Raw genomic sequence first — 57447 nt, forward strand, 5'->3', positions numbered from 1 at the left:
CTGCCATGAGTATATCGCGTTCATGTTTTTTGACCGAACACCACGGAAAATTTGCCATGTCCCATGGATAATCAATAAGGTCCCAGCTTAACTCTTCATCCCCATCATCTATCCAATTGCCAATAAGCCTGCCTTCTTCTTTTGTGAGGGTATGATTGATTTCTGTTGTGCGTCCAAAGGAAAACAAAGTGTCCCCAGCTGTTAAGCGAACACCGCTTTCATACTCCAACATGCTATCATCAAGGCGTGACATATTGCCTTCCATGGCTTGCACATTATAACCATAGGTCCCACGGCGAAAATCAGAGCGCAAACTTTTGGAAAGGTCGGTAATCGCTTCAATGGCTTCAAGGCTTTTGCGTTCAGGCAACTGATCAAAATCAAGTTGAAAGGAATTCCACCATGCTCGCCCCGTCCAGGCGGGTTGAAAGCGTGCCGAAATCCCTAGCCATTCAAGCCCCATCTCTATTGCCGCAAGGGAGCCGCGAATATTTTGCCATGCAAGACCCTGATCAATTAAATCATAAAGGTTAGAGAAATAAGGGTTTAATTCTTGTAAGCCATATTCGTCTATTAAAAAGGGCAACCAAGAAGGCGGACGCGTGATAAATTTCGCGCGAGGTATTTCTTCGAGTGCAGTTTTAACGTGAGGATCAACAGCCATTGCGTCAGCAAGACAACGTTCAAACAAGCTCGAATTCGGGGGCAAAAGTGAGGAAAGCATCAATAAGCACGCCCCCGTTCAAACAAAACAATATCCCCTAGTGCGACTGCTTCATCAGGTGCGACCAAAATATCCTCAAAAGGTTGCGTTATGTTCACATGGTGAACGCCCTCAACCATCAAGCGGCTTAGTATCCAACTTAAAGACAAATCACGCCCAAGCCTTTGCGCACGCGCCCATTCTGCTCTTAATTTCTGCTCCGCTCTTTCCAAAACAAAGGAGCCTTCATCCGGTAACAACCAAAAATCAGCAGAAACATTGATCATCCGCTGTACCGCGCTTTTCACAAGGATGTGGTCATTGGTCATTTTAACATGGGGGGCATCAAGGGCTGCTTGCACCTTTGCAATTAAAGCCTCATCAGCCACCCCTGAAGGAGCGTCACTAAAAAGCGCAACATGAATAAGCGGACTTTTACCCTCACGATAAACAAAAGCATCTTTGACATGGATATCGCTTGAGAGGGCAAAATATTGGTAACGTGGCGCTGTGCCACCTGTGGAATGTCCTTGTCTATTCAAACGAATGCGGCGGCGCAAACGCTCATCATCTTCATCCAAAAGGCGCGTGACCCCATGAAAATCCCCCAAATGATCTAAACTTGTTCCATGGGCAAATGTGAGTAAATTATCCCGCGCTACTTCATTAATTCGCTGGCGCAATAGCAACTCTTCATAAGCCGCCGCTTGCAATTGAATGACAACCGGATCATAAGCCGTCTTTTCCACATTATAAGGAATATGATGCGCTGCAAAAAGCTCAGTCAAACGCGTGATCTTTTGCTCTAAAATTGCTTCAACAGAAAGCTCTTCAATAATTTGTGGCAGAGGGAGTTGTGGAGGGGGAATCTGTGAAAAGGATAAAGGTTCAAACTCAGTCATCACCAACCTCTAAATTGATGCTCATTGGCTCTTGGTGTGACCAATCCCCCAAATGCCCATTGGGATAAAAAACACCCGTTAAAACAAAATGGAACGTGCCTTCACGCGTTGCTTTTGTCAGATCAATCCTCTGCAACGAGAACCCAGGCTCTCCACACTCTGGATCATCGAGTGCTTCAACAATTGCTTGATAAAGCTGCATCATCGTCGCAGGATCAGCATTGGCATCTTGGAATGCTCCAACATCACATCCATAATGACGACGCAAAACCCGTGTCCCAATTCTTGTCGTCAGACATTTACGAAGTGACTGTTGACAATGCGCAAAGCCATATAAAAGAGAGCCATCCTTTTCGCTCATCCCGCACCGCATGCTTTAAGCTCCTTTACTTGTCTTTGTGGTAGAAACAGTTGGGGCCGCCGCAACAACAGGGGCTGGTTTTTCAGCGATCTGACCAAGCAGCAACGGATATTTAGCCTCTTCCTCACTTAAACAAATTTCTTCACCTTTGCCCAGTGAACGCTTGCCTGCAACAAAATCGGCATTGGTTAAAATAACATAAATGTTCTCACGCATGATAAAACTCCTTTAAAGAGGGGAAGAGGTTGTGGAGGGACCCATTTTGACCCCACCGTGTTTGTGGCTTGCGCCAACAGATTTTTGATTATGCTGCAAATCTTCTGCTTGAATCCGCACACTACCCGTTAATTCAACACGGGTTGCTTGATGAGAAAGCACCAAACCTTTTTCACTCAAATGGATTTGGTTTTCCCCATGGGAGAGAATAAGTTCATCTTTTGTCATTCGCAAAGCGCCACCGGCATAACAGAGCGCCAACTCTTGGAAAGAGCGTGCGGGATTAGGTGCATCCTCACTATAACTATCGCGCACCACCAGAGAGGCAGAACCAATTTCGCCATGGGGATTTAATAACCGCACCGGATCACCAACATGGAGGGGCATATTGCTTGAGAGAGCGCCAGAAGCTTCTTGCGCTTGTAGCCAAGGCGATAAAACTGCTTGTCCATTAGAACCCTGTTCGGAAAGTTTCACCCGCACCCTATGGCCATCAACTTGCACAACCCGCCCAATCATGTGCTGGTTGGCAAGACAGCGTTCAAGCGCATCAAGACGCTTCATTATTTGTCGCAAGGTGTCACTCAACAAATGCGCATCATTCATGGCAACACCTCATCATCACATGAAATCAAACCACTTTTGAGTTGTCCTTCATCACAAAAAATATCCTGTCCCAACTGATGCAAATCTTGGTGCCATTCCACCACGCTTATCGATACACCACGCTGCTTAATCGCCGCGGAAATAATCGGTTCAATCTGGACATCACGCGGGGCACTCAAATGCGTTAGCCCCCACAATTGCCCGCTATGGCATAAAACCGCAATGGCTTCTGCTAAAAGCCAACTGGAAACATCACGCTCTTTACCAGTGGTAATAATAAAAGCCCCTAAATGAAGATCAGCACTCATCTGTCCACTTGCTACAGGATTCAAACGGCTTTCTAACACCGCAACCCGTATTGCTGGAGCCACCAGCATCTGTGTTTCAAGTTCTTCTAAATTAAAACGTCCAAATTGACAGCCGCAATCACGCACATCCGGCAAAGCGCCTTTAAGGCTCCTTATCACCGCTTCACGAAACTGATTAATGCGCCCTGCTTGTGTGATCGTTTGGTTCATGAAAAGACCCTTTCCAGCCAGTCTTCTGTCGCTTTGACAATTTCCACTTTATTGTGCTCTGAAAGCCCCAAATAAGGGCGTGCCGGCATAGTCACTTGATGCACACAAACAAAGCGGTGTGCATTACCGCTTTTAAGAAAAAAGCGCAGTGTCTTGCCATTTTTCGGGCGAATAACCCCACCCAATTGATGAATCCGCGCATAAACCAACCCAGAGCCCACAATCACCTGTTCTGGTGAAGCTTTCATATCAATGGAGCGTGAAAGCGCCCCACTGGCATAAAGAATGGAGGTGCGGGCATAATTGTTTTTCCACTTCTCTCCTTGGGCAGAATTTTTTTCGCTTTGAATCCGCCGCCTTGTGCTTTCTTGGATGAGACGCCCAACCCCTTGTGCCAAAGTCCCCATCGAGCTATCAGCGCCCTTTTGCAAAAAGGATAAAGCCGCTTCAAGCCCTGTCTCTTTAATCTCAATATGGGTTGCAACAGACATGTTACCTTCCCATCAAACGCGGCTTGGCATGAAAAAAAGCCCCATCACGAACCGGTCCATCTTCGCTCATAATTTTAGGTTCATCTATGCCTAAACCCGCTTTGCCTTCGGCAATACGTTTCAGCAAATCAACCGCCTGTTTGTAACGATCTTCAATGGTCGTGGTCAGCGCCGTATGGCGTATGGCTAAATTATAAACAGCAATATTGACACAGATCATACCCAGAGCCGCCGGCTGTCCAGCAATGGGGACGCAGTAGCGATGAGACAAATGCACATCAATCTCACCACTTGCCTGTTCGAGCGCGCGGGCAATGGCTTGCTCTGAAAAAACTGGATCAGAGTTCTCATCCATCCCACACAAATCATCCAAGAAGTCATCACCCCAGAGCTCTTCAATCAATGTTTTGCTTGCATAAGCCATGTTTAAAAGTTTCCCTTAGACAACTTCTTGCAACAAAACACCGGCATCTTTTGCGGCAACCAATTCACACACACGTTCCCCCACACGCACCCGTTTACCACCCGACAAGCCGATATCTGGATCTTGGATCACTCCAGACAAACGCTCGCCCAACTGGGCGCTAAAGCCCCAACTGATCACCGAACCATCTGCCTGTTGTTTGGTAGGGTCAATATAAAGCAGTGCAATCTTATTGCCCCACACGCGTGCCAATTGTGCCGAACGCCCTTTACGTGCCAAATTCACTTGCGATTCACCAATGAGTAAACGATCGGGGTGTATTTCCATCAGATCAGCAAATTGCGCCTTGGTGACAAAACCATCAGCAGTGCCACCCCCTTTAACGGCTTTAATGATTTTGGGATGACGTTTGAGTTTTGACCAAACAACTTTGCCCATCACAATGGTGTTGGGCGTATAGACGAGACTTTTATCCATCGCCTCATCTAAAGTGGCATAAGGGTCAGATTTCTCATAATCGCTAAATTTATTTTCACCCTTAAGCGTAATCACCCGCTCTGGTGCGTAATTTTCACTTCTTTGCACAAGAGCTGCCACACGCACTTCACGCCCCAATTCTAGCAAATTGGCAAGTCCCTCTACAGCTGTCTTTTCGGGGTTATAACGAGAGCGCTTTTCTGCCCGTGCCCGTGCCGCTGCTTCAATATCTGAATTGGGGATGAGATCATCAAGTCCGTAATCTTTGACACTGGCTTCCCGTTCAAAGGCAGAAAATTCCACCACATTCGGGCGCCCTTTTCGCCCAACCTCAAGTTCAGGCACGGTAAAATTTTCTGCTAAAGGAAATTCACTATATTTAAACACCTCACTTAAAACACAAACGCGTGGCAAAACTCTATCGCCAATAAGAGAACCTGCTGGATTGCGATAACCAATAGCAATAGCGGTGAGTGTTGGATCAATGGGAAAAGGTCTGTTCATTTTATGCCTCGATTAATTAATTTTAAAAGAAATAACATCACCAGCAGAACCATCACTCATGGCAATACCAATGGTGCGATCTGCGGCTTCCGCTTTAATGGCGTGTCCTTTGGGGTCAGAGGTCAAAAAATCACCAAAGGAAACATTGCCTCCACAAACCACTTCGCCCCAACCACATTGGCCAACATCAATCATCTCACCAGCCTTTGCACTCAATGACCCAGCAGTCCCTAATAATTTATCACCCTTACCAGAAGCCGTTGCCACCATTCCGTCACCGCGCGCTGCAACAATGCAATAAGGTGAAATCACATCTCCAGCGCGAAAAGATTTAATCAAAATCATCGTACTCATAATGGGCGCTCCTTTTGCTCGCTAATATACTCAACCGCTTGGCTAATGGTGATGTCGAAGCCTTTTTGCTTCTGCTCTTCCTGATAATGGCGTGCCGCAAGGGCAACCTCTTCTGGAGCAAGCTTTGGTTCTTGCGCTAAGGCACACACTTCTAAAGGGCTTGTTGAGGCAAGCGCCGGCAACTTCTCGACCAAACTTTTAAAATGCTCCATCCCCCCTTCAAGGCTACAGAGCGCACGATATTCCTCGCGAGCAGCCGGCAAAATCTTGCCCTCTTCAATGGTCTTATCTAAAAGACTCTCAATGGCACTGTTTTTTTGCTCTTCTTGCAAAAGCGCTAAATCTTCTCGCGCTTTTGTTAATTGGGCATTTAATTCCACGCGTTCCTTTTCGCGCGCTTTAAGCGTTGCTAAAACCTCATCCGCTTTAGCATCTTCTGCCAGCGATAGTGCACTGGCAATGGCTGTCAAATCCATCATTTTCTCCGTCAAAGTTATAGGGGAAGGCTGTTCACGGCTTAAAGCCGTCATGACAAGGGCTGGACGGTTCACCAAACCAGCACCTGCTAAATTCAAAATTTCACCTTTCTTGGAATGGCGAAACTCAGGCGAAAGATAGCGATATTCTCGGGCAACAATCTTTTTGGTAGCCATATCGGTCCATTTAACACGCCCCCAAATCGCACCATCCCGCTCTGCTAATTCTTCAATCCAGCCACTGGCAGGTGCTTCTAAACCATTTCTCGCACGGTGATGTTGCCCATGCTCATAATCAATCACAAGCGGTCCTTTATTGGCTGCAAAGGCTTTTAAAATAGTTTGCGGGTTATAATGCCATTGTCGTCCATCACGTGCCTTCACATGGGGCGCTTTGGGCAAAAGCTCTACCCATTCAGGCGCTTGGCTAACGGTGGCGTCTTCACATGAAATGTCTTGGCATAAAACGTCTGGACAGAGATCTATTAACGCAGCATGAAATGTTTCTGCATCCCCATCTTTTTGATCTTCGTGAAATTCCTGTTCCATACATTGCCTATTGCTTTACAATTGTCATTGGCAATACAATGCATGAAACTTACTCCCACCATAAGTCTGACACTGTCAGTCAAAAGAGCATTTCTCAAAAAAGCACTCTTTTCCCTATTCTTCTCCTTGTGAGAGAAACCCCCGTGCCAAACCATCCCATAAAATCGTTTTCAAAGGCACTTCAAAGACGATAGAGCGCCGTTGTGAAGTGAGAGGTACAATTTATCGCCTTATACAAAAAAAGCCTCTCTCAAGCCGTTTTTTTTAAAAATTGCTTTTTGGCTTAAAAACATTATATCATTGGAGGTAAGGCGTGAGCCAGTTTTGCCAGGACGGTTTTACCGGATCTGCGAGGAGTTGACCGCCCTCCACGCCTTCTCATTTTCTCACGCATCGACTCTCTTCACAAAAGCCAACATGGTTTTTCTCAAGTCGTTTTTTTTAAGATTGCTTTTAAACTTTTAAACTGTTACTTCTATCCACGAGGCGTGAGCCAGTTATACCAGGACGGTTTTACCGGATCTGCGAGGAGTTGACCGCCCTCCACGCCTTCTCTTTTTCCTCGCCTCTTTTCCGTTAAGAACACAAGACTTTCTTCCTGTTGTTCTCTTTACAACAACCTCTCGCCCTTTTTTTCAGCCGCATCCAATAAGCGTCCAATTTCTCTAGAGCTTTTTTTATGCATGGAGGTCAACCACCATTCTTGTTTGCTTGCCACAAATTTAACCGCTAAGCGCCACCATACCCCATCATTTTCACCCAAAAACACAACGCTCGGTACACCTTTTCGCCTGATAATTCCATGGGGGCGAATGAGTGTTTGAATGGCGCCTCGAAAATCATCCAAGCGAAGATCACGCGCTTGATGCTCTAACAAAATATGTTTCACACTGTCTGCGGATAAGCGAATAAGAGAATTTTCCGCTGCAAAAACATCACCCACCTTTTGTGGTATCGGTGCAATGGGTATAAACCCGCGAGGCATCCGTCCTTCAAACATGGCTTCCAAAAGTGGTGAACCCACAATATCTTCAATGGCAATGCGTTTGTCATTGTCCCCCATCACAGAGACTTTATCACTCAAAAAACGGCTTAAATTTTGCGCCCGATGTTTCCCAGGATTAGAATGCCAACCAGGATCAATCCCCTTTGGTATCTTCTCAACTTTCCCCGTTCGCTTATTGTGCCAAACCTGCTTTTCAACATGAAGTGGCTCTGCCCCCTCTTCATAGCCTAAATCTTCTGCTTCATAACGGCTTACCTGTCGCACACTGCATTTACACCGCCAACCATTGGGCGGATAAAGCCAATCCCAAACCGGATCATCAACAGGTGCTGTAAACCCCACCCAACTTTCATGTTCTAAACGCTTATGTTCTGAACTTGACAAAGCATAGGTGAGATAGGGCAAAAATTCTTTATTATTTTGTGTGCGCTCCCACTCACCTGCCGCATGCGCACTCATGGTATTGGCCCAATAGACCGTTTCTAAACGCCGTGGGCTGCCCAATTGTACCACGCTATTTTCACCAGTTTTGGGGTCAATGGCAGTCTTTTTACCCCACCAACCCTTTTCCTGTAAAATCGGCATCAAATTTTTTTGAAAATCTTGAAAAGGAACTTGATGCTTTATGGCTTCTCCAACCGCTCGCTTAAAATCCTCCAAAATATCATAGCCTAGCGATTTTGCCACCGTAAAGGAAAAGGCATGTTCTTCTGGTGCTATATCACGCCAATCAAAGCTTGGAACAAGTGCCTTGGCTTCAAAATAACGGGTGACCTCTTTAGGGGCGGTTTTAAAAAGTTCCTCATCCATGATACCCAAGCCCACGTGCAATCATTTGTACTTTTGCCAAGCGCGCTGCTAATGCGTGATGATCCATCTCACCCAATAATTCATCTAAGCCTTTTAGGATATCCTCATAACTTGTTGCTTCTCTCACAAGCTTTTTAAAAGGCTCTAAAAGGGGTTCTAAGTCCTCTTCCCAGTCGCTTAAAGCTTCTTGTGAAAGCCGGTCCAATTCGTCGTGATGTTTCCCACCCTTCTCTTTTGCACCCTTGCTCTCTCTTGTCACAGAAACATCAAAAACACCTCCACAATCAGCACAAACATGAGCCTTTTCTCCCCTCTCATCATCAAGCGCATTATCAGGAGCCTTTAAAACATCCTCTTCCTTTTTTGGTTGCGAAAAACCAATCTTATTGCGCACTTCTTGCGCCCCAACACGCAAACCTAAAGGCACAAGTTTTTCCAGCGCATCACTAATCGCTTTAATGTCTTCATTTTCCGAAATCGGCCAATAGACAAGGGGAGCGCGCTCTTGGCGCCCAAAATTAATCTCAACAAAGGGCACAATTAAATCACGATTAGCCGTTAAAGCTAATTGGCGTGCATCAGCTCTGGCAATATCATGGCGCACATTTTCATGAATGCGCGCTTGCGAAAAAGACGCACCATCATCCGTCGTCATGGTTTGCCCCAACACACCTTTAGAAATTTGTCGATCTAAATATTCCGCCTTAGAAGCAAACACCGCATTGCCACTGCCCCCTGCCGCTTCAATAAATTCAATCTCCATTTCTTTGGGAATAATCGCTGCCGCATCACTGGATAAATCACGCACCGCTTGAATGAGAACCCGCCGTTCCTCATGAGAAGAGCTTGCCCCATATTTACCCACACGCAAAGGCATGCCATAAACTTCTAAAAATGCCATCCAATCTTTTAAGGTATAAGATTTAAACAAAAAAGCCCAAGCTGCAAGCCGCGCAAGCCCAGAACGAATAGGCAAACCGCTTTTCAACTTGGGTCTGTGAATAGAAAATTTATAAGCAGGCAATTCACTTCCATTAAAAGACCCCTCTTCTTTTAAACGCAAATGAAAACCATCCCGTCGATCCAATTGAAAAAACCGCTGGTCACGCCATTTCCAAGCAACCGGCCACCATTCCTTGGCACTCTTGTCCCACAAAGTTTCAACAACCGCATAGCCTTTTCCCAAAGCATCTAACAAATCCGTGACATAATCATCAACAAAGGTAGGCGCACTAATCACTTCCCGCACCGCATCTGCTATCTTTTTGTCCTGTGCACTGTTGCTTGCGGCAATCACTCCAGGCTCCACCCCTGTAAGGGCATTTTTACGCATGCCAAGCACAGCACGATAATGCAAATCACGCTCTTCCATATCATCGGCAAGTTGAAAAAACTGCTCTGGATGCCCCTGTGCTGCCTGTTGCAAAATATCAGCAAGTTGCGCAGGGGTCAGACCACTGACAATGGTTTGTGACCATACATCACGAACACCGCCAACGGTAGGGCTTGCAACTTCTCGCTCCAACCCTTTGATATTAAGCGCCCTGCCCCACTGATCTAAAAGTTTTACCATCTCATCATCCCATCAATAAATCTTTGATCGCATTGTTGAAAAAAAAGGCGTTGAAAAGAGCGAGCTTTCATCAAAACGATAAGCCTCTCTCACAGGTGTATAATCATAAATTTCAGGAGTTTGGCGGCTGGCAAAATAAGCCAAAGCGCAAGCAATCGCGCTATCACCATGGCGCATAAAACCATCACTGCCTTTAAAACGATGATTGTCTGGAATTTTCACAATGCCATTGACATAAGCAAGCGCTTGATGATCGGCAACAATGTCACTATCGCGCGGCAAAACAATCGTCCCATCCCCAAAAGCTTCTAAATAAGCCGGCATTTCCTTGCCATACCAACTTTGTGACAAGGGCACTTCCTTCACAAGAGCTCCATAACGCTGCGCCGCTTTTTCGGCTAAATAAGCCCCATTGCCCCGCGCATCTAACGCGCCGCCCATCAAACGCGGCAAACCATTCACCCCATAAAATAAAATCTCTCTTTGTTGATCAAACGGCGTATTGCGCAATTCCACCATAAACCGGACACGGCGCACCAAATCTTGTCCCACCTCCATCACCACAATCGATGTCGCATCGCCCGATCTGGCAAAATCAACACCAAAAACATGTTGGCGCCGCCGGTCAAGCCCAATATGAAGAGGTTTTATATGTTTCTCACACCAAGCAAAAGCAGCAACACTTCGTTGATGTTCCGATTGATTTTTAAAATCATCCACACAAGCAAAACGCAACACCGCAATACCTGGTGCGCAACAATTTTCAATCTGTAAGCGTGTTAAAGCAGCCCCTTCTTGATCAGCTGGTATGGCATCTAATTCTTGCCGCATCGCACTCAAACGTATCCCATAAGACGCGCGAATTTGATCTTCCCATTGTTGCTCAGAAATTCGACTCCACACCTCCCCCTTCATGGCACAAACACGTTTAAACAAGCCATTTTTAACAGCAACACCAAAGGGGTAACAATGCACCGAAAAAGGAACCTTACCTGCTCGCGCCTCACGGATCAGTTCATTGAAAGGATTGAGCACACCATTATGGGTGGAGATCACACGGATTTTTCCTCCCCAAATGAGCAAAGCATTGACAGCATCCAAAACAGAGCGCACATCTTGATGAAACGCCGCCTCGTCAATCACCACAATGCCCTGTAGTCCGCGAATATTTTCAGGGCGGCTAGAAAGCGCCTCAACCCGAAACCCCGAAGCAAAACGCACCCGATAAGCAGAGATATATTTCGTTGAACCATCCGCCCTTTGATCAGAGAATAAAAATTCCTCAACATCCCCACTATGGCTCGTAATTGCCGAAGCAAAATTGCTCACATAGCCAATAAATTCCCGCCCCTTGTCTTTGGTGTCACCAATATAAAAAACATTATCGCCCCTCGCTTCACGTGCCGCCGCTGCAATCAGTGTATCATCCAAAGCTTCTGCAAAAGTAATGCCGGTCCGCCGCCCCTTTTCCACCAGTTTTAATGGGGACTTATCTTCAATCCATGCCCGTTGATGCGCCATCAAAACGCCTTCCGCTAAGGGATCACTCTCTTTGGGAAAAGTACTTTTCCGCCAAATATCAAAACCACTTTGATGATCAAAGACATGACTTTTTGAAAAGGGCTGTTCAGCCATGTTTTACCCCCAACACCTGCGCACGAATAGCTCGCGCTGTTTCTTCTGAGAGCCCCGCCGCTGCTGCTGCTGCGTCAACCGCTTTGCTTGCTTTGCTGGTAAAATCCTTCTCTAATCTTTGCCGTCTGGTGGTCGACAAATGTTCAGCCGCCAACACGCCTTTAAGCGCATTGGCCAATTCTTGTGCTGCCTTTGGCGAAAGGTTTTTCCCACTGCTCAACGTTGAAAAAATCAACTCCTTAATCGCTGCTGCCGTCAAAAGAGTGATATTATCAGAAGCTTTAGCATCAAAGCGCTTGGAGAGGCTTGCTGCAATTTCTCTTGTCTGTTCTAGGCGCCGTGACATCACGGCTAGCCGCAAAGAATAACGATTAAAACTGGAAAAAGAGGGAATAGAAAAGCTGAGACCCGTTTCCTTTCGTAAAGCCTTCAAAGCCGCTTTAAACTCACCATAAATAGCCATTTGTGTCTTCTCACGCCCATTTAAAGCCTCAGCAGCAGCAGCAATAATTTGATCACAAGCTTGCGGCAATAAATCAATCGCCGTTAAACGTCCACGCCCGACCTTGCGCATCCTTCACCTCGTCTTTTATTGATGAACGTTTAGGCCGCTTAATCCCCTCAATGGAAAAGCTCCGGTCTAAATGACGCGCTCCCCGTTCTGTTAACGCCGCAAGAAAAACTGAACCCACACATTTTAAAGTAACAGCACCTTGATCTTCCATCCATGCCAGTTCATTATGCACAAAATCGCGATCGCGTCTGATGCCATAACTGTATAAAAGCCGCTCAATCATCGCACTCGATAAAGTTTCGCTGCGCTCACAAGCAAGCCCTTTTAAAATAATCAACCGCGCTTCTTCACGGATGATTTTATCCATATCTGCTTTCATTTCTTGGCATTCTCCAACAAAAACTCTTGCAAGCGCTCACCAATGGCTGCCACCGGTTGTAATTGTGCAGAAAGCGTGTTGAGACGACCATTCAATTTCTCCATATTCACTTCCAATCTTTGCAGCGCATCACGATCAGGTAAAAAGTCCATCTCTGTTTCTAACTTTTGCACACGCTCTTTAAGCGCCGTGATATCTTTCAGCATTTCCCGCGCACCTGAAGAAAAATAGGCTCTCAAAACCCCACAAATCGCAATAACCGATAACAATAAAGACAACCAGCCATTGGCAACACTGATATCCAAATTCACTTAAAAGTCCCCTCTCTTTTGCCTAAAATCGCCCGCTCCGCAGCTTTTCTGCGCTGTTCACAAATCAATAAAGCAGCACGATCACGCCCCCAATAATGCACCACTTCGCGCGCATTCAAAGCACGCTCTGGCAATAAAGCTGGGCGGGCACACGCCATGCGAACAACAGGCGGCAACTCAACCGATAAAAAATGATAAGAAAGGCTACCCACCGGCTTGTGTGTTGAGCAAGCGCACACGCTCAAGCCCAATGCCACCGCCAGTAACCGGCAACTTCTCATTGACTTCCTCCATTTTCACAAGCTTTTGTTCCAAAGCCGAAATCACCCCTTGCGCTTGATGCTCAGCTTCCAACGCTGCTTGTCTTTGTCGCTCTTGTACAAGCAGTGCACGTGCTGAAGCCTTGGCAATCTCCAACTGCCAATACAAATCACGCGCCTTTTCCGCCTTTAAAATTTGCGCTTTCATAAAGCCAAAAGTCGCCAACATCACACTGACCAAAAAAAGCAGACCAAAAGACAGTTTTGAAACAGGGCTAAACATTGCTTTTATCTCCCCACCTCGTTATCTCCACCCCATCATAGGAGCGGCTATGCCGCTTATGGGAATGCTTCCTATTGGAAAAATCCAACGAGCCAAAGCCACGATGCACCCCCAGATTGCCAACAATAATCGCCACCATCGAAGGAATAGAAATGCTCGCCATATCAACAATATGCGGAGCCCCCCACAAACCACCAGAAACGAGCAAAAAAATAACCCCCCAAGCAAACCAAAAGGACCACCATAAATAGAGCCTAGAACCACGATAAGAAGGTTTCATGCCTTTACCTCGCCTCCAAGTCCCAAAAGCTTTTTGGCGCGGTTTAAATAGGTCAAACGTTGCACAAGTCCATTCTTGCCCCCATTGATCGCCTTGGTAATCCTCACGACATCATCTTGATCAGCCAGCCTATTCAAGCCTTTCATTTGCCAAAACCAAACAGCAGACCAAAGCGCTGCTGGAAACTTTTCCAGCTCTTGCGGAAATGCTTCACAATCAACCGCTTGTTCATCGACTAAGCGCCAAAACTTCGTAAAACGACGATAATTATTTCGCCCCGTCAACTGGATCAAACCACGCCCCTTAAAGTGCACCCCATCCCCAGGGTTGACATTGCCTAAATCACGCCGCCCCTCATAAGCGCGCCCTGAGGCATATTCACAAACGGTAAAAAAGCCATCACTCTCATGGGCACATTGGCTTAAAAAATGCGCAACACGCAATGGTGTCGTGATCGCACCATAAGACAAAGCTTCAGGCAACACACGTGCCATTTCAACAATAATAAAATCTTGGCGCGCATGATGCGCCAATTTAGGCGCAAGGCGATGAAGAAAAGAGGCATCTATTGAAACCATAACAAACCACTCAATGAATAAAAATCCATTCGCAGTTTATCGGGTCTCACTCCCCCAATATAAGCCTGACACTGTCAGTCAAAACTCTCAATACTCATAAAACTCTGGAAATAATAAACCTTGTGGTTCTTGCAAAGAAATTTTCTTCTTCAAGCGATAGGCTGTACGCACATGCATACCAGAAACAGCAGCTGCAGTATCCACCGACCAGCCTTTTTGCAACGCTTTTAGCATTTTTTGCCGCCGTTCAGCATCTCTACCAAGGGGGATAAGAAGGCGCACACCCGAACCATTAAAACAAAAATGGTTGATCAATTGCTGCGCCTCTTCAAACCCAACAATTTCAATCAACCAATCCGCATTTTCAAGACGCCCGGGTATATAAACTTCTCGTCCACCAAAAGCCCGCATCATATTCCATGCTGCTTCACTGCCCGCAACATCAGCTATTTCACGCAATAAGGCAGGAAAATCGCTATAGATTTCCTCTTGCATACATGCTTACCCCTCGCTTTTAATACCTTTTCGGATTTTCCGCCCCCAAACATTCATAACTTCTCTAAAGTCGCCCCCATTCATCTCACCCAAAGCTTTACCACTTAACGCCATAACACTTTGATGAAAAGCCCCAAGCTCAAACATAGCATCGGGATTCAAACACTTCCATTGGGCACACAAAATGGAAATGCTTGGTTTATTCCTCCATGAATCTTCGCGGTTTTTTCCTCTCCAGTCAACCCCACCCTCACGCTGCAACCAACCTTTCAACGCCTCAATAGCTCTGCATGCATCATCGCTATCGCGTAAAAAACGAATATGATCAATCCCTGTCTGTCTTTTCACAAAGGCAAGCAACGCCTTGTCTGAACGATCACGAATAATGCCAAGATTCCACCCAGCAATCCAGAGCGCCTGGAGCTTCTTGGCATATTTACCCTCTAAACGCTTCCCATTCGGCTTAAAACCACACGCTTTCATTTCATCGATAACCAAGTGCTTTTCTGAAAAATTCAAATCTTTCGCCGATTGCTTGCCTGTTAAGCGATAGAGCAGTGCGCGATAGGTCTCATCATCAAGACCTAACGCGCGTTTTCCCATATGAAGGACAGCTAAAGACATCTCCCTCCCCTCATGTCTTCGCCAAATCAATGGTCACAGCACGCCAAGCGCTTTCTAGGCTATCACGCTCATAAAAACGCACATATTCCTTAGATGTCGTCACACGGAATGACTCACGAATAGCACGCATCGCCTCTTTCCAGCGTGGATCATCAATATCCAAACGCAACAGCATAAAGATCTCCCCCCGATTCACCTTGCCTTCTTTATCCGTATTAAAAGCACGCGTAATAATCGCACGGATTTCAGGGCGCGCATCCGCAGACCATTCATTCAAACATTCATCAAGAAGGCTTTTGGCAATTTGCAATTGCGGTCCAAAATCAACACTTTCCTGTACCTGCACCTTAATGCGTTGCAAACCATCAAAGCTTGTGTAAGTACAATTGCCCTTTTTGCCACGCCGCTCCACACCATATTCTTGCGCAAGCAAGCTATCAAAATCACTCAAATCCGCAATCGTATGGTTGTTAAAACGTGCAATCCTTGCCGATAATTCTTTCGCAAAACCCATAATTTTGCGCACCGTTTCATCCTCTAACAAATCCGCAGGGCGGATCAGGTTTACCGGCACCAAAGCCCCTTTCGCATCCTTCATATAACGCGTACCTTCAAGTTCAATTTGTGGATTCATCACCAACTTCCTCCTTATGTTTTTTGAAACCGACGAAATGGCACAACATCCCCTGAAGAAGGCGCACATCCCGCTTTCAATTGCCAACGACACCGCATAAGCTCATGACCTAAAACGTGGTTATAGCCTGCCAAACGACGCAAATACTCATTCAATTCTCGAACATCTTGTCCATGCATAAAAATCCCATCCATTTCATGTTTTAACAAGGCAGAGCGCAAAGCAATCAAGCTATCTCTCACCATATAGGGGTTGCGTTCCATCATTTTCCGCCTCCAAAATCCATATAAATCACACGATTGCTCTCATCCGCATCAGAGCCTTCACACTCAGCCAAAACTTCTGAAACTTGGCCTTCCAAAACCGCATCCGCTTCCCCCAAACGGTGAACACTCAACTCCAATTCAAGCAATAACGCCAAATCAACACACAATTTAAGCTGTTCTCCAATATCAAAACCGCATTGATAATCGTCATAAAGACCAACAAGCGTATCGGATAATTCTTTGTCGCATAAAGAGATCATGCCAATTCCTCCACGTCACGGTTTTTCCATGCCGCTTTGACATGTTTCAGGGTCACCTCACACCCATCTCCAAGCGCTGCCATGCGTGCCAACATCATGGTTTTGTCAATTTGCCGCAAAGCACCAGCTTTCAAACCAATTCCCGTCAAAAACTTTATCGCACCAACATCTTCAATCCCCCAATCATGAATGCGCGCTGCAATATCCTCACTATAGGGCTTGCGCCGTTTCAAATGCATCGCCAATCGGCTTTTAATTTGCGCATAAGAGGGACCATTTTGACGATGAACCAACCGTCCAGAGATTTCATCATTGCCAACCAAAGCCAACCCCGTACCATTGATATCAACAAAGTGGCGCAACTGATTAATCGCCTCATCCGTTAAATTTTGCGCCTCATCAACGATCAACAACGTGCCACTGCCCACGCGCTCTAACTTTTTGCCAATCGCACGCGTTAAGCGGGTGGGATTATATTCCACCACTTCCAATTCTGCTGCCATATCATTCAAAATACCGTGAACACTACGCGTATGCGGGCTTGCTGTCACCAGATAAACATGCGGGCGGGTAGAGCGATAATGGCGGCAGGTTTCGGTCTTACCACTGCCCGCATCAAGCGTAATCATCACCATATCCCCCGTACTTTGTGCCAGTGTTAAAGTATCAATAATCTCACTGGCAATTCGATTCCTCTGAAAGGCTGGTTTTTCAGGGATCTTCTCCAAAAACCCCGCCGTTTCCTTTAAAACCTCAACCCATTGTTGAACCTTTGCATTTTGCTTACCCAATTGCCCCGCATAACTGCCCGCATACCATTGCGAAAACGTCCCATCCGGCATGCCTATGCGCCGCGCCACCTCTGCTTTCGACCAATCATTCATTTGTCCCAAAGCTCTCACCGCATCCACAAGCTCATTCCATAAAGCAATGTCATCACTGTTGCGGTTTTGTGCTGTTCCATTAGGCTGGATTTTAGGTCGCGCCCAGGGATTTTTATCGACCGTTGCATTTATCGCGTTTTTCATGTATATTCCCCTCTGTATTGATTTTAGACTATTGATAAGGGGAAGGGCTCCCACCCGCCCCTTTCTTTTGTCTTTAGAATGAACATTTAAAAGCCGTACGCGATACTAAAACGGCTAACCTTGCAAATCCCCTCTCTTTCTCACACATCAGAGAACTTGCTAACTCCACGCATCTCTCCCGATCAGGCAAAGATACCTAGAAACTTCATGTATTGATTAGACTTTTAAAGGATTAAGATTCCTCCCCCCCTTTCTTTGTTAACGCTTCAAGCTGATACGCGATACAAAACCAGCTTCCTTTTGAGAATTCTTACAAATCCCCCCTCTCTTTTCCTAGTTCCTTATTCTATTGCTTGGGAAACTTGATCACCTCACGCCCCTCATCAGACGCCGAAAGCTTTCTCAAAGCTTTATGCAAGTGTTGACTAAATTCTCGAGCCCCCAAAGCCTCATCATCGTCTGCTGTCAAAGCTAAATTCCCCACATGGTTTGGCATCAAGCGGCTCACCTTTGGCTTTATCGGAAGCTTCGATTTGAACACTTCATCCTTTTTCTCAAGGCGACCATAAACATCGGCCAAGTGATCAGGCGCAAGCTTTGCTGCCAACTGTTTTTCTGCTTTAACAGCCTTCACATATTCTTTACGCAAACGCCCATTCAAGCGCGCCGCCTGCTGGTCATAAAAGCCCACATCACAAAGGCATGGTGCCAAACAAAGCAACCGATTATTCAAATCATAAACCCGTAAATCTTGATGCAAATTATCCGGATCAAAGCGTACAATCACTTTTTTCCCCGCATGCTCATTCAACGCCCGCGCCCAATAACGATTGCCATAAAAATGGATCTCGCCCGTACCCTTTTGCGCACGCAATGCCTCAGAGGTTAAAAGCCATAAAGCCCGTTGTGCTGCCGTTGCTTGCCGAATAATCGTCCCCTCGGCTTGCAAGCTCTCTGTAAAGGTCTCATCAAAACTGCGCCCCGCACAATTGACCGCCTTACGCCCTGCTTGCGCATTATGCGCCACAATTTGCGCACCAACATGGGCTTTAAACGCTTCAAATCCTATCGCGCGTTTTCCATAATCTTCAGGCTTGGCATCCGGTTTATTGCCCGTATAAGCCCCCGCACAAAAGGGATGTTTCGAAATCGCTTCTGCCAGATCACGCCATGCCCGCTCAATCGGTTTAGACTGTCCGCTATAAGGGGTGGTCCATTGCAATTGCACACCCAAACTCGTCAAAAGCCCCTGCGGATCATCCGGCTTAATCTTAAAACGAAAACGGTTTTGCACACCTCCAGAAATCCACTTGCTGGTAAAGGCACGCCCATTATCCAAGGTCATGCGCTCTGGTATCCCATAAGCTTCCACCATATCCCCAATCACCAAACGAACGATTTCCCAAGTTTCAGCATCCGATAAGCGCCACGATAAAATCTTGCCCGAATAAAGATCTTGAATGGCAATCAGATAAAGCCGCACAGGCTTCTCTGTCCAAGGAACATTCACAAAAACATCCAGCTTATGCCCGTCCATATTCACTGCTTGCAATGCATGCAGGCTCGAGCGATCACGCCGTTGGGCTGGATAAAGCTTTTTTGCCTTTTCTTCTCCCTCACGCGCTAAAACCACAACCGCTTTGGAAACTTGCGCCTTAAAACGACGCCGCAAAGCCCGCTCTGAAGGAATGGGCTGCCAACCCCGCTCCTGTGCAACCGAAACCATCCGCCGATAACACGCCGAAAAAGCAGGTTTAGAGGGGCGCAAATAATCCGAACAAAAAACCTCCCACGCCCCCTCATGACACGGCGCAAATTGCGAAACATTCTCCTCACCATAACAAGGCGCTAAAGCTGCCAACCAATCAGAGCGCTCATACCCCTCCACCATCTGCCGCCAATTAAAAAGCGACATCCGGCTCACACCAAATTGCACCGCACTCAAACTTGCCGCATCATGCACACCCATACCGGCATGGAGTAAATCTTCCCAAAAGCAAAGTGCCTTCAAACGCTCTTCACAGCGCCTTTTATGCGCCTTGGAAAGCCCCTCATAACGCACCCAAATACTTGCCTTTTGCTCCCCTTGCGTTTGTTTCACATCAACAGCCCCACCAAACCGCACCAACAACGCCGCCCGCGCCCCCTCCGGCAATAAAGAAATGTGATACTCCCAAACCGGCTTGGTTTTGCCTCCCACTTTCCTCGAAAGTTCAGAGTTTTTTCTCCAATATGCCCGTCCGTGGTTTTCAAGACTTTTATATGTTTTCGGCAACCCTGGCAAAGCTGCCTCAGCCAATTCGGCAATAGTAAACCATTCCTTCATGGCTGCCCCCTTTTAATGCGAACCGGCGTTGCGCGCATGGCTTTCAATTGCGCTGCAATCTCCCGCTGTTCCTGCTGAAGCCGCGCAATTTCTGCTAACCGCGCCTCATCCCCTTGCAACAGCAACAATCCATCTTCACTCACCACCTCATCCCAAAGCCAAAATGCCTCTGTCGCCCGCACAAATGCCTTAAACCGCGGCAGGGAAATATCCACCTGCTTACTTTCCGCAACATAAGCATCCAAACTGGCCTTACTTAAACACCCAATCCCTAAATAATGCGCCATACGCTCCGCAATCACACTGCGCTCATGCCGGCATTCTCTCAAAGCACGCGCCATCGCACGCTTAATGCGCGAGCGAAACCGCCCTAAATCAATCTGTGCAACGGGTTCACGACAAGGAAAAACCGGCTTTTGGAAAAAATCAAGCTGCCCGCAACCATGCCTCTTCATGACAGCACCTCCCCCGATTGCTTGTTCAAATAATCATAAAACCGCGCCTTTGTCTGCGCATCCGCCCTCTGCCAAACACCCAATAACTGAGCAAAAACCCGCTCTTGTTCATTAATTTGCGGCGGCGTATTAATCCCATTGACCAAATCAACAGCCCGCCGTAAATCTCCCTCAACCTGTTGCAAAGCAATTGCCACCCGCCGTTGCGCAACCGGCTCCATCTTGGCTAATTTTAACAACTGCGCTTGATTATCCGCCAATGCCGTCCCCCGCAAAACCGCCCGCAACTCCGGCTGTAAATACTTGGAAATACGATTAAGTCGTCTCACTGACTCTTCAGATAAACCAATGCGATCTGCCACATGTCTAGCAAAGCAAAAAGTAACTCCCTTATCACTTTCTTCATCGGTATGAGCAATTCGGTCAACTTGACCGAATTGCTCTTTTTTGACTTTATGTTGATTACTACCGTCCCCACCAACCTTAATTTCCCCATACTTCTTTTCCCACAACTCGCGGTAAGTCTGGACAAAAAGCGCACGATCAATCACTGACAATTCATTGCGAAAGAGGTTTTCAGCAACCTCTAAAAGCGCGGCATTGTCCTTATCCGCCTGCACCACAACCGCATCAATTTCGCTATAGCCTAAAAGCTCCGCAGCACGAAGCCGGTGTGCACCAGCAATAAGCGTATAATTGCCCTCTTTAGCATTAGGGGTATGGCGCACCGTAATCGGATTCATCAATCCCTCCCGCGCCATCGATTGTGCAAGCGCCTTGGCATGTTCATCATCCACAGGGCGTATACGCTCCGGCACCACAATCACATCAAGAGCAAGCTTTTGAAACTGTGCCATCACGCCCCCACCTTTCTGATCTCTTTAAAGAACAAATCCATCGCACGCCCCGCCCATCTTCGATAAGCTTTCGCAAAAACGGGTTCTTCCAAACGCCGGTTAATCACTTGCATAGATAGAGAAATAGAAGTCCGCTGACGTGCCTGTATCGCAACAATACGCCGCCGTGGCACCTCAAACTGATAATGCAAAATATGAATAACAATCTGTCGTGCTAACGCCGCATCAAATAAGCCATGCGGGGGGTCAATAATATACCGGATCGGCAGATGCTTAAATCCACTACTCACGGCTTTTAAAGAACAGGAAAGCATCACCTGTAAACGTTCAACTTCTGAATAAGGATTAACGATATCGTTTCTGACATCTGGGGTCCATAAATTACAAGCAGCAACCATAACCACCCCCTATAAAAACAATATGACCACCATCTAATCGCCAGAACCAACCCATGCAAACGGCTGTTCTATGATGCAACTCTATGCAATTTATCTTGCCTATTTCGTACTGATCTTTAGACATTGATAAACCTTTTTATCTTATGGTATTTAAATTCATGGCAAATGCGCAAAAGCGCAAAGCCGTGTAACGAAGTTCAAGCAGCATTCCCGCGCAAAGCAGAATGCGCACGCGAATCTGTATTGGCATGTTTTGCTGCTTTAAAAATGCGACGGCGACTTTTGGGGTAGCGGTCGCTAAAAACCTGCTCGACGGGCAAACCGATAAAATCGGCAATAGCACGTTCGGCTTTCTCGTTAGACCGTGTCCAAATGTGTTGAACACTGGATGACGAGAGTTGATAAGCTTTCGCGAGCTCCGCCAAGGTCATATTACGGCGGCGTAGCTCGGCTAAAATACTATGGCGATCCCATACTTGTGTGATAGTCATAACTTTCGCTCCTGCTTCAAACGGATGCTCAAACCATCCGTTTTTTGTGGGGTTAATTGTAAAATATCTGCCCTCTATATCGGGCGGTAATTAGAGGTATAATGCAAAAAATGCATTAAGTCAACGCAATATTTGCATTATTATGTAATTTGTGGCAAAAAAAGAAATTGAACCCAAAACAGAACAGGCAAAGCGGTTACGTTTGATACGAGAAAGCTTAGAGCTTAATCGAGATCAGATAGCTACCCGTTTAGGTATTAAAAAAGCAATTTATGACCATGCTGAAAGAGGGACCACTTTTCCCAATGTGGAATTTTTGACTGCTTTATCACAGCAATTAAATGTCAACTTAACTTGGCTAATTACAGGTGAAGGCGAAATGTTTATGGAAGTAACGAAAGTTACAGATTTAGCGCCTACTATCCCTGCTGGTCTCATGAAAAAGCTTGGTCGCATAGCTTATACAACCTATCGCGATGCTAAAATAAAACTCCCCCCTGAAGATATAGCGGAACTCGCGGCGGAACTTTATAGAAAACTGCAAGAGCTTGTTCAAGACATCAACGACATGGAAGAAGTAGAAGCAACTTTCCCTCTTCTTAAAATTCATTTAAAGCGTCAAATAGAAGCTGAAAGAGTACATCTAGAAACTACACAAAATACGGCTTAATGCCTCTCTAAAATGAATGGGGGAATCTCTTTTTAAAATCCTGTAATTTAAAACGAACCTAAATATGAATAAGGAGCATTTTTGGCACGCCCTAAAAAAGAACCTAAAACAGAACTAGCAAAGCGGCTATGTGAAGTGCGACGCGCCCTTGGTTTCACGGAGCGCAAGCAATTTGCTGAACATCTTGCAGCACCAGAAAGTACTATGTGTAATTATGAAACTGGCTTGCGCGAACCACCTGTATCAATGTTGGTAATTTACAAAAATGTTTGCGGTATATCTGTGGAATGGCTAGCTACTGGTGAAGGCGAAATGTTTAGTGACATGGCAAAAGCGAAAGCAGCAGGTTTTAAAGCACCCACCATTCCTGCTGGTCTCATGAAAAAGCTTGGTCGCATAGCTTATACAACCTATCGCGATGCTAAAATAAAACTCCCCCCTGAAGATATAGCGGAACTCGCGGCGGAACTTTATGGAAAACTGCAAGAGCTTGTTCAAGACATCAACGACATGGAAGAGGTCGAAGCGACTTTCCCTCTTCTTAAAATTCATTTAAAGCGTCAAATAGAAGCTGAAAGAGTACATCTAGAAACTACACAAAATACGGCTTAATGCCTCTTTAATATGAAAAATGAAAGTGGAAATCTTTTTACATTAAAAAATTTATATAAATTATTGATAAACAATACTTTTTACTCAATTTTTAGAGATTTCCACTTATATATGGAAATCTTTTTTGCTTTTTTGGTTATTTTTGGCTGATTTTGGAGTCAATTGAACTTTTGGAGTGATTTTTTTCACAGGGTCTTCAAAGGCGGTTTTCTGGGCTTTCACAGACTTTTCAAAATTTTTCACAGGGTTTTCAAAGACCTTTCAAAGCCTTCTCTCATTTTTACCATGAAAATGCACTTTTTTCTGATTTTCGCTCTTTTTAGCTCTTTTTTACAATTTTAGGTGTCAAAATCTATTTTGACAAAACGCGCATTTAATGCTAAATTTTATACATAAAAACAATAAATTATCACGTATTCCTACCTAATCCCACCTTTTCCCACTTAGTATAAAACCTAGTGTCAAACTACATCGGTTGTTGTAGCTGTATGTATCTTGCCAGCAGGTTTTGTATATTTTTCCACTCGGTTTTGTATCAATTTACTTTTTTCAAAGTTTTTCTAAGATTCGTAATTTCTTGTGAAGCATCTATTGGATTGGGGCTTAGATCTAAGATAATAATTTTTAACTTAGACGGATTTTTTTACAGCCCCCGTATAAAAGATTAATTAGAAATGATGAGCAATAACAAGAAAAACAAATGTTAAACAAATCAAAAATTGACTTATCATTAGAGAATAATTTTTGTTCAAAAGTACGTTTTTTACCAAAATTGTGCCCTAAAATAAAGGTTGTTGATTTTTCAAATGGCGTTTCTTCTATTAAATTCAACATTTGCTTCAGATACATTCAATATTATCTCTGCTAAAAATTTACAAGAAACTATACCTGTGGAGCAGGCAAAATCTATAATCGCTTTCTTGTAATGCGCAGAAACTACCTTTAGCTTGGTGGGTTGGACCTCATTCGTCTCATTATAAAGTTGATGAAGTTCTCTTATCTATTAGCTTAGAGCATGTTGAAACAGAGGTAGGCATGGCAGCTTTAGCGCAAAATATAGACTCACATGTTACTTCTATGCCGGATAACTTCAAAATCAAGGAAGTTGAATCACTTCAAGATTTTAGAGATTATGGAAATGTTATGGCATCAGTCTTCGAGCCTTTTGATGAAGAAGCAGTTATATTTTATGAAACAATAGGCCGTTGTTATAAATAAAGACTCTGATGTAGAGATGTTCGTTGGTTATATAAATAACAATCCTATAGCAATATATTTTTGTATTAAAGCAGATGGAGTTGGTGGAGTGTATGATATTGTCACCAATCCAGATTTTCAGAAAAGAGGTGTTGGGTCATTCATGACAAAAATTGCTATTGAGCATTTAAAAAGAAAGAAATGTCATGTTATTGGTATGCAAGCCTCTCACGAGGGAATTGGCATTTATAAAAAATTGGGCTTTACAAACTTTGGTGAATTTAAAATTTATTCCAATAAACACATGATCATTGAGTGATGAATTCTTTTTTGCTCATCAACTAAAAGAATTTATTATTTTCAGCAGAGCTCAGATATGATCAAGCAATCGATACAACCAAGGAAGCTTGGCCAATCCCCTTTACTACTGATAGTGAAAAGCTAAAATCATTACAAATATAATTGTTTTAAATGACTCACTCAAATTTTCTTATTTTCTTACTTTGTCTTAAATAAAGATATCTATCACAAATCTAAGTTGAATAAGTGTAAATTTTTTATATGATCAATAATCTACTGTTTGTTACTGATAATTATGAAGAACTCGAAAGCAAATATTTAGAACGACAGTTGCATCATAGTTTGTTAGATGGTTAGTCTGTTAGTTAATTAATAGAAAAAATTTTCGCTTTATAAAATAACCAAAGGAGCTTAAAAAAACTTTCAAAGATCATTTAAAGGTCCTTTATGTGTATTGTTTCTTTTTTATATCACAGTTGATGATGAGAAATCTCTCACGCTAATTGTATTATTTTTACACGAAATAAACTATTTTCACCTATTATGTAGAGTGAATTAAGTTTTTGGGATTTCTAGCACATCATTTGAAAGACAAAAGAAATTTTCCCTTGTACTTGTGTAAACAGCGTTGACATCATTTGGTAATCCTCTTGCTTGAACAAATTCTTATCCAGAATAATCTTCAACACAAAAATAAATTAACAACTTGATTTATAAAGATAATTTATAATTATTCATATTGAGCAAGCGTCTCAAATATCATAGGACTATCTCATTTCAAATCTCTATACATTAAAATCACTCACAATCATCTTCTCACGCATAACAGGCAAAATTGACGTATCGATAAAATTCACTTGAAGAAAGGAATAAAAACTCTTCTTCTGAACGCTCTGAAATACCAAAGATTATCGCAACATTGGGAGCTAAAATAGTATAGGGGGGGACCCCTTTCACCTTGAAAACGTAAAAATGGGAAGCATAATAGTTTTATACACTTCATAGAGGCTTTAGACCATTCACGAACATTATTATAAAATGGATGTGACACACCTTGAGAGAAATCTCTTTAAAATAAACATGTGAATTAACAATATAAGTGCATTCTATTTTACATGAGGAACATAACTTCAATCAAGATAAGGTAACATAAGGTGTTGAAACCGTCATAGCGCACAATAAAATCAGACCATTTTAAATGTTTAATGGTAACATCTGCTAAACAACAGAATAAAAATTCAATTTTGAAAAGATTAAACCATACGCTACAGGTCTATTGAAACTCCGATTGTACGATCGACTATCTTCTCGCTAAAATTTAATCACTATAAATATAAAAACCTTAAAACCCGCTCTAAATGCGTGAAAGTTTCTAGATCTTGCTGTATTAAATATTGAAACTCCTCATGGCTACTCATCTGAAACGCCAATAATTCCATAAAGCAGTTCCATAAAAAGGATAATGACGTTGTAATATCCGAAAAAAATTTACCACATCACCTGAAAGATCATTGATAATTCCATCAGAAAGTATCAATTTCTATTTAGAAAACCCTATCCATGCCGACAAAAAACTCTGTAAATGTTAGATATCTTCAATAATTTTGATAACGATTTTGGCTCATCCTGTTTTGCCACCAATATAAGAAACAGCAAATATAGTGGGATCAGCCAGCTTTAATATTGGTCTTTCCCTCTATCCTTTTTTCTATCAAATCCTGATTTTACAATTCCTTTCTCTCTCTTTTTTTATACTCAAAATTGCCTCTGAAACAGGATAGATTAATCGTAAAAAATATATAAAAGAAACAAATTATAACATTTTTTTCTCATCCTTCTTAATACAAAATAACTGTTAAGCTACAATGCGCTAACACTTATCAGTCATAAGTCCAAAACAGCATATAATGACGAAACAAATTCATAAAGTGAAGATTTTTCACTATCAATCGTTGTATTAATCTTTCCATAATGCATAAAAATGATGAAGCGGCCCTCGCCCTTTCCCTACTTTTAAAGCATCTGAGGCAGTTAAAGCGCCATGCAAATAATCTTTTGCTTGTTTAACAGCGCAATCCAAAGGTTGGGTAGGTAACAGAGCTGCAATGGCAGCAGAAATGGTACACCCTGTCCCATGATCATGAGTGGTTGAAAGACGAGAGGCTTCAAGTATAACAAGGTTTTCACAATCACAATAAAGATCTGGACTAGAACAATCGTAATTTTCTGTACTATTTCTGGTAAGCGTATTCAAATGTCCCCCTTTTAACAAAACTGCACGACACCCTAGCGCCAAGAGTCGTGGAGCATATTGATACATAGTCTCTAAAGACCATTGCACTTCACATCCCAATAACAATGCAGCTTCAGGCAAATTTGGCGTGATCAAAGTTGACATCGGCACAAGAACATCACGCATAATTTCAATTGCATCAGACTTTAAAAGAACATCACCACTTTTTGCAACCATAACCGGATCAAAAACAATGAAACGCGCTTTATGATAAGCAAGACGTTCTGCAATAACCTGTGCAATCTGAGCATTTGCAACCATACCAATTTTAACGGCATCAACATGGATATCCTCAAAAACAGAATCAATTTGATCTGCAACAAAAGAAGCATCTAATGCCTGAAAAGAACGCACACCCTGAGTATTTTGTGCAACAACAGCTGTAACCACACTCATACCATAAGTTTTCATAGCTGAAAAAACCTTCAAATCCGCCTGCATTCCAGCGCCACCAGAAGGATCTGTTCCCGCAATAGATAAAATCCGTGGAATAAAAAGTTTATCTTTTTGTAATTCCATCAACCTCTTTCCTTCTGTTTTTAAATATCGGAAAATGAGTTACCGAAAAATAGATGCTTGAAAAAATATAAAGAAGATGTTTTCTCACGTGAATTATATTATATACGAAGTCTTCTTATAGATATAAAATGGAAAATGTAGTGCTTATCCTTCGTTCTATTCTTTTTACGTTCGCTTTTTATACAACAACTTTCATACAAATGATTCTTTACGCTCCCGTTTATTTTTTAATGCCCCGCAAAAAGGCATGGATTGTCCCTAAAACATGGGCGCGCGTTACTCTCTTTTTGCAAAAATACATCGCAGGCACAAGTTATGAGATTGAAGGTTTAGAAAATCTTCCCAAAGGACCCTATATCATTGCTCCAAAGCATCAATCGGCTTGGGAAACTTTCAGTCTTGTTCCCTATTTTGATGATCCCACTCTCATTTTAAAACGTGAATTGATGTGGATTCCATTGTTTGGCTGGTATATGGCAAAAACGCAAATTATCCCCATTAACCGCACAACACCCATCAAAGCCTTAAAAATGATTATACAAAAAGCAAAAGAGAAAGTAAAACAAGGGCGCCAAATCTTGATTTTTCCCGAAGGAACACGCCGACAACCCGGTCAAGAACCAGATTATAAGTCAGGAATTGTCGCGCTCTATAATGAATTAGGACTTCAAGTTGTTCCTATTGCACATAATGCGGGTTTATATTGGCCACGCAATAATTTTCGCCGCTATCCTGGAACAATTCGTGTCCGTATTCTTCCCCCGATAGAGGCTGGTTTAAGCAAACGTGATTTTCTAGATCAACTTGTCCAAAAAACTGAAAAAGCGTGTGATGAACTGCTTCTCTTAGCAGCTCAAGATCCTACCCCTCCTCCTATGCCACCATACGCTGTTCAGAAACTTCAAAAACTAAATCATCATGAAACAATGCACTGATTGATAAGAATAATGCATCACTTTGTATATTGAGCGGAGTATAGGAAACAAAAATATAAGAAAGATACTTCAAACTTTCTAATTCAAAATTATAAAACACATGTACATGATAAGAAATAATCAATGTGTAAATTTTTTTGAAAAAGAATTCTTCCTCTCTTTAAAATCATTTAAATAACTTACATCTCATTGATTTATAAGGATATTTTAGCGTTATTCAACTTGAATGAGAACCCTGAATACCGTAAGATTTTCTCATTTCAAATCTACTCTAGGTTGAATCAATTAGAATTATTTTCTTGCACATTACAAACGGGGATACCTCGTGTGAATAAAACGATACAAGAAAAGATTAAAATACTTTTTACGAACCGTCTCAAATACCAAGGGCTGTCCTAATAGGAAAGCAAGAAAAATGTATGATTATGCAGATTCGTTCCTTCCTAAGAAACATCAATCCCCCAAGAATCTGAAATCTTGTACAATCTTCATTATTTAAAAAGTATTTCTTGAGATACTTAAGTCATCAAACCAAATTCAAGGGGAAAATAAAAATGAGTGTTGTTTTTTATCCCACATACACAACGGATACAGCAATTAACCATCTTTCCTCCCTATCCTAGACTTAAAAGCTTTGTGTGCTACATTAAAACAATTCTAAATAACGAATAAGAGGGAACTAGATTTAAATTAATGCAACGTCTCTTCTATAATTTATTTTTTTCTGTGATTTTGAGTTTATCCAGCGCTGTTGCTCTAGCGCAGCCTTTTATTTCTGTTGATGTTACAACGAGGCGTATCTTAAAACATAATCAAGCTTTTGAGCGTTGGTATCCTGCTTCCTTGACAAAATTAATGACCGCTTATGTTATTTTTCGTGCCATGAGCCGAGGGGAAGTTTCACCAAACAAACATATCACCATCAGCGAATACGCCGCAAAAGCTCCCTCATATCGTTCAGGCTATAAAGCTGGTTCTGTACTCACACTTGATACAGCCTTAAGTATTACCATGGTTAAATCTACCAATGATTTAGCCATTGCCATGAGTGAAGCTATTGCGGGTTCACAGAAAGATTTTGTACGTAAAATGAATAGCGAAGCTAAACGTTTAGGCATGTTTGGCACCCATTTTGCGAACGCAAGTGGTTTACCAGATCCTCAAAACTACTCCACGGCACGCGATATTGCTCTTTTAGCCGTTCAAATACGTCGAGAATTTCCACAATATGCTCATTATTTTTCTATTCCAGCCATTGATTTTGGTAATAATCGAAAAATCCAACATAACTCAAACAACCTCATTGGCCGTTTTTATGGGATAGACGGTATGAAAACAGGCTTTATTTGTGCCTCTGGTTTTAATCTTGTTGCCTCAGCCACCCGCAATAAACGTACAATTATTGCTGTCATTCTAGGTGCTAACAACATAAGTGAAAGAGAAGAAAAAGCTGCACAACTTCTTGAAACAGGATTTTTGCACCAAGGAAACCCCCAATTAACACTAGCAACATTAAAACCTTATGGGAGCAACATAACACAAGCCAACAATATGAGACAACAAACATGCACACCTGAAGCCATAAAAATGCATGCAAATTCATATGATGATCAAGGAAATATTATTCTCACCTCACCTTTTATCACTGCTCCACCTTCTTTTTCTCATCCTTTATCAGTACATCTCATTCGTACGCCACAAACACCTAAAATGACAGTAAAACCACTAAGAAAACCCTATATTCCGTATAAAAGGCACGCAAACCATTCTATAAAAAGTCATAAATCATAATCTAAAATTAATTATAATACTTTGATTTATAATGATAATTAATTATTTTGTACCTTATGTCAGAACCACAAGTATTGTAAGATTCTCTCATTTCAAATCTGTATTTGTTGAAGCAATAAAAACCAGTTTCTTGCCACCACAAGGTGGATGAACATGTAGATAAAATAATTAAAACAAAGAATAAAAATTCTTCCTATAAGTCCTTTCAAGAACTAAGAATTATCGTAACATTGACGCTAAAAAGTGTATGATATACCCACGTGCACCTACCTTTATAAGCGTAAAGATAGTGGTACAATGGATTTCATGGGGGATTAACCATTATATCCCTCACGGACACCATTATAAATTGGTTAGACATACTGAGATATATTTTTTAAAAACAAAACTATGATTGATGATTAACATGAAAATAAAGCGCATCCCCCTCACACTTATTACAGGTTTTTTAGGCTCTGGCAAAACAACTTTGCTCAACCGTATGCTACAAGACCCTCTTTTAACAGAATGTGCTGTTATCATCAATGAATTCGGCGAAATCAGTATTGACCACCTTCTGGTTGAAAAAACGACAGAAGGAATTATTGAGCTTGCCAATGGCTGCTTATGCTGCAATTTACGCAGTGATCTCATCGACACATTAATTGATTTAATAAATCGCGTTCAGACAGGACAGATCAAACAACTCCATCATATTATCATTGAAACCACAGGGATGGCTGATCCCGCCCCTATTTTACAAATACTTTTAAGCCACCCGTTGTTTATTCAAACATTGTCCATAAATGCTGTTCTTGCAACATTTGATACATTAAGCCCGCTTTCCATATGTGAGCGCTATCCTGAAATATATAAACAATTAATATTTGCTGATAAAATCATTCTCACCAAAACAGATCTTAGAGACCCACAAACGCTTTCAGATACACTCCTTAGCACACTTAAAACAATGAATCCTACAGCACAAATCATTGACGCCCATTCTGAAGATTTCTGTTCAAATCTATTAATAAATAACACATTATGGGCTGAAAAAGTAGAAAATACAAAACTTAAACAAAATCTTACGACTACCCCGCATGATCATACCCCCCATAAAACCATTCGTACCTTTTCACTAAACTGTGAGGGTCCTGTTGATTACGGCACAATTGAAGCCTTTTTAGATCTCCTACAAGAGCGTTATGGTACAAAATTATTACGTATTAAAGCAATTATCGCATTGCGTGATGACCCTTATCGCCCACTCGTATTACATGGCGTACAAACATTTTTTCACCCTCCCATAAGATTGCCAGCATGGCCAAAAGGAATAAAACAAACACGTTTCGTCATCATTGCCGATGGTGTTGAAAAAGAAGCTATACAAAAACTCCTCAATGCTTTTTTTAATAAACCAGCAATAGATACTGCAGACAAAACAGCTCTCTTAGAAAATCCTCTGGTCATTCCAGGAATAAAATTTTAATTTTTTCTCCTCTTCAATGATATAGCATTAAATTCATTGACACCACCATCTTTATGTTTTTAAAGGAGCAAACCGGCACATCATTACACACTTTGCTAATTCCCAATGTTGAAACAAAAAGCTTTTGGCACTTGAAACAGTTTGTAAAAAGCATTTTAGTCTTTCTTGTACAATTTCACCCACGCAGCAATCCTCGCTTGTAATGTGCAAGCAAATGGTTTTAATTTATTCAACATGCAACAGCTTTGAAATGTGGAATCTTACGGTATTCAGGGTTCTAATTTAACTTGAATAACACTAAATTATCTTTATAATCAAAATGTTATAAATTTATAAAAAACTTTCATAAATATTTCTATTCAAGTTTATTAACATAATGGAATAAAAAATAAGAAAATACACATTTTTAACAATGCTTTCTGCACAATAATGCCTCTCATAAAATTATTCGTACCTTTTCACTGAGCGGCAAAATCCCCATAGACTACCACAATTGAAACTTTTTAGCTCTCTTACAAAATCACATGCCGGAAAATGACTATCTATTAAAACACTCCAGCGCTAACATATTACCCTTATCTGTAAAATCGTCGCCCTCACACAAAATAGAATACCATTGTATCACGAATTCACGCACTCGTTTAAAAACATCGTCTCTCAATACGCATTATTCCTATTTCAAGACGCTACCCATAAATAATATAATACAAAATTCTCCATGAAATGTATAAGGCCCATTCTCCATCTTTACTCTATAAATATGTAAACTGATCGCCTCATACTTTTGCCAGTTAAAAATGTTTTGAAAAAACTTGGCACTTTAGAGTACTCATGAGAACTATCTGTACTCCTTTCTTTAAAAATTTTATTCACATGCCAATCCAATTTTATGGCGTGCAAAAAATGGTTTCGATTGATTCACCATAAACAAATTTTAAGATAAAAGGATCTTATGATATTTAGTCCCTAATTCAAACTGAAAAATTATAAACTATCATTATAAATCAAATTGTTATGATAAAAATTTTCAATATCCATCAATCTGTAAACAGATTGTTTTCTCTCTAAATGCGCTTCATCTGCAAACCACTTCATGTGATTCATTTCACAGACAGATTGGCCAAATTCTTGGTTCTAAAATATTCTGCTCAACTCTATATTTATTCAAGCTAATTGAAATCAAAATCCCTGTTAAGAAAAAACCAAAATCAGACAGAGGCAATATCGCATTTTAAAATATGTGAATGTATCTTATATAACAGCACGACAAGACAATATTTTACAGCATAAAAGAATAAAACTCTTTGAAAGAAATAAAAAGAGAGGCACATTCCATGTTAACTTACTCTTCACTAAAAACGAAGATTGACACCAGTGCCGATGTGCAAACAATCCAACTTCTTTGAGAAAATTCCTCTTGGCTTCCCACTTCATCTGATTTACTTACATAAGGCTCTATGAAAAAACTCTGCGCTTTAAAATATTGACTACTCACTTAAACACCTTATGTGCAAAGTTTTTGCATATCCTGTATCGCCATTATTAAGTGATAGTGTTACAGTGCAATAGAATACAATAACACTCACGGCATTCGAGAAACTGAAGTTTTATCAATATCGCGATTAAAAACGTAACGTTTTCCATAAACCTCAACAGTTGGAGGTTGACGATTTTTTTCAAAAAAATCATAACCTTTCTTAAGCATAACCCAGAATTGATAATGAGGATCCTTGCTATGACGTGACATATTATCCTCGGTCATGCGGAAAGGAAAAGCCTGTAACTGAAACTCTCTTTGTCCTCCTTTAAAAGCATCCCGTGCAAACGCATAAATCTGAGCCATGTTCTTATCACTCATAGAATAACAACCTGCGGAAAAGCAAGAACCATGCACCATAAGATTGCTTCCTGTGCGACCATTTTCTTGATCATAAAGGTTAGGAAATCCTATATTAAAAGAAAGATAATATTTTGAATAAGGATTCATTTGGTTTGCGCTAATAGTATAAAACCCCTCTGGTGTCTGAAGATCCCCTTCTTTATATTTAGGTCCAAGCTTACCAGACCATTTGCAAATACCATAGCGAGCAACCAAGATAAAAGGTCCTGAACGAGATTGTTTCCAAACTTCAGCAAGATTTTCTTCCTTGAAAAATCGCATTACAATTGGTGCATAAGGATCAATATCGTACAAAGCCATTCTATTCTGGATTTCTTGCGGCAACGGCTGCTCAACCTTAGCACGAATAGAAGCTGGTAATCTTCCTTCACATGCTGTCAATATTCCCATTACAAACAACATGCACACAGCGAGGAATCTGCTAAATGTCATCGAATAAAACTCCAATCAATCCCCTCACAAAAAATGACCTATGTTAGAGATCGACCAATTTGAAGGTATTTTTCTCTTCGCTCTTGTTTAAGAACTTCACCATCTTTTCCAGCCATAGCTTTTAAAGCCTCTGAAATAACATCACCCGTTGCATCAATGGCAATCTCTTTGCCACGATGTGCTCCCCCTAAAGGTTCCGAAATAATGCCATCAATAATCTTTAAGCGATACAAATCTTGAGCGGTAATACGCATATTCATTGCAGCATCTTTCGCACGAGCTGGATCACGCCATAAAATAGAAGCTGCTCCTTCTGGTGAAATAACAGAATAAATTGCGTGCTCCAACATATAAACTTTATTGGCAGCCGCGATTGCTATCGCCCCTCCAGAACCGCCTTCTCCAATAACAACGGAAACTACAGGAACTTTCAAACGCAAAGTTGTAGCTGTTGATTGGGCAATTGCTTCTGCCTGCCCCCGTTCTTCAGCACTCACACCAGGATAAGCGCCTGCCGTATCAACAAAAGTGAGAAGTGGCAAACCAAAACGATCAGCCATTTCCATAATACGTACAGCTTTACGATAGCCTTCTGGACGTGCAGAACCAAAATTATAGCGCAAACGTGTTTGCGTGTCATAACCTTTCTCTTGACCGATATAAGCAACGGCCTCACCTTTAAAGCGTGCAAACCCCGCTTGAATAGCCTCATCTTCAGCAAACTTGCGATCTCCGGCCAAAGGCGTAACGTCACTCAATAGGCGTTTAGAATAGTCCATAAAATGGGGACGATTAGGATGACGAGCAACTTGCGTTTTTTGCCACGGCGATAATTTTTTATAAATATCGCGCAAGGCTGTTTGGGAACGCGTTTCAAGGCGAGCAATCTCATCGCTCATATCAAGACTGCCTTTTTCCTGAGAAATTTTTTTTAATTCAAGAATTTTCCCATCAAGATCAGCAACTGGTTTTTCAAAATCAAGATAATTATACATTTGTGTCAACTCATTCAGTGTCACTTATACACTTATAATTTGCTTTATAAAGTCTTTTTCAAAAACATCACCTTTTCTTTAACGAGCCTTTTGCTCATCGGCAAGTGGATGATGCTCATTGACTAAACGATAAAGTCCCTCTTCCAACACATGGGTATAAATCTGAGTAGTAGCAATATCAGAGTGACCTAACAAATGTTGAACGGCACGCAAATCAGCACCATTTTGCAAAAGATGACTAGCAAAAGCATGACGCAACACATGGGGAGAAAAGCTATCACTTTCTATTCCTGCTCTTCTAGCGAGATTTTTCAACTCCCGCGCAACGACTTGACGAGCAATATATCCTGTCTCGGAATGCGCGGGAAAAAGATAAGAACTCGTAGCACCCTTTCCCTGATCACGCAAGTTTAACCACTGTGAAAGAACTTGGCATGCTTTTTTTGATAACAGCACCATTCGTTCTTTTTTGCCCTTACCACGAACCAAAACGCTGTACTCCTTCCTTCGAACAGACTGAACCGGCAGACTCACCAACTCACTGATGCGTAATCCCGTTGCATACAGCATTTCAATCAATAGCTGAAGACGCAGTGCACGGAAATACTCTTTGGACCCATAATCTGCTTGATTGACTTCTAACTGTGCCAAATCAAGCAATTTTATCACTGCATCTTCACTCATGATTTTGGGCAAAGGACGCCCCTGACGAGGTGCATCAATATCATGAGAGGGATCATCTGCTCTCAACCCTTCAGCATAAAGAAATTGATAAAACTGACGCAAAGTCGATAAACGGCGCGCTTGCGATGATGCCGCAAAACCAAAAGTATGCATAAGCGACAAAAGGGTAATTAAATCTTCTTTTTGTGCTGAAAAAAGCGAAACAGAGTGTGAAGACAATTCGTCTTGTGCCCACTGCAAATCATGCTGATAAGCCGCAAGTGTATGAGGTGAAGCCCCTCTCTCCGCGCTCATCATCTCAAGAAAATGATCTATCACAGCACCACTTTTCATTTCATTGATTCACTTCCGTAGAAAGATTCCATGAATCCAAGGGAACATCAATGTACATATCCACAGTTACTGGTTCAACCCAAACCACAAGAGCACCCATTATAATGAAAAAAACAGAAAACAAAATGAAAAGAATCATCAAAAATCTAGTCAATGTTGGCATAAGACAATAACCTACCCAAAAATATTCTATCTCGTATAATGCCTCACAAAGATTAACAGGAATTGACTTTAAGATGGATAAATGCCGAAATAAAGTTATGAAAAGCAATCGACCAAAACGAATCCCCATAACACAAATAAAGAATCAGCTCTTATCGTCCCTTGATAAAAGAGCACTTGTCCTTGTTGGCCTTATGGGGGCAGGCAAATCAGTGATCGGAAAACGCGTCGCCACCATGCTTCGTTTACCCTTTTATGATTCTGACCAAGAAATTGAAAAAGCTGCACAAATGACAATCACGGAACTCTTTGAAATTTATGGTGAATCAGAATTTCGTGCTCTTGAACAGCGTGTTATTCTAAACCTCATGAAAAAAAGTCCCCTTATTTTAGCAACAGGTGGTGGTGCCTACATAAATGAAAATATCCGAAAAGCCATTCACAAAAATGGTATATCTATATGGCTAAAAGTCGATCTTGATATCCTCATGCAACGTGTCTCAAAGCACCCGACACGTCCCCTGCTTCAAACAGCCAATCCTAAAGAAACCATGCAAAAACTCATGGAACAGCGTTATCCTATCTATGAAAAGGCAAACTTAACAATTAACAGTCATAAAGAAAGCCGTCATACCGTAGCACAAAATGTTATACGATCCGTACAGCACTACCTATACACAGAAATTAACAATAGGGATAACCAGCATGCAAACCAAAACCGTCACTGTTAAACTGGACAAACACTGTTACGATATCATCATTGGTCCGGGTCTAATTGCACAAGCTGCTTCACAGATTAAACATGCTCTTAACAAAAAAGATCCTCTTCCAACGCGCTTGGCACTTGTTACAGATACAAATGTCGCGTCCCTTCATTTGGAGATATTACAAGCAGAGTTAACAAAAAATAAAATTCATACTGTCCCTATTATTGTAGAAGCGGGAGAACAATCAAAATCATTTTCAACCCTGCAAGTTGTTATCGATCAAATTCTTGCCGCGCGTTTAGAAAGAGGCGACTGTGTTATTGCTTTTGGCGGTGGTGTCATTGGCGATTTAGCAGGATTTGCTGCAAGTATAATCCGCCGTGGTATGAACTTCATTCAAATGCCCACAACGCTTCTTGCACAAATTGATTCCTCTGTTGGTGGAAAAACAGGCATCAACAGCCGATATGGCAAAAATCTTATTGGTGCTTTTTTTCAACCGCAATGCGTTATTGCTGACACCTGTGTCCTTGATACCCTATCACTGCGCGAATTTCGTGCTGGTTACGCGGAAATGGTCAAATATGGACTCATTAACCAGCCTGATTTTTTTGAATGGCTTGAAAAAAATGGACAAGAAGTCTTTTCTAATGGCCCTATGCGAACAGAGGCCATTGTCCGCTCATGCCAATTTAAAGCTGCCATTGTAGCACGTGACGAACACGAAACAGGAGAGCGCGCACTCTTAAATCTCGGCCATACATTTGGACACATGCTTGAAACAGTAACCGCTTATGACTCAAAGCGTTTAATTCACGGTGAAGCTGTAGCAATTGGAATGATTCTAGCGCATCAATTTTCTGCTCAATTAAATTTAATAAGCCCCACGCTTACACAACGCGTTGAAGCACACCTTAAAGCAATAGGATTACCTACACAATTAAAGGATATCCCAGGGTGTCTACCAGATGCTGAAACTTTAATGACTCTCATTGCCCAAGATAAAAAAGTTTTACAAAATAATTTGACCTTCATCTTAACGCGCGGACTTGGCCAATCATTTATTGCAAAAAATGTTTCACCAGATGCAGTTTTATCCTTTTTGGAACAAAAATTAACAGAAATTCGTTAATTCATATTGAATATAATTGATTCGTTTTTATACTTCTATTAAAGATTAAATATGATGATGTCTGCGTAGCTCAGTAGGATAGAGCACAGGATTCCTAAAGAAATTGGGCACTTTGAGGAGAAATCCTCAAAGTGAATCTGCTCAAATTCGGGGAAAGCTTCATGGGCGACTATATGCCAATCCCGAGCCAAGTCTCTCTTCAAATGAGAGAAAGGTGTAGAGACTGAACGGGCAGCACCTAAAGAGCAAAAGCTTCAAGGTGAAGAGACAGTCCAGACCACAAACAGCCGATAAGGCTGGCGGTGAAAATCGAAGTGGTATGAATCCTGGGGTCGCAGGTTCGAATCCTGCCGTAGACACCATCGTATCAGTCAAATTATTCTTTGTGCACAATATTAGGAATATAGGGAAGCATCATGAAAAAAACTTTGCACATTTTAGGATTTTTCACCGCTTTAAGTTTATCACTCTTCAGCTCAAACAATAGCTTAGCTGGTTCTTTAATCATTGAAGTACCAGACAATCCAGAGCCCAAAACAGAGATCATTACCTATCAGTGTGATACTGAAACAGGTAAAGAGCGCGTTGAGGCAGTCTATCTTAATGCTGACAATATTTCGTTGGTTGATTTCAAATGGAACGGTGATCGTGTCATTGCTGCTAATGTCATCGCTGCGACAGGAGCAAAATTTGCAGGAGCTCAGTATATCTGGTGGGAGAAGAACAAAGAAGTCACGCTTTATGACCTTGCTCAGGATCCAGAAGAAAAAAAACCTATCCTCTGTAAAGATGAGTCAACATTATTATTTTAAATAACACGGGAAATATTATGAAAAAAATTTCTTTTACTAAACAATTTTTCATTACTTTAAGTGTGTTCCTCCTCGGTTCAATTAATGCATTAGCAAGTTCTTTAGTCATTAAAGTACCAGATGATCCAGAACCAACAACAGAGACCGTCTCCTATCAATGCGATATGGGAACAAGCAAAGAGCATGTTGAAGCAACTTATCATAATGCTGGCAATATTGCGCTTGTTGATTTAAAATGGAACGGTAAGCGCATCGTTGGTTCTAATGTAATTGCCGCTTCTGGAGGAAAATATGTGGGTGGTCAATACATTTGGTGGATAACTAAAAATGAAGCCATATTTTACGATCTTATTAATGATCCAAAAGAAGAAAAGCCCATCCACTGTGTAGAAGAAAAAAGCACAGAATAAGGAAGGTTCTTACATTTCAAGAACCGCGCTGGCTCTCATCTCTTGATGTTCCTTCTGATGTGGGTAACTTTTCCTCCGTCTGGTGTAATAAAAGAGCCAGCGGTTTTTCTGACTGTTCTTCTGAATGATGTCGATAAGCTGCTGTATGTGAAAGCAACATAGAAGCTATCGGCGCTGTTAAAAACAAAAAAAACATCAGCAACGCTTCATGAAAAACAAAATAATGGTCCACAAATATTGAATAAAGAAATGAAGAAATAAGAATACTACCAACGCCCCAACTCGTACATACTGAAAGCATATGCAAACGCTTATAAAAATTGGAAAAACGCACCAAACCTATTGTTGCGATCAATGTCAGTCCCGACCCTAATATTAAGAAAATCGTGATAGCAATAGCAACCACAAGCGATACATCATCTTTCATTCAATAATCTCCCCTCGCATGAGAAATTTCGCCAAAGCAATACTCGAGACTGGACCCAACAACCCAATAATGAGAGCTGCGACAAAATAAATGGTTGTTCCAGAACGAATATCGAATGTAAGAAACAAAAGAATAGTGGTTATATAAAGGGCATCCAAACCAACAATTCTATCCTGTGCCCGTGGACCACGAATCAACCGAAACAGCGCGAAAATCACCGCTAAACTTAAAAAAAACTGTGAAAAGAAAAGCCCCCAATAAAGAATCACCATACTCATAAAAAAATCTCCAAAAGCAATTGCTCATACCGTTGTTTGATCAACTGTTTGTAATCATATCCATTTTTTAAATTTAAGACATGAAGCAAAAGTTCACCCTTTTTACTATTATAGGCAACCCAAGCAGTTCCAGGGGTTGCCGAAAGGATGCACGCTAAAATAGCCAAAGCAGTGCGATTATGAAGCAGAAGAGGTACTACAATAAAACCAGACTTCTGCTCTCGAGACCTTTTTGTTAAAACAAACCAAGCCACCGAAACATTTGAGAATATAGAATCTATAAATACTCGAAAAACGAGACGAAAAACCGCACTCCAGCTTTTAATAACAGCCTTCTCTGGCTCCAGAAGCCGTATCATCCAACCACAAAACAAAGCAGTTAAAATCCCTAAAAGCAATTGCCCTAAACTAAAACCATTTAAAATAAGCCACATAAGGACAATGCCACCACTGAAAAAAGGGGAAGTATAAAAACGATTCATTTACTCATCTCCCCGAGAGAAAAATCCGTTAAAACGCTCCCAATATAGTTTTGAGGTTCATACAAAGTCTTAGCGGTTTCAGACATATAATGACTAACAGGACTGGCTACAATTGTTATAAGAAAACACAAGGCAAGAAGAACGGCAATAGGTGCAAATTCTATCACCTGCACACGGGGAACGCGACCTTCAAGAGAAATCCAAAAAGTTCGGATACCCGTTCGTGTCAGTGCAATCAAAGCTGCAAATCCAGAGAGGGTGACAAAAACTACAAAAAGCCAATCTTGGTAAACCGGAAGAGAGGCAAAAAAATCCTCTCTACTATGGTTTAAAATTGCCATGAACATCATAAGTTTAGCAACAAAACCAGAAAAAGGTGGCAATCCAATAATCAAAATGGCACAGATACCAAAACAAGCCCCAAGAATTGCCAAGGTTACAGGGAAATATGTGCCAACTTCATCTTCTTCCTCCTCTTCATCGTCGCCATAAACCTCCATTGTGACAGCAAGAACATTAGCAGCCACATCTTGACAGCGCTCAACCAACTCTACCAAAAGAAAAAAAGCTCCCAGTGCTAAAGTTGAAGAAACAATATAAAAAAGTGCACCTGCTGTCAGTGCTGCATTGCCGATGCCGATCGCAGCCAACAATGTACCAGAAGAGACAAGGACACTATAAGCTGCCAAACGCACCAAAACTTGACTCGCCAATACCCCAATAAAACCAACAATCATAGTGGCAAGCCCACCATAAAACAAAACCGTATGACCAAAATGGTTAAAATATTCACTTTCAGGACTAAACCATAGCAACGTTAAACGTAAAATAATATAAATACCCACCTTGCTCAAAAGTGCAAAAGAAGCTCCAACGGGTGCTGCTGCTGCACTGTAAGTTGGCACCAACCAAAAATTAAGCGGCCACATACCCGCTTTAAGCAAAAAAGCAATACCTAAAAGTGCAACACCTATTTCGAACAAAACAATATCTGTAGAAGATATATATTTTATTTTAACAGCCAAATCGGCCATATTAAGAGTACCAACGACTCCATAAATGAGCGCTATACCCACTAAAAAAAATAATGAAGCAACAAGATTAACCACGACATAATGCAACCCTGCGCGCACGCGTGTCTGACCAGAACCATGCAAAGCAAGCCCATAGGAAGCCGTTAACATAACTTCAAAAAACACAAATAAATTAAATAAATCGCCGGTCAAAAAAGCACCATTTATTCCCACCATAAAAAATTGCATTAGTGACTGAAAATGAGAACCAGCTTTGTACCAATGAGCCCGCGCAAAAACCAACACGCTAGTCACCAACAAGCTGGAAAGTAAAAGCATCATAGCGCTTAAGCGATCAAGGACTAAAACAATTCCAAAAGAAGACGGCCAATTACCAAGTCGATAAACATCACAAGCCGGTGCTATTTCAAGAGTACGTATAATCAATAAAATGGCAGTAACGACCAACAGTCCCGCAGAAGAAAGACTGATGAATGATTTAAGTTTTGCACGACGTTCATCATAAAAAAGAAGAAGTGCTCCAGTGATTAACGGCAAAAGAATAGGCAAAATAAGGAGATGATGCACCCCTACTTCCATTATTGCACCTCACGTCCATCAACGTGATCAGAACCCGTTAAACCACGTGAAACCAACAAGATAACTAAAAATAAAGCTGTTGTTGCAAAACCAATCACAATCGCAGTTAACACCAAGGCTTGTGGGAGAGGATCGACATAATTAGCTGGATTAATAACAGTGGTAGGATCAACAATTGGAGCAGCATTACTACGCGGTCTACTCATTGAAAATATAAAAAGATTAACACCATAAGAGATCAAGGACAAACCAAGAATGACTTGAAAAGTACGTGGACGTAAAACAAGCCAAATACCTGATCCGACAAAAACACCGATACCCAAAGAAAGAACAATTTCCATTAATTTTCCTTCTCTTTTAAAATAGGTTTCTTACCGATTCGGTAACTCCGAATTGACTGGTGTGCAAGTGCAATTAAAATGAGAACAGTTGCTCCCAACACAAGAGAAAGTACACCAAAATCAAACAAAAAAGCAGATGTCATGGGAACTTTCCCAATTAACGGAAGATGAATATATCGAAAAAAGGATGTTAAAAAAGGATATCCAAAAAACCAAGAGCCCATCCCCGTTACAACTGACAACAATAAGCCAAAGCCTATCCAACGCAAAGGTAAAACTCTCAAATGCGTTTCCACCCACCGAATATCGCGTGCAAGATATTGTAAAATAAACCCTATCGCCAAAGTAATACCACCGACAAATCCACCTCCTGGCAGATCATGCCCTCGCATGAATAAATAAATAGCAAAAGCAATAATAATCGGAAAGAGCCAACCCATAATAACAGCAGGAACAGCTAAATAATTTAATACTGTATCTCCCACATTTCGATTAGGCTGTGCTATATCAAAGGCTTTCTGGATACGTTGTTGAAAAGGCGCATCAATACTCTCAGGCGCAGGACGAAAACGTCGTAAGAGGGCAAAAACAGTAAGGGAAACAACACCCAAAACCACAATTTCTCCCATGGTATCAAAACCACGGAAATCAACCAACAACACATTCACAACATTGCGACCACCAGCATCTGAGTAAGCATGCGTTAGAAAAAAATCAGAAATCGTTGTACCTTGAGGACGTGTCATCACTGCAAAAGAAAGCCATGCTACACCAGCACCTCCTACAAGGGATATGATGAAATCACGGAAACGACGCAAACGAATCCAAAAATGAACAGCAGCTGGCCCAGGATCATGCAAACGTTTAGGCAACCACCGTAAACCAAGCAATAATAAAACGACTGTAACAACCTCAACAACCAATTGTGTTATTGCTAAATCAGGAGCAGAAAGCCATAAAAAGGTTGCACAAGTCATCAAACCAGCTCCCCCTAAAAGCATAAGTGAAGCAAGACGATGAAACTTTGCTCGCCAAGCAACTAAAAGCGCACATAATCCGCCAACCAGCCAAAGAGCGAGAAAAGGAATATCAAGTGGAAAAAGCGGTAATGTCCCCACTGGAATGAAACCATCGCACCAAAGTAAAAGACCAACAAATGCAAAACAGACCCAAAAAATCCAATGCAACTGGATCTGCAAACGGCGTGTTGACAAAGCAGATTCCACCGCACGGGCCCATTTCCAAGAAATAATTACGAGAATGCGTTCAAAAATACGCGGTCCTTTTAAGTGACGGAAAAAAGGAGCCCCATCATCACAGGATAAAAAATAACGATGCCCGACAGCATAGAGCAATCCGCCCCCTAATAATGCAACAAAACTCATCACTAATGGAGTGTTAAACCCATGCCAAACAGCCAAACTATAAGGAATTGTCATTGGTCCTAAAACAGACACGACCGCATTATCTAAAATAGGTCCTATTGTTAAATTAGGGAAAATACCAACCGCTAAACAAATAAACACCAAAAGCTCCATTGGTAAACGCATAAAATGCGGTGGTTCATGGGGAGTCTTGGGTAAATTGTCAGGCTTTGGTCCTAAAAAAACACCGTGAATAAAGCGTATAGAATAAGTCACACTAAACAGACTAGCTAGCGTTGCCACATAAGGCGCAATCCAATCGAGCCATGATTCCATATGCGTTTCAACAGCTTCAGCAAAAAACATCTCTTTCGATAAAAAACCATTCAACAAAGGAACCCCAGCCATCGCTGCACTCGCAACTAAAGCAAGAGTTGCTGTAATAGGCATAGAACGATAAAGCCCTGACAGTTTACGCATATCACGTGTTCCTGTCTCATGATCAATAATGCCAGCAGCCATAAATAAAGAAGCCTTAAAAGTAGCATGATTGGCCATATGAAAGATCGCCGCAACACATGCAAGTGGACTACCAAGACTTAAAAGCGTTGTAATTAATCCAAGATGACTAATAGTCGAGTAAGCAAGCAGTCCTTTTAAGTCTTGCTGAAACATGGAAAAATAGGCACCTAGCAGCAATGTCGAGAGTCCTGAAAAGCCAACCAGCCAAAACCAAGATTCTGTTCCAGAGAGCACAGGCCATAAACGAACAAGCAAAAACAATCCCGCTTTTACCATTGTTGCCGAATGCAAATAAGCCGATACGGGGGTTGGAGCAGCCATCGCGTTGGGTAGCCAAAAATGAAAGGGAAATTGCGCGCTTTTTGTTAACCCTCCCAATAAAATACAAATAAGGATAGGACTATAAAGAGAACTTGACCGGATCATATCTCCAGACTGTAGCACCTTATCCAAATCAAAACTGCCAACAGTATACCCAATCAATAAAACTCCAATAAAAAGGGCAAAGCCGCCAAAACCTGTGATCGTTAGAGCCATACGCGCACCCTCACGCGCACTTGCATTATGGTACCAATAGCCGATCAACAAAAAAGAAAAAATACTAGTGAGTTCCCAGAAAACAACCAAAAAGACGAGATTACCTGATAAAACTATTCCTATCATTGATCCCATAAAAGCCAAAAAAAAGGAAAAAAAACGAGGTACAGAATCCGCTGGATCCATGTAATAACGTGAATAAATGACAACAAGCAGCCCAATCCCTGTAATGAGCAAGCAAAAAAGCCACGATAAACCATCTATACGAAGAATCAAATCGCTTCCCCATTCTGGAAGCCAAGAAATATCTAAACGCACTATGTGGTTTCCGCGAACTTCCGGATAAAGCATTATTGTAAAAATAAGACAGAAAAGCGCGACAATCCCAGCAAACCAGGCTTCATTATTTTTTGCTGTCGAACGAAAAAAGCCAATGACAGCACTTCCACCAAAGGGAAGCAAAACGAGCAATACCAACATTGCTTCCCGTGTTGTCATTCTTTAAACTCCATTTTGCCTTAATATTTTGTCATCGACAAAAACTTATATTCTCACCCCCCATTCCACACTTAATGATAATAAGATTTAATAAAACTTAAAAGCATTTAAAATTTTAAAAAAAACAATGCTGGCATGAAAATACTGCGCACCACACAAGTCTTCTCTTTATTTTAAGAACAATAACGCCCACGACAAGAAGCAATTAAAATTTTATTTAATAATTTCTATCCTTTAAAAAAGCGTGATAAACACTGCTTACGCCCCCCATGAAAAGGCTGAAAACTATTATCATTTTTATTATAAGAGCGATAACGCGCAAGGCAAGATTCAATATGTTGTTTAAGCATCCATGGCTCTTTTTTTTCTAATTTTTCCGAAGAAGAAGTTAAAAACACTTTTTTAGCATCTGGTACAACTTTTAATGATGCGCCTTTTGTGCTTAAGTGCGGTGATGTAATAAATGCCACTTCAGGATACCACCAATTATCACTGTATTTACGATAACCACGCCGATAATGACGATAACCTTTAAAACCATTAAGTTCTCTACGCCCCGTAAAAATCAAAGGCACCGAACTATCTTGGAGAGAGGTCTGAGTAACCAGTTTGGCTTTAGCATCACTCCTATTTTGCCCCCAATTAACAAGAGTGGTTATTATAATGAAAAAACTGCTAACAAATACAAAAGCTAAAGCATAATATAATTTTTTTTTCATACTCATAACAAAAAACTCAACATAATAAACAACAGTAATTACAGAAAGCCTTTCTCTTGCTGGACAGAAACAGATTCTTTTCTTAAGATTCTTTTTTCTTGAGACATTCTGTTACTCTTTGTACTAAACGTTGATCTTGGCAATAAGATCCTACAAAAAAGAATGAATAAATAATGATAAAAACCCCCTACTATCTTATAGACAAATCGAAACTCATCAAAAACATGCAAACAATTTCTCGTTTACGGGAAATGTCCGGAGCTAAAATTTTACTTGCTTTGAAATGTTTTGCCACATGGAGTGTTTTTGATTTAATGTCTGAGTTCATGGATGGAACCACATCATCATCCCTTTATGAACTGCGTTTAGGAAGAGAAAAATTTGGCAAAGAAACCCATGCTTATTCAGTGGCTTGGGCAGATGATGAAATTGATGAAGCCTGTGGTTATGCAGATAAAATCATCTTTAATTCCATCCAACAGCTTCAACGCTTTTCTGATGCAACAAAAACCATTCAAAGAGGTTTAAGGTTAAACCCAGGAATGAGCGCATCAAATTTTGATCTTGCCAACCCCTCTCGCCCTTTTAGCCGCTTAGGAGAAACAAACCAAAGCGCTATCAAAGAAGTTCTGCCTCTTATCAACGGATTGATGATCCATAACAATTGTGAAAATGCTGACTTTAATCTTTTTAACCAAATGCTTGGGTATATGGAAGAAAAATTTGCAGAACTTTTTTCTGCTGTTGACTGGATAAGCCTTGGCGGCGGAATCCATTTTACGGCTGAAAATTATCCTCTAGAAGCTTTCGCAAAACGCTTAAAACAATTTTCTAAAACTCATGGTGTCACTCTTTTTCTAGAACCAGGAGAAGCTGCTATTACCAAAAGCACCACACTGGAAGTAAGCGTTCTTGACACATTGTATAATGAAAAAAAACTTGCCATCGTTGATAGCTCCATTGAAGCTCATATGCTTGATCTTTTAATTTATCGTGAGAATGCCAAATTAGAACCCAATCAAGGTCCACACGAAATTATGATTTGTGGAAAGTCTTGTCTTGCCGGCGATATTTTTGGAACATTTCAATTTCAAAAACCTCTTAAAATAGGCGATAGACTGTCTTTTCAGGATGCAGCAGGTTATACAATGGTCAAAAAAAACTGGTTTAATGGCGTTACAATGCCTGCTATTGTTCTCAAAGAGTGCGATGGTACATTAACACTTCAACGCCAATTCAGCTATAACGACTATCAGGAAAGCCTTTCATAAAGATAAACCATAAAAAACGTCATACAACAGTATTAAAAAGGAGATGGACCTACAATGAAAAAAAATGTTCTCATTATTGGTGCCGGAGGTGTTGCACAAGTTGTTGCGCATAAATGCGCTCAAAACAACGATATTCTTGGTGAAATTCATATTGCTTCACGAACACTCAAAAAATGTGAGGCCATCATTGCTTCTATTAAAGAAAAAAACACAATGAAAGAACAGGGTGTTCTCAAAAGCCATTCGCTCAATGCCATGAATGTAGAAGAAACTATAAAGCTCATCCAAAAGACCAAATGCGAAATTGTCATTAATGTTGGTTCTGCCTTTCTTAATATGTCTGTTCTTTCAGCTTGTATTGAAACCAAATGCGCTTATATCGATACCGCAATTCATGAAGACCCATTGAAAATTTGTGAAACACCTCCTTGGTATGGCAATTATGAATGGCCTCGACGTCAAGAATGTGAAAAAGCTGGTATAACCGCTATTTTAGGAGCAGGTTTTGACCCAGGTGTAGTGAATGCTTATGCTGCATTAGCGCGCGATGATTATTTTGATAAAATCACAGATATTGATATTATTGATATTAATGCCGGAAATCATGGGCGTTGGTTTGCTACAAATTTTGATCCAGAAATTAACTTCCGTGAATTTACAGGACAAGTATGGTCATGGCAAAATAAAAAATGGACTTCCAATAAAATGTTTGAAATCAGCCATGAATGGGATCTTCCCGTTGTGGGAAAACAAAAAGCCTATATGACAGGACATGATGAAATTCATTCACTTTCCAAAAATCTTGATGTAGAGAATGTCCGTTTCTGGATGGGATTTAGTGATCGTTATATCACTGTTTTTACGGTTCTAAAAAACCTCGGACTCTTATCCGAACAACCAATTAAAACGGCAGAAGGTCAAGAAGTCGTGCCCTTGAAAGTCGTGAAGGCCGTCTTACCCGACCCTTCCTCTCTCGCCCCAGACTACACAGGAAAAACCTGTATCGGAGATCTTATTAAAGGCGAAAAAGATGGAAACTCGAGAGAAATTTTTATCTATAATATAGCCGATCACAAACAAGCTTTTCATGAAACTGGGGCACAAGGCATTTCCTATACAGCTGGCGTACCAGCAGCCGCAACAGCTCTTCTTATTGCCACAGGCGAATGGGATGTTAAAACTATGGTCAATGTAGAAGAATTACCACCCCACCCTTTCCTTAAATATCTTGATCATATGGGGCTTCCCACTTTTATAAGAAAACAACAAGAAGATAAAAAATTACAATTTTAATACCTATAGAAAGCATATGCTTGATTTTTTAAGTTATCACAAAACTGCCCAATGAAAACAAACTTAATATTCTCGTGTAATTATGGTTTTCAAAAAAATTTTAGCTATTCGTTATATTTTGGCAACATTACGATTTCTTAACAACCTTAAAGAAGAGACATATCATCTTTTTAAGACATAGCAAGCAATGATCAAGAAAAGCAGAGAAGAAAAAACTAACTTAATCACACTGTATGACTTGTCATTATCATCAAAAAGATAGTGTCATAAACAAAAGATATAAAAATACCGCTTTTTTAAAGAAGAGCGGTATTTTGTAGAATATCCAATCCCTCCCCTCTTCATCTTAAATGACAAAGATCCTTAACCCACACCAATCATTAAACAATTCAATTTCTTTGGGTGAATTCCTCTTGGCTTCTCTCTTCATATGATTCATCATCATATATAACACATTGATTTATAACAATAAAATATCATTTTCAACTTGATTTATAACGCTGAATACTGTAAGATTTTCTTATCACAAGCTCTCTCACATTGAAGCAATTAAAATCTTTTGTCTGCACATCACAAACAAAGCGAGCGTGTGAGGTAAAATGATAAAAGAACAGAATAAAAATTCTCTTATGAAAACTCTCAAATAATAAAGAGCTTTAGCAATATTGAGAACTGAAAAAGTGTATTATCAATGTCAGCGTGTACTTTTACTAAACATAAAGATGATGGTGCACAATAGGTCGTATAACAGTTTGAATGAATTTCATATATTTCAAGAGAAACTTTACAGCTATACCATTCACGAGCACCATTGCGAAGTAGATTTGGGCATTTTGAGAGATGTTTTCTTAACACAAAGCACGCAGATAGGCTCAGAATACTATCTTAAATATTTTATAACAGTATAAAAACTACCCCATATATAAAACTTTACATAGACTAAACACCACCGCTCTAAACGATAGTGCACAACAGAATAATCAATCAAAACTGCACAACAGATATCTAAAACAGTAATTATCGAAAAGCATACAACAAATGGAACATTTTAATACAATTGGTTATATTCCTTTTTAAAGTTTTAAAATGTTGTTGCATGCTTCACTAATATTTTCCGCCTCATGTGCCTTTTAAAATGTACTTTTTAAAAGCTTTTTAAATATGAAGTGGTTTAGCAAATGTTGCCAAAGCTGCCTCACGCACGGCTTCTGATAAGGTAGGATGTGCATGGCAACAACGTCCCAGATCTTCTGATGAACCACCAAATTCCATTAAAACTGCAATTTCATGGATCATTTCACCAGCACCAAATCCAAGAATATGCCCCCCTAATACCCGATCTGTTTTTTTATCAGAAAGGATTTTAACGAACCCATCACTCTTTTGCATTGCACGTGCACGACCATTAGCCATAAAAGGAAATTTGCCAACATTATATTCAATACCAGCAGTTTTTAGCTCTTCTTCTGTCCTTCCTACACTCGCAATTTCCGGCTGTGTATAAACAACACTAGGAATAACATCAAAATTAACATGTCCTTTTTGACCTGCCAAAATTTCTGCCACAGCAACGCCTTCTTCCTCTGCTTTATGTGCTAACATTGGTCCTTTTACGACATCACCAATTGCATAAATTCCTGGAACATTCGTCTGCCAATGAGCATCAATTGCAATAAATCCGCGTTCATCTAACTGAACACCAGCCTCTTGTAAGCCAAGCCCCTCTGTATAGGGAGAACGTCCAGTAGCAATAAGCACAACATCAGCCTCTAAAGTTTCAGATTCACCACCTTTGACAGATTCAAAGCTCACCTGAGCAGTTGAGCCAGATTGTGTAACAGCTGTCACCTTTGCACCCGTTTTATATTCAATCCCCTGTTTTTCCATTAATTTCTGAAATTGCCGTGAAACTTCACCATCCATTGAGCCCAAAACTTTATTAAGATACTCAATAATGGTCACCTTAGCACCTAAACGGCTCCAAACTGATCCAAGTTCTGAACCAATGACACCAGCACCCACTACAATCATATGCGCTGGTACTTTTTCAAGTGAGAGAGCTCCCGTAGAAGAAACAATAGTCTTTTCATCAATTTCAACATTCACCCCTGGAATGCCTGAACTCTCTGAACCGGTAGCAATAATAATATTTTTTGTTTCAATTGTTTGTTTATTACCATCTCTGGCAACAACTTCCACATGACCCGCACTCAAAATTTTGGCTGTCCCAAAAAAAGTATCAACTTTATTTTTTTTCATCAAAAAAGAAACACCACTCGTATTGGCTGTTACCACAGCTTTCTTATGAACCATCATTTGTTCAAGGTTAAGCTTAGATTTACCAATAGAAATACCAAGCGTTTCAAAACCATGCTGGGTTTCAGAAAACACTTCTGAAGCATGCAACAACGCTTTAGAAGGAATACAACCAACGTTGAGACATGTTCCTCCTAATGTTGTACGCTTTTCAATAATCGCTACTTTAAGTCCCAGTTGTGCCGCCTTTATTGCTGCTACATAACCACCTGGACCCGCTCCGATCACAGCCACATCATAAGACATCCGTTTCTCCTTTCATCCTGAAAACTGTATTTTACAAATCAAGAACAAGGCGTTCCGGATCTTCTAAGCTTTCCTTAACACGCACAAGGAAAGTCACAGCTTCTTGCCCATCCACAATACGGTGATCATAAGAAAGCGCTAAATACATCATGGGACGAATCACAACTTGGCCCTCAACAACCATTGCTCGCTCTTTAATCGCATGCATTCCCAAAATACCAGATTGTGGTGCATTCAAAATCGGTGTTGACATCAACGATCCATACACACCACCATTGGTAATGGTAAAAGTTCCGCCCTGCATATCAGAAACGGCTAATTTTCCATCACGCGCAAGACGTCCCAAACGACCAATCTCTTTTTCAATCTCTGCCAATGACATTTGATCTGCATCTCGCACTACTGGAACAACAAGCCCTTTATCCGTTCCAACAGCAATTCCAACATTGACATAGTTTTTGTAAACAATATCTGTCCCATCAATCTCGGCATTAACAGCAGGAAGTTCTTTTAATGCATGACAAACAGCCTTGGTAAAAAACCCCATAAAACCAAGTTTAACACTATGTTTCTTTTCAAAAAGATCCTTATAACGCTTGCGCAAATCCATCACAGCTGACATATCAACCTCATTAAATGTGGTTAACATCGCTGCTACATTTTGTGCATCTTTAAGACGGCGAGCAATTGTTTGACGCAATTTCGTCATACGAACCCGCTCTTCACGTGTTTCTTGGACAGGAATTGCCGAAGAACTCGTCGCAGAAGAAGAGGGTGTAGGGGCATTTGTACTTTGTTTTAATCCACCAAGAACATCTTCTTTAAGAATTTGTCCACGTTTTCCAGAACCTGAAATATCGCTTTTTGCAACATTATTTTCAGCCATCAATTTTGCTGCTGAAGGAGAAGGAGGCATTGCACTGCTCAAAGCAGACTTCTCCGATTCAGATGAAGCCGCTGGAACAAGTGTAGCAGAAGGTGAAAATGATTGGGAGACACCAGCTTCTCCAGCTTTCACCACTCCTAAAAGAGCATTTACTTCAACCGTATCGCCTTCTTTTGCAATGATTTCAGATAATTTCCCAGCAACAGGAGAAGGAACTTCAACGGTTACCTTATCAGTTTCTAATTCAACCAAAGGCTCATCCATAGCGACAGCTTCGCCAAGTTTTTTAAACCATTTGCCAACCGTTGCTTCGGTAACCGATTCGCCCAAAGTAGGAACACGAATTTCAGTAGTCATAATATTTTTCCATACATCAGAGTAGTAATAAATTAAGAACCTAACGCGTCTTTAAGAAACGCAGCCAGTTGTTCAAGGTGTTTCACCATTAACCCAGAGGCCGGTGACGCACTCGCAGGACGTCCTGCATAACGAGCACGTGAATATTGCGCATTAATATGCGTCAAAACCCATTCCAAATAAGGCTCAATAAATGACCAAGCCCCCATGTTTTTTGGTTCCTCTTGGCACCAAAAAACTTCCGCCTGCAAAAAGCGCGATAACACATTCACCAAAACTTTTGCAGGGAAAGGATAAAGCTGTTCAATACGAAGGAGATAAACATCATCAATACCCTTTTTTTCACGTTCTTCATAAAGGTCGTAATAAACCTTACCAGTACAAAGAACGACACGGCGAATTTTATTATCTTTTTGCAACTTAATGACAGAATCTTTGAGACATTCTGCATCATCAAGCAACACACGACAGAAACTTGTTTCTGGCCCCATTTCATTGAGAAGAGAAACCGCTCGCTTATGACGTAAGAGTGATTTCGGTGTCATCAAAATCAATGGCTTACGGAAATCACGCTTAATTTGTCGACGCAAAATATGAAAATAATTTGCAGGGGTTGTACAATTAGCAACCTGCATATTATCTTCCGCACAAAGTTGAAGAAATCGTTCTAAACGTGCAGAAGAATGCTCCGGCCCTTGCCCTTCAAAACCATGAGGCAATAAACACACAAGACCAGACATACGAAGCCACTTACGCTCTGCGGATGAAATAAATTGATCAAAAATGACCTGTGCACCATTAGAGAAATCACCAAATTGTGCTTCCCAAAGTGTTAATCCTCGTGGTTCAGCAAGAGAATATCCATATTCAAAACCAAGAACAGCTTCTTCAGAAAGCATAGAATTAACAACGTCATAAAGCGCTTGCCCCTTTTGTAAATGATTCAAAGGAATATAACGCGCCTCATTTTCTTGGTCATAAAGAACGGAATGACGTTGTGAAAAAGTTCCCCGCTCAACATCTTCACCGGAAAGACGAACCGGTGCACCTTCCAAACAAAGTGAACCAAAAGCTAAAGCTTCAGCGGTTGCCCAGTCAACACCCTCACCGGTTTCAAAAATTTTAGCACGATTATTTAAAAAACGTTGAATGGTTTTGTGAACGTGAAAATTCGCCGGAATTTCAACAATTTTCTGACCAATTTCCTTTAAAGTTTTTAATTCAACACCGGTTGCTCTAGAATGCTGCTCATCAGAACTACTAAAAGCTTTGAGTCCCGTCCAGCTTCCATCAAGCCAATCAGCCTTATTAGGCTTATAAGAAGCACTCGCTTCAAGTTCACCTTCAAGCTTATCGCGCCATAATTTTTTTTGTTGCTCAATCTCTTCTGAAGAAATCATTCCTTCTGCTACCAATTGGTCACTATAAAGTTGAAGTGTTGTTTTATGATTACGAATTGCTTTATACATAAGCGGCTGCGTAAAGGAAGGTTCATCACCTTCATTATGCCCATAACGGCGATAACAAAACATATCAATAACCACTGGTTTATGGAAAATTTGGCGAAACTCTGTTGCTATTTTGGCAACAAAAACAACCGCCTCAGGATCATCACCATTCACATGGAAAATTGGTGCATCAATCATTTTTGCGACATCTGATGGATAAGGCGAAGAACGTGAAAAACGTGGAGATGTTGTAAAACCAATCTGGTTATTGATAATAACATGAAGTGAGCCTGCAACACGATAACCTTTAAGACCTGAAAGACCAAAAGTTTCTTGGATAACGCCTTGTCCTGCAAAAGCAGCATCACCATGAATAAGCAATGGCATCACTTTTGAACGCTCACTTAATGGGAGTAAATCAGTATGCGCAGGTCCCATAAGTTGATCTTGTTTAGCACGTGCTTTCCCCATAACAACCGGATCAACAATCTCAAGATGAGATGGATTAGCCAACAGCGATAAGTGAACTTTTTTACCATCAAAGTCCAGATCAGCGGTAGTTCCCAAATGATATTTGACATCACCGGATCCCTCCACATCATCAGGCTTATAAGATCCCCCTTTGAATTCATGAAAGATAGCCCTATGCGGTTTGGCAAGAACTTGTGAAAGAACATTTAAACGACCACGATGTGCCATTCCTAAAATAACTTCCTGCACCCCCAAAGCACTACCACATTTGATAATTTGTTCAAGAGCGGGAATCAGCGCCTCACCACCATCGAGTCCAAAACGCTTTGTACCTTTATATTTAGTGTCTAAAAACTGTTCGAATCCCTCTGCCTGAATAAGCTTATTCAGAATAGCTTTCTTGTCTTGTTGTGTGAAAGAATTTTTTTTATCTCGCCCTTCAATGCGTTCTTGAAGCCATGCTTTCTGAACTGGATCAGAAACATGCATATATTCCACACCGATTGTTGAACAATAGGTCCGATTGAGAATCTCAAGCATTTGCGGAATAGTTGCATATTCCAATCCTAAAACATTATCAATAAAAATGGGACGCTCGTAATCAGCTGGAGTAAAACCATAAGCTTCTGGAGAAAGTTCCTTATAATCTTCTTGTTTTTCGGCCAATTGAAGAGGGTCAAGCTGCGCATGAAGATGTCCCCGTTCTCGAAACGCACGAATCATCATAATTGCATGAACGGAATCACGTGTTGCACGAATAATATCTTGTTTACTGGAAGTTTTTCCCTTTTGTGCAGCACCTGTTATTGCTTTTTCCTTTAATTTATCGCCAAGATATTTTTCAAGAGAAGACCAATCACCATCAAGAGCAGAAACCAATTCACCCTCTGCTTTTAACGGCCAATGATCACGCTGCCATGTTGCTCCTTCAGCATTTTTAAGAACATCTTCTTTATTATCATGAAGTCCTTCAAAAAAAGCACGCCACTGTGAATCAACACTGGTAGGATCTTTTTCATATTGAGCATAAAGTTGATCTATATAATCCGCATTCCCACCATAAAGAAATGATGTCTGTGCAAAAAGGCTATTTATTTCGTCCTGCCTTGCCATATACCTCTCCGGAACATCTATTCCGTCTCCTTATATCTCTTTTGACCTTTAAATGCTTACAAACAAGCAGTGATTTGAACATTCAAAAAAGTTTTACCTTTTTATACTCAAGTTTTTTCACCTGAATCTAAGAACCTTTGCTTATTCAGGTGAAACTTTCTTTTAGCCTTTCAAAACTGACATCAAAGTCTTACCTATCTGTGATGGCGAAGAAGACACACGAATCCCTGCTGATTCCATTGCTGCAATTTTATCTTCTGCTCCACCCTTACCACCAGAAATAACAGCACCGGCATGTCCCATTGTACGTCCTGGAGGAGCCGTACGGCCAGCAATAAAGCCAACAACTGGCTTTTTTCGACCTTTTCTTGCTTCATCTTGCAGAAACTGTGCTGCTTCTTCTTCAGCAGAACCACCAATCTCACCAATCATAACAATAGACTGAGTTTCATCATCTGCTAAAAACATTTCCAACACATCAATAAATTCAGTACCCTTAACAGGATCACCACCAATCCCTATAGCAGTTGTTTGTCCGAGACCTTCCTGACTCGTCTGAAAAACGGCTTCATAAGTTAAAGTTCCCGACCTCGAGACAACCCCAACAGAACCTTTTCTAAAAATAGAACCAGGCATAATACCAATTTTACATTCATTTGGTGTAAGAATACCGGGACAATTAGGACCAATAAGACGAGACTTTGAGTTTTCTAATCGCGCCTTCACTTTAACCATATCCATAACGGGAATACCTTCCGTAATACAGATAATTAAACGAATTTCAGCTTCAATAGCCTCTATAATAGCTGCCGCAGCCCCTGCAGGAGGAACATAAATAACGGAAGCATCCGCGCTTGTTTTTTCTTTTGCTTCTGCAACATTAGCAAAGATAGGAAGAGTTTCACCTTTTGAACCTTCCCATGTTTCTCCACCCTTTTTAGGATTAACGCCACCAACCATTTGCGTACCATGATAAGCAAGCGCCTGTTCTGTATGAAATGTTCCTGTTTTTCCTGTAAGCCCTTGAACTAGAACTTTTGTCTCTTTATTCACAAGAATCGACATAGCTTAAGCTCCCTTCACGGCTGCAACAATTTTTTGGGCAGCATCATCTAAATCATCAGCAGGAATAACATTCAAACCACTCTCATTAATAATTGCTTTACCCTGCTCAACATTAGTGCCTTCAAGACGAACAACCAAGGGAACTTTTAAACCAACCTCACGAACAGCAGCAACCACACCTTCAGCAATGACATCACAACGCATAATACCACCAAAAATGTTAACCAAAATGCCCTTAACATTTGGATCGGCCGTAATAATCTTAAAAGCAGCTGTCACCTTTTCTTTTGATGCTCCACCACCAACATCCAAAAAATTCGCTGGCTCTGCTCCATAAAGCTTAATGATATCCATTGTTGCCATAGCAAGCCCAGCACCATTAACCATGCAACCAATCGTACCCTCAAGAGCAACATAAGCAAGATCATGCTTTGATGCTTCTATTTCCTTTGGATCTTCCTCTGAAAGATCGCGCAATTCTAAAATATCTGGATGACGAAACAGAGCATTATTATCAAAAGAAACTTTCGCATCAAGAACACGCAAACGACCATCTTTCATCACAATAAGTGGATTGATTTCTAAAAGGCTCATGTCTTTTTCACAAAATGCCTTATAGAGAATCGGAAAAAGCTTTTCACCATCTTCTCGCGCACTACTTTGTAGTTTCAACGCATCACAAAGTCTTGCACAATCAGCAGAAGTAACACCCTCTCCAGCATCAATGGGAAGCGTGAATATTTTTTCTGGTGTCTCTTCAGCAACCGTTTCAATATCCATTCCACCTTCTGTTGAAACAACAAA

Annotated in this window: 63 protein-coding genes (1 of these 63 only partly in view); 13 read left to right on the forward strand and 50 right to left on the reverse strand. The window is 41.2% G+C overall.

The genetic code is table 11. The features are described from left to right. The 33 genes from ACFILH_RS05855 to ACFILH_RS06015 form a co-directional block, all read right to left on the reverse strand. A partial coding sequence (locus ACFILH_RS05855) for a phage tail protein (protein WP_375667508.1) occupies positions 1–724 on the reverse strand: 724 nt, incomplete at its 3' end. After that, positions 724–1605, reverse strand: coding sequence for a baseplate J/gp47 family protein (locus tag ACFILH_RS05860; protein ID WP_375631571.1), 882 nt, complete (start codon positions 1603–1605; stop codon positions 724–726). The genes ACFILH_RS05855 and ACFILH_RS05860, both read right to left, overlap by 1 nt. Continuing rightward, positions 1598–1978: a GPW/gp25 family protein gene (locus ACFILH_RS05865; protein ID WP_375613760.1), complete on the reverse strand. Its 381-nt coding sequence runs from the start codon at positions 1976–1978 to the stop codon at positions 1598–1600. Before ACFILH_RS05865 ends, ACFILH_RS05860 begins: the two co-directional genes overlap by 8 nt. 3 nt (positions 1979–1981) lie before the next feature. After that, positions 1982–2182 carry a hypothetical protein gene (locus ACFILH_RS05870; protein ID WP_375631569.1) on the reverse strand — a complete coding sequence of 67 codons (201 nt, stop codon included), beginning with the start codon at positions 2180–2182 and terminating at the stop codon, positions 1982–1984. Between the two features lie 12 nt (positions 2183–2194). Continuing rightward, positions 2195–2788 carry a baseplate assembly protein gene (locus ACFILH_RS05875; RefSeq protein ID WP_375631567.1) on the reverse strand — a complete coding sequence of 198 codons (594 nt, stop codon included), beginning with the start codon at positions 2786–2788 and terminating at the stop codon, positions 2195–2197. Then, the gene (locus ACFILH_RS05880; protein WP_375631565.1) at positions 2785–3306 is read right to left on the reverse strand and encodes a hypothetical protein; all 522 of its coding nucleotides are present in this window, start codon (positions 3304–3306) and stop codon (positions 2785–2787) included. The genes ACFILH_RS05875 and ACFILH_RS05880 overlap by 4 nt, the downstream gene beginning before the upstream one ends. After that, a complete protein-coding gene (locus ACFILH_RS05885) occupies positions 3303–3797 on the reverse strand; it encodes a phage virion morphogenesis protein (protein WP_375631564.1) in 495 nt (164 codons plus the stop codon). Before ACFILH_RS05885 ends, ACFILH_RS05880 begins: the two co-directional genes overlap by 4 nt. A gap of 1 nt (position 3798) precedes the next feature. After that, positions 3799–4221 (reverse strand): gp436 family protein, encoded by a 423-nt coding sequence (locus tag ACFILH_RS05890; protein WP_273790112.1) that lies wholly within the window; start codon positions 4219–4221, stop codon positions 3799–3801. Positions 4222–4236: 15 nt separating this feature from the next. After that, a complete protein-coding gene (locus ACFILH_RS05895) occupies positions 4237–5202 on the reverse strand; it encodes a capsid protein (protein WP_375613754.1) in 966 nt (321 codons plus the stop codon). Positions 5203–5214: 12 nt separating this feature from the next. Further along, complete coding sequence (locus tag ACFILH_RS05900; protein ID WP_375613753.1) at positions 5215–5556, reverse strand: hypothetical protein; 342 nt, start codon at positions 5554–5556, stop codon at positions 5215–5217. Then, a complete protein-coding gene (locus ACFILH_RS05905; RefSeq protein WP_375631560.1) occupies positions 5553–6581 on the reverse strand; it encodes a phage protease in 1029 nt (342 codons plus the stop codon). Before ACFILH_RS05905 ends, ACFILH_RS05900 begins: the two co-directional genes overlap by 4 nt. Before the next feature lie 610 nt (positions 6582–7191). Beyond that, complete coding sequence (locus ACFILH_RS05910; RefSeq protein ID WP_375654605.1) at positions 7192–8397, reverse strand: phage minor head protein; 1206 nt, start codon at positions 8395–8397, stop codon at positions 7192–7194. Then, positions 8390–9970 (reverse strand): DUF935 domain-containing protein, encoded by a 1581-nt coding sequence (locus ACFILH_RS05915; protein WP_375667509.1) that lies wholly within the window; start codon positions 9968–9970, stop codon positions 8390–8392. The genes ACFILH_RS05910 and ACFILH_RS05915 overlap by 8 nt, the downstream gene beginning before the upstream one ends. Positions 9971–9982: 12 nt before the next feature. Beyond that, positions 9983–11605: a hypothetical protein gene (locus ACFILH_RS05920; protein WP_375667511.1), complete on the reverse strand. Its 1623-nt coding sequence runs from the start codon at positions 11603–11605 to the stop codon at positions 9983–9985. Further along, positions 11598–12179 carry a phage protein Gp27 family protein gene (locus ACFILH_RS05925; protein ID WP_375631553.1) on the reverse strand — a complete coding sequence of 194 codons (582 nt, stop codon included), beginning with the start codon at positions 12177–12179 and terminating at the stop codon, positions 11598–11600. Before ACFILH_RS05925 ends, ACFILH_RS05920 begins: the two co-directional genes overlap by 8 nt. Further along, positions 12142–12498, reverse strand: coding sequence for a hypothetical protein (locus ACFILH_RS05930; protein ID WP_375612320.1), 357 nt, complete (start codon positions 12496–12498; stop codon positions 12142–12144). Before ACFILH_RS05930 ends, ACFILH_RS05925 begins: the two co-directional genes overlap by 38 nt. Next, a complete protein-coding gene (locus tag ACFILH_RS05935; RefSeq protein WP_375607966.1) occupies positions 12495–12809 on the reverse strand; it encodes a DUF2730 family protein in 315 nt (104 codons plus the stop codon). The genes ACFILH_RS05930 and ACFILH_RS05935 overlap by 4 nt, the downstream gene beginning before the upstream one ends. Beyond that, positions 12806–13048, reverse strand: a complete 243-nt coding sequence (locus ACFILH_RS05940; protein ID WP_375646427.1) for a hypothetical protein — start codon at positions 13046–13048, stop codon at positions 12806–12808. Before ACFILH_RS05940 ends, ACFILH_RS05935 begins: the two co-directional genes overlap by 4 nt. Further along, on the reverse strand, positions 13014–13352 hold the full coding sequence (locus tag ACFILH_RS05945; protein WP_375654600.1) for a hypothetical protein: 339 nt from the start codon (positions 13350–13352) through the stop codon (positions 13014–13016). The genes ACFILH_RS05940 and ACFILH_RS05945 overlap by 35 nt, the downstream gene beginning before the upstream one ends. After that, on the reverse strand, positions 13345–13632 hold the full coding sequence (locus tag ACFILH_RS05950; protein ID WP_375631548.1) for a hypothetical protein: 288 nt from the start codon (positions 13630–13632) through the stop codon (positions 13345–13347). The genes ACFILH_RS05945 and ACFILH_RS05950 overlap by 8 nt, the downstream gene beginning before the upstream one ends. Then, positions 13629–14210 (reverse strand): glycoside hydrolase family 19 protein, encoded by a 582-nt coding sequence (locus ACFILH_RS05955; protein ID WP_375667513.1) that lies wholly within the window; start codon positions 14208–14210, stop codon positions 13629–13631. The genes ACFILH_RS05950 and ACFILH_RS05955 overlap by 4 nt, the downstream gene beginning before the upstream one ends. Positions 14211–14297: 87 nt before the next feature. Further along, complete coding sequence (locus tag ACFILH_RS05960; RefSeq protein WP_375667514.1) at positions 14298–14705, reverse strand: helix-turn-helix domain-containing protein; 408 nt, start codon at positions 14703–14705, stop codon at positions 14298–14300. 6 nt (positions 14706–14711) lie between these two features. Then, positions 14712–15329: a regulatory protein GemA gene (locus tag ACFILH_RS05965; RefSeq protein WP_375667516.1), complete on the reverse strand. Its 618-nt coding sequence runs from the start codon at positions 15327–15329 to the stop codon at positions 14712–14714. 10 nt (positions 15330–15339) lie between these two features. Continuing rightward, positions 15340–15963, reverse strand: a complete 624-nt coding sequence (locus ACFILH_RS05970) for a DUF3164 family protein (RefSeq protein ID WP_375627429.1) — start codon at positions 15961–15963, stop codon at positions 15340–15342. A 14-nt stretch (positions 15964–15977) separates the two neighbouring features. Continuing rightward, a complete protein-coding gene (locus tag ACFILH_RS05975) occupies positions 15978–16229 on the reverse strand; it encodes a hypothetical protein (RefSeq protein WP_375667518.1) in 252 nt (83 codons plus the stop codon). Continuing rightward, complete coding sequence (locus ACFILH_RS05980) at positions 16226–16489, reverse strand: hypothetical protein (protein ID WP_375667519.1); 264 nt, start codon at positions 16487–16489, stop codon at positions 16226–16228. Before ACFILH_RS05980 ends, ACFILH_RS05975 begins: the two co-directional genes overlap by 4 nt. Further along, positions 16486–17517, reverse strand: coding sequence for an AAA family ATPase (locus ACFILH_RS05985; RefSeq protein WP_375613740.1), 1032 nt, complete (start codon positions 17515–17517; stop codon positions 16486–16488). The genes ACFILH_RS05980 and ACFILH_RS05985 overlap by 4 nt, the downstream gene beginning before the upstream one ends. Positions 17518–17863: 346 nt before the next feature. Further along, entirely contained in the window at positions 17864–19843 is a 1980-nt protein-coding gene (locus ACFILH_RS05990) for a transposase domain-containing protein (RefSeq protein ID WP_375667521.1), read from the reverse strand. After that, a complete protein-coding gene (locus ACFILH_RS05995) occupies positions 19840–20298 on the reverse strand; it encodes a hypothetical protein (RefSeq protein WP_012232200.1) in 459 nt (152 codons plus the stop codon). The genes ACFILH_RS05990 and ACFILH_RS05995 overlap by 4 nt, the downstream gene beginning before the upstream one ends. Then, on the reverse strand, positions 20295–21155 hold the full coding sequence (locus ACFILH_RS06000) for a ParB/RepB/Spo0J family partition protein (protein WP_375667523.1): 861 nt from the start codon (positions 21153–21155) through the stop codon (positions 20295–20297). Before ACFILH_RS06000 ends, ACFILH_RS05995 begins: the two co-directional genes overlap by 4 nt. Further along, positions 21155–21553, reverse strand: coding sequence for a hypothetical protein (locus tag ACFILH_RS06005; protein ID WP_375648049.1), 399 nt, complete (start codon positions 21551–21553; stop codon positions 21155–21157). Before ACFILH_RS06005 ends, ACFILH_RS06000 begins: the two co-directional genes overlap by 1 nt. Next, positions 21537–21677: a hypothetical protein gene (locus ACFILH_RS06010; protein ID WP_273755279.1), complete on the reverse strand. Its 141-nt coding sequence runs from the start codon at positions 21675–21677 to the stop codon at positions 21537–21539. Before ACFILH_RS06010 ends, ACFILH_RS06005 begins: the two co-directional genes overlap by 17 nt. Before the next feature lie 73 nt (positions 21678–21750). Continuing rightward, the gene (locus ACFILH_RS06015; RefSeq protein ID WP_183194530.1) at positions 21751–22044 is read right to left on the reverse strand and encodes a helix-turn-helix transcriptional regulator; all 294 of its coding nucleotides are present in this window, start codon (positions 22042–22044) and stop codon (positions 21751–21753) included. Positions 22045–22195: 151 nt separating this feature from the next. Between ACFILH_RS06015 and ACFILH_RS06020 the strand changes: the two genes are divergently transcribed. Both ACFILH_RS06020 and ACFILH_RS06025 read left to right on the forward strand, forming a co-directional pair. Continuing rightward, positions 22196–22714 (forward strand): helix-turn-helix domain-containing protein, encoded by a 519-nt coding sequence (locus tag ACFILH_RS06020; protein WP_375667524.1) that lies wholly within the window; start codon positions 22196–22198, stop codon positions 22712–22714. Between the two features lie 81 nt (positions 22715–22795). Then, positions 22796–23326, forward strand: coding sequence for a helix-turn-helix domain-containing protein (locus ACFILH_RS06025; RefSeq protein ID WP_375667526.1), 531 nt, complete (start codon positions 22796–22798; stop codon positions 23324–23326). A gap of 105 nt (positions 23327–23431) precedes the next feature. Here ACFILH_RS06025 and ACFILH_RS06030 read toward each other — a convergent pair whose 3' ends face one another. Beyond that, positions 23432–23569 (reverse strand): hypothetical protein, encoded by a 138-nt coding sequence (locus ACFILH_RS06030; RefSeq protein WP_375657200.1) that lies wholly within the window; start codon positions 23567–23569, stop codon positions 23432–23434. Between the two features lie 792 nt (positions 23570–24361). On the opposite strand from ACFILH_RS06030, the gene ACFILH_RS06035 reads away from it, so the two are divergent. Both ACFILH_RS06035 and ACFILH_RS06040 read left to right on the forward strand, forming a co-directional pair. Continuing rightward, entirely contained in the window at positions 24362–24544 is a 183-nt protein-coding gene (locus ACFILH_RS06035; RefSeq protein WP_273790134.1) for a hypothetical protein, read from the forward strand. Positions 24545–24560: 16 nt separating this feature from the next. Beyond that, entirely contained in the window at positions 24561–24842 is a 282-nt protein-coding gene (locus ACFILH_RS06040) for a GNAT family N-acetyltransferase (RefSeq protein WP_375637305.1), read from the forward strand. A 1938-nt stretch (positions 24843–26780) separates the two neighbouring features. Here the strand turns inward: ACFILH_RS06040 and thiD are convergent. Further along, on the reverse strand, positions 26781–27635 hold the full coding sequence (gene thiD, locus ACFILH_RS06045) for a bifunctional hydroxymethylpyrimidine kinase/phosphomethylpyrimidine kinase (RefSeq protein WP_375637303.1): 855 nt from the start codon (positions 27633–27635) through the stop codon (positions 26781–26783). 128 nt (positions 27636–27763) lie between these two features. Between thiD and ACFILH_RS06050 the strand changes: the two genes are divergently transcribed. The 3 genes from ACFILH_RS06050 to ACFILH_RS06060 all read left to right on the forward strand — a co-directional run bounded on the left by ACFILH_RS06050 (position 27764) and on the right by ACFILH_RS06060 (position 31829). Next, complete coding sequence (locus tag ACFILH_RS06050) at positions 27764–28570, forward strand: 1-acyl-sn-glycerol-3-phosphate acyltransferase (protein WP_273790137.1); 807 nt, start codon at positions 27764–27766, stop codon at positions 28568–28570. Positions 28571–29263: 693 nt separating this feature from the next. Further along, complete coding sequence (locus tag ACFILH_RS06055) at positions 29264–30361, forward strand: D-alanyl-D-alanine carboxypeptidase family protein (RefSeq protein WP_375630665.1); 1098 nt, start codon at positions 29264–29266, stop codon at positions 30359–30361. A 406-nt stretch (positions 30362–30767) separates the two neighbouring features. Further along, on the forward strand, positions 30768–31829 hold the full coding sequence (locus tag ACFILH_RS06060; RefSeq protein ID WP_375643038.1) for a CobW family GTP-binding protein: 1062 nt from the start codon (positions 30768–30770) through the stop codon (positions 31827–31829). A 1582-nt stretch (positions 31830–33411) separates the two neighbouring features. Here the strand turns inward: ACFILH_RS06060 and ACFILH_RS06065 are convergent. The 3 genes from ACFILH_RS06065 to ACFILH_RS06075 all read right to left on the reverse strand — a co-directional run bounded on the left by ACFILH_RS06065 (position 33412) and on the right by ACFILH_RS06075 (position 36173). Beyond that, positions 33412–34161: a murein L,D-transpeptidase family protein gene (locus ACFILH_RS06065; RefSeq protein ID WP_273790140.1), complete on the reverse strand. Its 750-nt coding sequence runs from the start codon at positions 34159–34161 to the stop codon at positions 33412–33414. A gap of 38 nt (positions 34162–34199) precedes the next feature. After that, positions 34200–35156 carry an acetyl-CoA carboxylase carboxyltransferase subunit alpha gene (locus ACFILH_RS06070; protein ID WP_375630737.1) on the reverse strand — a complete coding sequence of 319 codons (957 nt, stop codon included), beginning with the start codon at positions 35154–35156 and terminating at the stop codon, positions 34200–34202. Between the two features lie 78 nt (positions 35157–35234). Further along, on the reverse strand, positions 35235–36173 hold the full coding sequence (locus ACFILH_RS06075; protein ID WP_273790142.1) for a site-specific tyrosine recombinase XerD: 939 nt from the start codon (positions 36171–36173) through the stop codon (positions 35235–35237). Between the two features lie 260 nt (positions 36174–36433). On the opposite strand from ACFILH_RS06075, the gene ACFILH_RS06080 reads away from it, so the two are divergent. From ACFILH_RS06080 to ACFILH_RS06095, 4 genes are all read left to right on the forward strand, one after another. Beyond that, entirely contained in the window at positions 36434–37066 is a 633-nt protein-coding gene (locus ACFILH_RS06080) for a shikimate kinase (protein ID WP_375645449.1), read from the forward strand. Beyond that, entirely contained in the window at positions 37041–38174 is a 1134-nt protein-coding gene (gene aroB, locus ACFILH_RS06085; protein WP_375662905.1) for a 3-dehydroquinate synthase, read from the forward strand. The genes ACFILH_RS06080 and aroB overlap by 26 nt, the downstream gene beginning before the upstream one ends. Before the next feature lie 416 nt (positions 38175–38590). Next, complete coding sequence (locus tag ACFILH_RS06090; protein ID WP_273790144.1) at positions 38591–38986, forward strand: MliC family protein; 396 nt, start codon at positions 38591–38593, stop codon at positions 38984–38986. A 17-nt stretch (positions 38987–39003) separates the two neighbouring features. After that, entirely contained in the window at positions 39004–39396 is a 393-nt protein-coding gene (locus tag ACFILH_RS06095) for an MliC family protein (RefSeq protein ID WP_273790145.1), read from the forward strand. Between the two features lie 16 nt (positions 39397–39412). Here the strand turns inward: ACFILH_RS06095 and mnhG are convergent, their stop codons facing one another. From mnhG to ACFILH_RS06130, 7 genes are all read right to left on the reverse strand, one after another. Next, positions 39413–39823: a monovalent cation/H(+) antiporter subunit G gene (gene mnhG / locus ACFILH_RS06100; protein ID WP_273790146.1), complete on the reverse strand. Its 411-nt coding sequence runs from the start codon at positions 39821–39823 to the stop codon at positions 39413–39415. After that, positions 39820–40101 carry a K+/H+ antiporter subunit F gene (locus tag ACFILH_RS06105; protein ID WP_273790147.1) on the reverse strand — a complete coding sequence of 94 codons (282 nt, stop codon included), beginning with the start codon at positions 40099–40101 and terminating at the stop codon, positions 39820–39822. Before ACFILH_RS06105 ends, mnhG begins: the two co-directional genes overlap by 4 nt. After that, positions 40098–40583, reverse strand: a complete 486-nt coding sequence (locus tag ACFILH_RS06110) for a Na+/H+ antiporter subunit E (protein WP_273790148.1) — start codon at positions 40581–40583, stop codon at positions 40098–40100. Before ACFILH_RS06110 ends, ACFILH_RS06105 begins: the two co-directional genes overlap by 4 nt. Next, on the reverse strand, positions 40580–42196 hold the full coding sequence (locus ACFILH_RS06115) for a monovalent cation/H+ antiporter subunit D (RefSeq protein ID WP_375667527.1): 1617 nt from the start codon (positions 42194–42196) through the stop codon (positions 40580–40582). The genes ACFILH_RS06110 and ACFILH_RS06115 overlap by 4 nt, the downstream gene beginning before the upstream one ends. Then, positions 42196–42537: a Na+/H+ antiporter subunit C gene (locus ACFILH_RS06120; RefSeq protein WP_273790150.1), complete on the reverse strand. Its 342-nt coding sequence runs from the start codon at positions 42535–42537 to the stop codon at positions 42196–42198. Before ACFILH_RS06120 ends, ACFILH_RS06115 begins: the two co-directional genes overlap by 1 nt. Next, positions 42537–45458 carry a monovalent cation/H+ antiporter subunit A gene (locus ACFILH_RS06125; protein WP_273790151.1) on the reverse strand — a complete coding sequence of 974 codons (2922 nt, stop codon included), beginning with the start codon at positions 45456–45458 and terminating at the stop codon, positions 42537–42539. The genes ACFILH_RS06120 and ACFILH_RS06125 overlap by 1 nt, the downstream gene beginning before the upstream one ends. A gap of 227 nt (positions 45459–45685) precedes the next feature. Beyond that, complete coding sequence (locus ACFILH_RS06130; RefSeq protein WP_273790152.1) at positions 45686–46183, reverse strand: BA14K family protein; 498 nt, start codon at positions 46181–46183, stop codon at positions 45686–45688. A gap of 167 nt (positions 46184–46350) precedes the next feature. On the opposite strand from ACFILH_RS06130, the gene ACFILH_RS06135 reads away from it, so the two are divergent. Next, positions 46351–47448 carry a carboxynorspermidine decarboxylase gene (locus ACFILH_RS06135; protein WP_273790153.1) on the forward strand — a complete coding sequence of 366 codons (1098 nt, stop codon included), beginning with the start codon at positions 46351–46353 and terminating at the stop codon, positions 47446–47448. A gap of 54 nt (positions 47449–47502) precedes the next feature. Further along, positions 47503–48741, forward strand: coding sequence for a saccharopine dehydrogenase NADP-binding domain-containing protein (locus ACFILH_RS06140; protein ID WP_375667529.1), 1239 nt, complete (start codon positions 47503–47505; stop codon positions 48739–48741). 1155 nt (positions 48742–49896) lie between these two features. Here the strand turns inward: ACFILH_RS06140 and lpdA are convergent. From lpdA to sucC, 5 genes are all read right to left on the reverse strand, one after another. Continuing rightward, positions 49897–51303, reverse strand: coding sequence for a dihydrolipoyl dehydrogenase (gene lpdA, locus ACFILH_RS06145; protein ID WP_375630654.1), 1407 nt, complete (start codon positions 51301–51303; stop codon positions 49897–49899). Between the two features lie 31 nt (positions 51304–51334). Beyond that, on the reverse strand, positions 51335–52546 hold the full coding sequence (odhB, locus tag ACFILH_RS06150) for a 2-oxoglutarate dehydrogenase complex dihydrolipoyllysine-residue succinyltransferase (RefSeq protein ID WP_375660487.1): 1212 nt from the start codon (positions 52544–52546) through the stop codon (positions 51335–51337). 32 nt (positions 52547–52578) lie between these two features. Beyond that, positions 52579–55578, reverse strand: coding sequence for a 2-oxoglutarate dehydrogenase E1 component (locus ACFILH_RS06155; RefSeq protein WP_375654298.1), 3000 nt, complete (start codon positions 55576–55578; stop codon positions 52579–52581). Positions 55579–55740: 162 nt separating this feature from the next. Beyond that, positions 55741–56643, reverse strand: coding sequence for a succinate--CoA ligase subunit alpha (gene sucD / locus ACFILH_RS06160; RefSeq protein WP_375630649.1), 903 nt, complete (start codon positions 56641–56643; stop codon positions 55741–55743). Between the two features lie 3 nt (positions 56644–56646). Beyond that, a protein-coding gene (gene sucC, locus ACFILH_RS06165; protein ID WP_273790159.1) for an ADP-forming succinate--CoA ligase subunit beta crosses the window boundary here: on the reverse strand, positions 56647–57447 show its 3' portion. It continues 396 nt past the right edge of the window; only the last 801 of its 1197 coding nucleotides appear in the window; its start codon lies beyond the right edge, outside the window — the gene reads right to left on this strand; the stop codon is at positions 56647–56649.

Source organism: Bartonella sp. CL435QHHD, assembly GCF_042195095.1.
Lineage (GTDB): Bacteria > Pseudomonadota > Alphaproteobacteria > Rhizobiales > Rhizobiaceae > Bartonella.

Bases quoted from the DNA above. Each gene is read 5' to 3' on its own strand.
- ACFILH_RS05860 (WP_375631571.1), bottom strand. From the start codon at position 1,605: ATGACTGAGTTTGAACCTTTATCCTTTTCACAGATTCCCCCTCCACAA.
- ACFILH_RS05865 (WP_375613760.1), bottom strand. From the start codon at position 1,978: ATGCGGTGCGGGATGAGCGAAAAGGATGGCTCTCTTTTATATGGCTTT.
- ACFILH_RS05870 (WP_375631569.1), bottom strand. From the start codon at position 2,182: ATGCGTGAGAACATTTATGTTATTTTAACCAATGCCGATTTTGTTGCA.
- ACFILH_RS05875 (WP_375631567.1), bottom strand. From the start codon at position 2,788: ATGAATGATGCGCATTTGTTGAGTGACACCTTGCGACAAATAATGAAG.
- ACFILH_RS05880 (WP_375631565.1), bottom strand. From the start codon at position 3,306: ATGAACCAAACGATCACACAAGCAGGGCGCATTAATCAGTTTCGTGAA.
- ACFILH_RS05885 (WP_375631564.1), bottom strand. From the start codon at position 3,797: ATGTCTGTTGCAACCCATATTGAGATTAAAGAGACAGGGCTTGAAGCG.
- ACFILH_RS05890 (WP_273790112.1), bottom strand. From the start codon at position 4,221: ATGGCTTATGCAAGCAAAACATTGATTGAAGAGCTCTGGGGTGATGAC.
- ACFILH_RS05895 (WP_375613754.1), bottom strand. From the start codon at position 5,202: ATGAACAGACCTTTTCCCATTGATCCAACACTCACCGCTATTGCTATT.
- ACFILH_RS05900 (WP_375613753.1), bottom strand. From the start codon at position 5,556: ATGAGTACGATGATTTTGATTAAATCTTTTCGCGCTGGAGATGTGATT.
- ACFILH_RS05905 (WP_375631560.1), bottom strand. From the start codon at position 6,581: ATGGAACAGGAATTTCACGAAGATCAAAAAGATGGGGATGCAGAAACA.
- ACFILH_RS05910 (WP_375654605.1), bottom strand. From the start codon at position 8,397: ATGGATGAGGAACTTTTTAAAACCGCCCCTAAAGAGGTCACCCGTTAT.
- ACFILH_RS05915 (WP_375667509.1), bottom strand. From the start codon at position 9,970: ATGGTAAAACTTTTAGATCAGTGGGGCAGGGCGCTTAATATCAAAGGG.
- ACFILH_RS05920 (WP_375667511.1), bottom strand. From the start codon at position 11,605: ATGGCTGAACAGCCCTTTTCAAAAAGTCATGTCTTTGATCATCAAAGT.
- ACFILH_RS05925 (WP_375631553.1), bottom strand. From the start codon at position 12,179: ATGCGCAAGGTCGGGCGTGGACGTTTAACGGCGATTGATTTATTGCCG.
- ACFILH_RS05930 (WP_375612320.1), bottom strand. From the start codon at position 12,498: ATGAAAGCAGATATGGATAAAATCATCCGTGAAGAAGCGCGGTTGATT.
- ACFILH_RS05945 (WP_375654600.1), bottom strand. From the start codon at position 13,352: ATGTTTAGCCCTGTTTCAAAACTGTCTTTTGGTCTGCTTTTTTTGGTC.
- ACFILH_RS05950 (WP_375631548.1), bottom strand. From the start codon at position 13,632: ATGAAACCTTCTTATCGTGGTTCTAGGCTCTATTTATGGTGGTCCTTT.
- ACFILH_RS05955 (WP_375667513.1), bottom strand. From the start codon at position 14,210: ATGGTTTCAATAGATGCCTCTTTTCTTCATCGCCTTGCGCCTAAATTG.
- ACFILH_RS05960 (WP_375667514.1), bottom strand. From the start codon at position 14,705: ATGCAAGAGGAAATCTATAGCGATTTTCCTGCCTTATTGCGTGAAATA.
- ACFILH_RS05965 (WP_375667516.1), bottom strand. From the start codon at position 15,329: ATGTCTTTAGCTGTCCTTCATATGGGAAAACGCGCGTTAGGTCTTGAT.
- ACFILH_RS05970 (WP_375627429.1), bottom strand. From the start codon at position 15,963: ATGAATCCACAAATTGAACTTGAAGGTACGCGTTATATGAAGGATGCG.
- ACFILH_RS05975 (WP_375667518.1), bottom strand. From the start codon at position 16,229: ATGATGGAACGCAACCCCTATATGGTGAGAGATAGCTTGATTGCTTTG.
- ACFILH_RS05980 (WP_375667519.1), bottom strand. From the start codon at position 16,489: ATGATCTCTTTATGCGACAAAGAATTATCCGATACGCTTGTTGGTCTT.
- ACFILH_RS05985 (WP_375613740.1), bottom strand. From the start codon at position 17,517: ATGAAAAACGCGATAAATGCAACGGTCGATAAAAATCCCTGGGCGCGA.
- ACFILH_RS05990 (WP_375667521.1), bottom strand. From the start codon at position 19,843: ATGAAGGAATGGTTTACTATTGCCGAATTGGCTGAGGCAGCTTTGCCA.
- ACFILH_RS05995 (WP_012232200.1), bottom strand. From the start codon at position 20,298: ATGAAGAGGCATGGTTGCGGGCAGCTTGATTTTTTCCAAAAGCCGGTT.
- ACFILH_RS06000 (WP_375667523.1), bottom strand. From the start codon at position 21,155: ATGGCACAGTTTCAAAAGCTTGCTCTTGATGTGATTGTGGTGCCGGAG.
- ACFILH_RS06005 (WP_375648049.1), bottom strand. From the start codon at position 21,553: ATGGTTGCTGCTTGTAATTTATGGACCCCAGATGTCAGAAACGATATC.
- ACFILH_RS06010 (WP_273755279.1), bottom strand. From the start codon at position 21,677: ATGTCTAAAGATCAGTACGAAATAGGCAAGATAAATTGCATAGAGTTG.
- ACFILH_RS06015 (WP_183194530.1), bottom strand. From the start codon at position 22,044: ATGACTATCACACAAGTATGGGATCGCCATAGTATTTTAGCCGAGCTA.
- ACFILH_RS06035 (WP_273790134.1), top strand. From the start codon at position 24,362: ATGGCAGCTTTAGCGCAAAATATAGACTCACATGTTACTTCTATGCCG.
- ACFILH_RS06040 (WP_375637305.1), top strand. From the start codon at position 24,561: ATGTTCGTTGGTTATATAAATAACAATCCTATAGCAATATATTTTTGT.
- thiD (WP_375637303.1), bottom strand. From the start codon at position 27,635: ATGGAATTACAAAAAGATAAACTTTTTATTCCACGGATTTTATCTATT.
- ACFILH_RS06050 (WP_273790137.1), top strand. From the start codon at position 27,764: ATGGAAAATGTAGTGCTTATCCTTCGTTCTATTCTTTTTACGTTCGCT.
- ACFILH_RS06055 (WP_375630665.1), top strand. From the start codon at position 29,264: ATGCAACGTCTCTTCTATAATTTATTTTTTTCTGTGATTTTGAGTTTA.
- ACFILH_RS06060 (WP_375643038.1), top strand. From the start codon at position 30,768: ATGAAAATAAAGCGCATCCCCCTCACACTTATTACAGGTTTTTTAGGC.
- ACFILH_RS06065 (WP_273790140.1), bottom strand. From the start codon at position 34,161: ATGACATTTAGCAGATTCCTCGCTGTGTGCATGTTGTTTGTAATGGGA.
- ACFILH_RS06070 (WP_375630737.1), bottom strand. From the start codon at position 35,156: ATGTATAATTATCTTGATTTTGAAAAACCAGTTGCTGATCTTGATGGG.
- ACFILH_RS06075 (WP_273790142.1), bottom strand. From the start codon at position 36,173: ATGAAAAGTGGTGCTGTGATAGATCATTTTCTTGAGATGATGAGCGCG.
- ACFILH_RS06080 (WP_375645449.1), top strand. From the start codon at position 36,434: ATGAAAAGCAATCGACCAAAACGAATCCCCATAACACAAATAAAGAAT.
- aroB (WP_375662905.1), top strand. From the start codon at position 37,041: ATGCAAACCAAAACCGTCACTGTTAAACTGGACAAACACTGTTACGAT.
- ACFILH_RS06090 (WP_273790144.1), top strand. From the start codon at position 38,591: ATGAAAAAAACTTTGCACATTTTAGGATTTTTCACCGCTTTAAGTTTA.
- ACFILH_RS06095 (WP_273790145.1), top strand. From the start codon at position 39,004: ATGAAAAAAATTTCTTTTACTAAACAATTTTTCATTACTTTAAGTGTG.
- mnhG (WP_273790146.1), bottom strand. From the start codon at position 39,823: ATGAAAGATGATGTATCGCTTGTGGTTGCTATTGCTATCACGATTTTC.
- ACFILH_RS06105 (WP_273790147.1), bottom strand. From the start codon at position 40,101: ATGAGTATGGTGATTCTTTATTGGGGGCTTTTCTTTTCACAGTTTTTT.
- ACFILH_RS06110 (WP_273790148.1), bottom strand. From the start codon at position 40,583: ATGAATCGTTTTTATACTTCCCCTTTTTTCAGTGGTGGCATTGTCCTT.
- ACFILH_RS06115 (WP_375667527.1), bottom strand. From the start codon at position 42,196: ATGGAAGTAGGGGTGCATCATCTCCTTATTTTGCCTATTCTTTTGCCG.
- ACFILH_RS06120 (WP_273790150.1), bottom strand. From the start codon at position 42,537: ATGGAAATTGTTCTTTCTTTGGGTATCGGTGTTTTTGTCGGATCAGGT.
- ACFILH_RS06125 (WP_273790151.1), bottom strand. From the start codon at position 45,458: ATGACAACACGGGAAGCAATGTTGGTATTGCTCGTTTTGCTTCCCTTT.
- ACFILH_RS06130 (WP_273790152.1), bottom strand. From the start codon at position 46,183: ATGAGTATGAAAAAAAAATTATATTATGCTTTAGCTTTTGTATTTGTT.
- ACFILH_RS06135 (WP_273790153.1), top strand. From the start codon at position 46,351: ATGATAAAAACCCCCTACTATCTTATAGACAAATCGAAACTCATCAAA.
- ACFILH_RS06140 (WP_375667529.1), top strand. From the start codon at position 47,503: ATGAAAAAAAATGTTCTCATTATTGGTGCCGGAGGTGTTGCACAAGTT.
- lpdA (WP_375630654.1), bottom strand. From the start codon at position 51,303: ATGTCTTATGATGTGGCTGTGATCGGAGCGGGTCCAGGTGGTTATGTA.
- odhB (WP_375660487.1), bottom strand. From the start codon at position 52,546: ATGACTACTGAAATTCGTGTTCCTACTTTGGGCGAATCGGTTACCGAA.
- ACFILH_RS06155 (WP_375654298.1), bottom strand. From the start codon at position 55,578: ATGGCAAGGCAGGACGAAATAAATAGCCTTTTTGCACAGACATCATTT.
- sucD (WP_375630649.1), bottom strand. From the start codon at position 56,643: ATGTCGATTCTTGTGAATAAAGAGACAAAAGTTCTAGTTCAAGGGCTT.